Genomic DNA, 57272 nt, shown 5'->3' with positions numbered 1-57272 from the left:
GTCGGCCGGGACGATCACCAGACCGGCAAGGACACCGCCCACCCAGCCCCGATGGATCGCCCATGCCAGGACCGGGGCCGTCACCCAGTACGTCGGGACGGTGAAGTCGTGCTGCTCCAGCATCTGCTCGCTCAGGATGTACGGCGTCGTGAGCAGCGCACCCACGGCCACCGCGAGGTCGGCGGACAGGACCTGCCACCGGCGCCTGCTCGGCGCGTCATAGGCCCAGCTGATGAGCAGAGTCCACGCGGCCATCACGCTCAGGACGAACCACACGGCCATCGGGTGCGCCAGCTCCGGCCAGCGCAGCAGGTTGACCGCCAGCGCCTGCGCGAGAAAGACGAACCTCAGGACCGCGAGGCCCTTCCACAACGACGCCGCCGGGTCAGGCCCCTCCGCGGGGTGAGCCACCCTCAGCTCGCCTTGCGTACGTCGGTCCCCGCACCCCGCTCGGCCCCGTCGTCGGTCGGTCCGGTGTCTGCGGACCGCCGCCTGCTCAGGGCCAGCTCGTCCTTGGCGCGCTGGGCGTAGACGTCGACGTACTCCTGGCCGGACAGCTCCATGAGCTCGTACATGATCTCGTCGGTCACCGAACGCAGGACGAAGCGGTCGTCTTCCATGCCTTCGTACCGGCTGAAGTCGAGTGGTTTGCCGATCCGTACGCCGGGTCGCATGATCTTGGGCAGCGCCTTGCCGGGCGGTTGCATCGTGTCGGTGCCGATCATGGCGACGGGGAGGACAGGCGCGCCGGAGGCGAGGGCGAGGCGGGCGACACCGGTCTTGCCCTTGTAGAGCCGCCCGTCGGGCGATCGGGTGCCCTCGGGGTAGATCCCGAAGATCTCGCCGCGCTGGAGGATCCGCAGGCCGGCGTCGAGGGCGAGTTGGCTGGCCCGGCCGCCGGTGCGGTCCATCGGCACCTGGCCGATGCCGCGGAAGAACAGTGCCGTCAGCCGGCCCTTGATGCCCACGCCGGTGAAGTACTCGATCTTCGCCGGGAACGTGATCCGCCGGGTCACCACCAGCGGGAGGAACACCGAGTCGACGAAGGACAGGTGGTTGCTCGCGAAGATGGCTGGACCTTCGCGAGGAACGTTCTCCAGACCTTCGACCCACGGCCGGTAGATGGTCTTCAGCAACGGTCCGAGGGCGAAGACCTTGAGGAACCAGTAGAACAAGTTCTCTCCTTCGTCTCCTGTTCGGCACCTTAGGCCGCTGCAGATCTCAGGGCAACGCCCGGTGGGTCACGGCGCGAATGTGGCTCAACGGATATTCTCGCAAGTCCCCAGCGTCGCGCGACTTCCCGAGGAGCACGCACCGTGCGAGTGCAGTCCCACGCCGAGCCGTTGTACGCCGGAACCGGCCGGACCGGCGCCCTGCTCTGCCATGGTTTCACCGGCTCTCCGCACTCGATGCGGCCCTGGGGCACCTATCTCGCCGAGCACGGCATGCGCGTCGCCGCGCCCCGTCTGCCGGGGCACGGCACGACGTGGCAGGACCTCAACCGCACCGGATGGCAGGACTGGTACGCCTGCGTCGAGCGGGAGTTCGTCCGACTCGCCGACGAATGCGACACGCTGATCGTCGGCGGCCAGTCCATGGGTGCGTGCCTCGCGCTCCGCCTGGCGCAGGTCCACGGTGACCGGATCGCGGGCGTCGTGCTCGTCAATCCGGCCCTGGGCAGCCGCGACATCCGGCTCCGGTCGCTTCCGCTGTTGCACCGGTTCGTCGCGTCGCTGCCCGCGATCGGACATGACATCCACAAGCCGGGCGCCCATGAGGGCGCCTACGACCGCACACCGCTGTCGGCACTGCACTCGCTCACCCAGCTGTGGCGTCTGGTCGCCGCCGAACTGCCGGCGGTGACCCAGCCGCTGCTGGTCTTCCGGTCTCTGCAGGACCATGTGCTCGACGGCTCCAGCATGCGCTTGTTACGAGCACGTGTCGGCTCGCGGGAGATCGAGGAACACAGCCTGGCCGACAGCTACCATGTCGCCACGCTCGACTATGACGCGCCGACGATCTACGCCGAGACGTGGGCATTCGTCGAGCGGCTGTGCCGGTCCCTTGGCAGGCCTGTCCCGGGTTGGGCCTGAGCGAGGGTCAGTGCCGTCCTGGTCGCCGGGTCTTGCAAGTTCGCGGGAGGCTCCGATGCGTGACAACGGTCTGCAGGCCGCCTCGTACGTCGCGATCGCCGACCTCGACCCGAGCGTCGCCGACCGCATGCTCGACGTTCTCGGCACCGCTCAGGTCGCCGCCTACACCGAGCCGTGCCCACCGGTGCTCGGCCCCTGTCTGGAGATCCGGCTGCCCGCGGTCCCGTGCGACCGGCTCTTTGTCGACAAGGAGGCCGAGGACCAGGCGCGGGCCCTGCTGGCCGACCAGCTGCCTCGACAGGTGAGCGGAGGAGGCGAGGACACCGAACCTGCTCAGGGCCAGGCGACGCTCGACGAGGACGAGGCCTGGGCAGCCATCATCGCGGGCTATGACGCGACGGCACCCGACGCCGTCCCGCGATGGCCGGTCCAGGAGGATGACAACGCCGCCGAGCATCGGACCACGGAGAGTGCTCCCCCGCCTGGAGGGGAAACGACGACGGAAACGTCCGTCGAAACCCCGGCTGGCAGTGCGGAGCGTGGACACGCTTCGTCCGCAGCCGACGAGGAGCGCTTTGTGCCGCCGCCACCGCCGCCGCTCCCCCGGGTCGAGATGGTGACGAAACTTGCGTGGGTGGCGTTCCTCGGTGGACCTGTGCTGCTGTTGTTGGCGACAGTGGCCGGCAGTTACGCACCGAGCTGGTTCGTCGTCGTGGGCGTGGTCTGCTTCATCACCGGCTTCCTGACTCTCGTCGTACGGATGAAGGGCGGTCCGCCGGACGACGAGGACGGCGCCATCGTGTGATGCTGCCGGGGAGCACCGGTTGGCGCGGGCAGCCCGCAGACCACCTCGTGCACAGCCGTCGCGGCGACCGAAGCCGGCCGGTCCGTACGCCACCACAACGCCACCTCCCGTTGGCAGTGCGCGTCGGCGATGGGGACCAGGCGTGCTCCGTCGAGGTTCGATGTCGTCATCGCGAGGGAGTTGGTCACGCCGATCCCGAGTCCGCGTCGGACGAGGGCGATCAGGGTCTGGGGCTGGTTGCTCCGGAAGACGACATGCGGTGAGAGCCCGGCCTGTTCGAAGACGAGATTGGTCTCGAACTGCGAGCTCGCCTGTTCCTCGCCCTCGCCGATCGTGATCAACGGCATGCCGGCGAGTGCGTCGAGTTCCACACCGTCCTGGCCGGCGAGCGGATGGCGGCTCCCGACGACCGCGACGAGCGGCTCCTGCCACAGCGTCTTGTGCGCGAGCTTCTCCGTCGACACCGGAGGGAGCACCGGACGGATGGCCAGGTCCGCCTCTCCGGTCAGAACCAGCTCGCTCAACGCCATGGTCGGACCCTCGCGCAGGACCAGCTTCACGTGGGGATGCAGCCGGCGCAGCTCCACGAGCAGCTCGGGCAGCAGATAGGCCGCCGCACTGGGATAGATCGCCAGGCGTACCTCTCCGCGGGCGGTCCCGTCGGAGGCCGCGCCGTCGCAGAGTTCCTGGACGTGCGCGAGAACCGCCTTGGCGTGCGGCAGGATTGCCCGCCCCTCCGGCGTGAGGACGGCAGGGTGGACCGACCGGTCGAACAGTCGTACGCCGAGGGCGCGTTCGAGTTCGGCGACGTGGATGCTGATCCGCGGCTGGGAACGGTAGAGCGCGGCGGCCGCGGCGGAGAAGCCGCCGTACTGCGCGACCGCGACAAAACTCGTGATCCAGTCCAACCTGAACCGGTAGACCTGACTCAGGTCCATTGGCGGTGCCTCCTCACGGCTCAGGCACCGCTCGCGGGCGTGGGCGCCTACCGGATGAACTGCTCCACGAAGTCTGCACCCAGTCCGACCTTGGCGTAATGGGCCCGGCAGAGTTCGATCTTGGTCCAGACGTCCTCGTAGCCGATCTGGCGCCCGTCGGCGTCGAGGTAGATCATCGCTCCGGTGATGTTGAAAAATGTCACCATTTCCGAACAGTCCTCGGGCACCGTGAGCGTGTGGATCTCGCCGGGCGGCTCGTAGACGAAGTGACCCGCCTCAGCCACCCAGGGGTGCTCGTAGTAGTGCCACTTTCCCTTGATCACGTAGCCGTAGACGGCGGCGGGATGGCGGTGTCGCGACACGACGCCCGACCGGGTGACGCGCAGCAGGTTGCACCACTGCCCGACGACGGTGTTGAACATCAGCGGGCGGAACCACACGTCCTTCTCCTGCTCGACCCAGATCCGGTCGTCGTCGGGCATCGCGGCGATCGCGATCTCCTGCAGGACGCCTTCGGACTCGGTGACCTTGCCGAACACGATGTCGGCGGAGTCGGCGGAGTTGGCTGGCTGGCGCTGGCGTTCTGTCATGGGTGACCTCCAGAGTCTTCTACGCGGCGAGGTATCCACCGTCGACGGGTACGACGGCGCCGGTGACGAACGCCGCACCCGGCGAGGCGAGGAACGCCACGACCTGGGCGACCTCGGCGGGCGTTCCCCAACGACGCAAGGGGGTACGGTCGAGGATGCGCCGCTCGGCCTCGGGATCGGAGCGGATCTCGGCGGTGAGGTCGGTCCGGATCCAGCCGGGAGCGACCGCGTTGACCCGGATACCGTCCTCGGCGTACGCGACGGCAAGTGACTTGGTGAGCTGCACGACTCCCCCTTTGCTCGCGGTGTACGCAGGTACCAGCGGCCCGCCGAAGTAGCTCAACATCGAGGCGACGTTGATGATGCTGCCCTGCGACCCGGCGAGCAGGGACCGGGCCGCGACGCATGCGCGCATCGTCCCCGTCAGGTTGATGTCGATGACCTGGGAGAAGACTTCGGGCTGGAACTCCAGGCGACGCCGGATGATGCCCGCGCAGTTGACGAGCACGTCAAGGCGCGCTTGACGGGCTATCAGGTCCTCGAGTTGGCCGTCCTTCGCCAGGTCGATCTCCTCCACCATGATGGCCGTCGATTCCGGTGGCGGAGCCTTGGTGGGAAGGCCGGCGGCGATGACGTGAGCTCCAAGTCCGCCGAAGTGTTCGGCGACCGCCGCCCCGATGCCGCCTGTGCCGCCGACGACGAGGACATGCTGCTCAGCCATCGGGCAGCTCGTTCGTCCGCGCGAGGGAGGCGAACCACGCCGCGCTCGACTTCGGGATCCGCTCCTGGGTCTCGTTGTCGAGGTAGACGAGGCCAAACCGCTTGCTGAATCCCCATGACCACTCGAAGTTGTCGGTGAGGGTCCACACGAAGTAGCCGCGCAGGTCGACACCCTCGGCGATCGCCTGTGCGCCGGCCCGTAGGTGCGCGTCGATGTAGGCGATCCGGTCCGGGTCGTCCACCCTGCCGTCCGCGTCGATCGTGTCGCGGGCCGCCATGCCGTTCTCGGTGACGTAGATCGGCAACCCCGGATAGTCGTGGTGCAGTCTGACCAGGAGGCGACGCAGTCCGTCGGGCTCGACCTCCCACCCCATGTCCGTCACCGGGAAGCCCTGCGGGACCGCTTCCACGTCGTCGCAGCCGATCCACGCCCGGCCGTCGGCGGCCTGGGAGGCACCACCGCGGACGTAGTTCGGGTTGTAGTAGTTGACCCCGAGGAAGTCCACGGGCGCCGCGATGGCCTGCTCGTCGCCGGACTGGATGTGGTCGGTGTCGGTGATCCTCGCGACGTCGTCGAGGACATCGGCGGGATAGCTTCCGCGCAGCACCGGGTCGAGGAAGAACCGGTTGTTGATCCCGTCGACCCGCCGGGCCGCGTCGGTGTCCACCGGGCTGTCGCTGACCGGAGTGACCGGCCAGAGATTCAGGGTGATCCCGATCTGCTGGTCGGCCGCTCCCGCCGCGCGCATGCCGGAGACCGCGAGGCCGTGCCCGAGCAGCAGGTGGTGCGCGGCGTGCAGGGCCTTGCGTTCGTCCTGGACTCCTGGGGCGTGCTGGCCGTTGCCGTAGCCGAGGAACGCCGAACACCAGGGTTCGTTCAGGGTCGTCCAACTCGCTACGCGGTCCTTCAGTCGTTCGTACGCCGCGACCGCGTAGTCGGCGAAGCGGTACGCCGTGTCGCGCGACGGCCAGCCGCCCTCGTCCTCCAACGCCTGCGGGAGATCCCAGTGGTAGAGGGTCACCCAGGGCTGGATCCCCCTCTCCTGCAGCGCGTCGACGAGGCGGGCGTAGAAGTCGATCCCCGCCTGGTTGAGTGGCCCCACGCCCGTCGGCTGGATCCGGGGCCACGCCAGGGAGAAGCGGTAGTGCGTCACGCCCAGGTCCGCCATCAGCGCGATGTCCTCGGCGTAGCGGTGATAGTGGTCGCAGGCGACGTCACCGTTGCGGCCGTCCGCGATGCGTCCAGGCGTGTGCGTGAAGGTGTCCCAGATCGACGGCGCCCGGCCGTCCTCGGCCACCGCGCCCTCGATCTGGTAACTCGCGGTGGCGACACCCCACGCGAACCCGTCCGGCAGTTTCGGCACCGTCATCCCCTCCCTCGACCAGCCGTACCCGTGTCTGGTCCGTTCGACAGCAGGTCGTGGAGTTCCCGCCACAGCTCGTCCGGGATCGGCCAGTTGGCCCAGGCGACCGTCTGGTCGACACGTTCGGGTTGGGAGACGCCCACCACCGTGGACGCGATCCGCGGCTCCCGCAGGGAGAACTGCAACGCCGCGGCGCCGAGCGGTACGTCATGGGCCGTGCAGCGGTCCTGCATCGTCCGGATCCGGTTCAGGATGGCGTCATCCGCCTCGCGGTAGGCGTACTTCGCGACGGCTTCCGGACCCTTGGCCAGGATGCCGCCGCCGAACGGCGCGGCGTTCACCACGGCGACGCCGGCGGCCGCGGCCTGGTCGAGCAATGGTCCGGCGGACTGGTCGACCAGCGTGTAGCGGTTGTGGGTGAGGACAACCTCGAACAGGCCGGTCCCGACGAAGCGGCTCAGCAGGTCGATCGGCCCGCCCGCGACGCCCAGGTGTGCGGCGACACCCACCTTCCGCAGCTCGACCAGTGCCTCGACCGGGCCACCCGGCGCCATCGCAGCGTCGTAGCCGATCACCTCCGGATCGTGGAGGTAGAGCAGCTGGAAGCTGTCGATACCGAGGCGTTCGCGGCTCTGCTCCGCACAGCGGTGCACCTGTGCGCCGGAGTAGTCCCTGGTCTCGGGGTCCGGGTCGACCTTTGTCGCGAGGACGTACCCATCCGGGAGGCCGCCGTTCGCCCGGAGGGCGGCACCCACCCGGCGCTCGCTCTCGCCGTCGGAGTAGCCCGCGGACGTGTCGAGGAAGTTGACCGGGCTGTCCAGGGCGCGACGGACGGTCGCGACTCCCTGGTCGGCGGTCACGTCGTAGCCGAAGATCCGCTCCATCCCGCCCAGCACACCGCAACCGAGGCAGACCGGCGTGACCTCCAGGCCCGTGCCGCCGAGCGGGCGGAGCGGCAGCCGACCAGAGTTGTTCTCGCTCATGCGACCCTTTCGATCAGTACGTCACCGGGTCCGACCAGGGACCCAGCCTCCACCCCCGCGGCCGCGGCCACGCCGACCCGCCGGATTCCGAGCCGGTTGTCCGCCCCTGTCCGTTCGACAAGTGCGTCGCCCTCGCGACGGTGGGTGGCCACACCGTAGGTGAAGACCTCCAGTGTCCCGGCTCCGGCCCGCAGGTTGGTGATGAGGAAACCACGTTCGTCCTCGGGCCTGACCAGCTGTCCGACGACCCCGAAGCCGAGCTGGTCGCGGTAGACGTCGAGCGCCCCATCGAGATCGGGCACGGTCACCGCCACGTGGTCGAAGCGTGGCGTGCCGTCCCAGTCCTGGTAGGCCGCGGCCTCCTCCGCGACGAGCCCTTCCGACCAGACGTTGTTGTGTTGCACATGGCCCTGGACGAACTCCAGGTAGGCGCCGTCGGGATCGAAGAAGAACGCGATCCGCACACCACCGAACGCATCGAACGGCTTGACCGCCAACTCCACTCCCGCAGCGGCGAGAGTGGCGACCGCGGCGTCGATGTCGCGCACCTTCAGACCGAAGTGCCGGATGCCGCGTTGCAGGTCGTCACGCTCCCAGCTGGTCGGCCGCGCGTCCGCTCCAAGCTCCACGAGCTTCACCCGGCCGGCGTGGGGAGCATCACCGGAACCCAGCCACCGGACACGCCGGCCGTGATCGTCCTCGCTCAGTGTGCCGGTGGCAAGGCCCAGCAACCCGGCGTAGAACTCCTCAGACCGGCCGAGTTCGGTGACCCCGATCTCGACGTAGGACATTCCTGGCATTCGATTCCTCCCAGCTTTCGATGGCGCGCGCGTCTCACCGGATTCGGCGGTGCGACGGCATGCCGCCTCAGGTCTTCAGCGCGCCCATCGTGAGCCCCTCCACGAACCGGCGTTGCATGCGTACGTACACGATGACGATCGGCAGGACGGAGATCACCAACGCGGCCGTCAGCACCGACCAGTTGGTGGAGTACTGCCCCTGCATCGCGAACAGCACCGGCTGCAACGGCAGCAACTCCGGTGTCTGCAGCAACGTGTTGGCGAGGATGAACTCGTTCCAGGTGAACATGAACTGGAAGATCACCAGGGTCGCGACGCCAGGTCCGATCAACGGCGCCATCACACTCCAGAAGATGCGGAACTCACCTGCACCGTCGACCCGCGCGCTGTCGCGGAGCTCACGCGGCAACGTCTCGAAGAAGGCCCGCATCAGGAACATCGCGAACGGGAGGTTGATGCGTGCCGTATGCAGCGGACCTGCGGGACATCAGAACCTCCTCGGCGTCAGGAGGGACTATTGATCGTCGAGCGCGAGACCGTCAAGCGAACGCGGACAATATTCGGCACGCAGATATCGTCTATATCGCAGGGGTTTTCGAGCCGCGCCCGACTCAGCCAGGTAGGTCGACGACCGCGACGACCGGCAGGTGGTCGGTCGCGCGGACGAGCTGATACCGCAGATCGGCCTTCGTGGGCACGCCGTAGTCGGCGACGTCCGCACCCGGACCCACGAAGATCGCGTCGATGCGCGTGCGTGGTCCCGCCGCCGGAAAGGTCGGGGCGTGCGGGTCGAGCTCTCCCACCGAAGGGCCACCATCTCCGGGTTCGACCGACGTCGCCGGATCGTGCATGCCGGCCGCCGCGAACTCCCGCCAACTCGGTCCACCCACCGGCTCGTTCAGGTCGCCGCCCAGCACGATCGGAAGGTCGCGGCGGACCCGCAGCACCCCGAGGACCTCGCGGACGTCGCGCCGCCGGCCGAGGCTGGACAGTCCGAGGTGGATGCCGACCGCGGCGAACCGGACCTTCTCGAGGCCGAGGGTTGCCGCCACGACGCCGCGGATGGGTTCGCGGGCGCGCTGCGGGATCCGCAGCTCCTCGACCGCGTGGACGTCGATCCGCGAGCTGACCAGCAGGAGGTTACCGCCGGCCGTACGACCGCCCGCCGCGTAGAGCAGGCCGCACTCCCTGGCGAGTGCCGCACACCTCGGCCGCCACCGTAGCCGGCTCGGCGCCTCCTGGATGAGGGCGACGTCCGGCCGGACCTGGCGGACGATCGTGTGCAGCGCTGCCCGGTCGTCGCGCAGGCCTCGCACGTTGTAACTGAGGACCTTGATCTGCGGCACGGACGAAACGTTAACCGTTAGAGCAGGCCCGCGTCGTGGACCAGGATGGCCGCCTGCACCCGGTTGGTGAGGTCGAGCTTCGCCAGGCATCGGCTGACGTGGGTCTTCACAGTCGCCTCACTCATCGCGAGCTCCCGGCCGATCTCCGCGTTGGACAACCCTCGGGCGACGGCACGCGCCACCTCCTGCTCCCGTTCGGTCAGGACGGCGAGCCGCTTCCGCGCGGTCTCGGCCTGTGAAGGGCCCTTGTCGGCAAAGGAACTGATGAGTCGCCGGGTGACCGTGGGCGCGAGCATGGCGTTGCCGGCGACGACGGTACGGACGGCTGCGGCGAGGTCGCGCGGGGGCGTGTCCTTGAGCAGGAACCCGACCGCGCCGGCCTTCAGCGCGGCGTGGACGTACTCGTCGAGGTCGAACGTGGTGAGCATGATGATCCTGGCCGGATCCGGCGAGCTCGCGATCTCCGCCGCCGCGCTGAGGCCGTCCATGCCGGGCATGCGTACGTCCATGAGTACGACGTCCGGCCGGTGCCGTGCGGTCGCCGCCACCGCCTCGGTACCGTCGCGCGCCTCCGCGACCACCACGATGTCGCCGGTGGCCTCGAGGATCATCCGCAGCCCGGACCGCACGAGTACCTCGTCGTCGACGACCAGGACGCGGATCATGGCCTCTCCCCCACGCTGTCATCCTTTGGCGCATGCTCCCCCTGCGGGAGCGCGGGAAGTTCCGCGGTCACAGCGAACCCGCCGTCGAGCTGCGGTCCGGCGACCAGATGGCCGCCGAGTAGCTGCACGCGCTCACGCAGGCCGGTCAGCCCGTAGCCGCCGCCCGGCAGCGCCTTGTCCGCGCCGGGAGGTGGCGCGTCGTTGCGTACGACCAGTCGCAGGCCGCCGGCCGCATAGGTGAGGACGACCTCGGTCGCGGCGCCGCCGGCGTGTTTGTGGACATTGGTCAGGGCTTCCTGCACGACGCGGTAGGCCGTGCCCTGCACCATGATCGGCACCGGACCTGGTGCGCCCTCGTCGCGCCGACTCACCGGGACACCGGCGGACCGCGACTCGTCGAGCAGCGTGTCGAGATCGTCGAGCGTCGGTTGCGGTGTGAGCGCGTACGCGTCGAACGCGCCCGCGTCGGGACTGCTCTGACCGGGCATGGGCGCGTGCGAGCCCTGCGTGCCGGACACCCACTCGACCGACGACGGGTTCGATCGGAGGACTCCGAGAACATCTCGCAGGTTGGCGAGGGCGTCGCGGCCCGTCGTACGGATCAGAGCAGCCGCCTCCGCCGTGCGCTGGTCCGGTGCGTTGACCTCCAGCGCGCCCGCGTGCAGGACCATCAGCGAGACGCGGTGCGCCACGACGTCGTGCATGTCCCGCGCGATGCGCGAGCGTTCCTCGGCCCTCGCCTGGTCCGAACGCGCCGCCTGCTCGCGCTCGAGTCGTTCGGCCCGGTCCTGCAGGCCGGCGAGCACCTCCCGCCTGGCCCGGACCCACAGACCGGCGACCAGACCCAGGCCCATGAACAGCAGGATCGCCGCCTGGTTCGTCAACCCCTCGGCGCGTTCGGCGCCACCGAGGTCGAGCCCGAGGTCGAGCGGGAGGACGAACGACACGATGAGGATCGTGCTGCCGATCGCGGCGTAGGCGATGAGTTCTTTGCGCCGGCGCAGGCTGGTTCCGGCGTAGTACGACGCGACGAACGGAGCCGGCCAGAGCGCCAGCAGGAGCATGCTGGCCGCCCCGGTGACGAACAGCGGCCAGCGCCGGCGGCGGCCCATCCAGGAAGCCACACCGGACGAAACCGCCACAACCAGGATCAACGGTTCGGTCCAGTCCCGAACCGACCCAGCCGACATGAAGGCGACCAGTGCACCCACCAGCCAGGGTGCCGACCGGTCGAAGGTGCGACTCGCCCACCTGATGGCGCGTTCGCCGACGACTGGCGCGATCCGACCGTGGTCCACCCGCTGAGCGTAGGCGAGGGCGGGCGGTGTGGCGTACATCCTTCGTCGGAGCGGCCCCCTCGAAAGGAGGGGCGCTTCCGGGCACTCTTGCCCGACGCCAATCGGGCCACTCCGGGCGAGGGTGACGTCCATGAGCGCACCCATCCTGGACGTCGTCCACGACGCCATGAACTCGCCGTGGATCTACCTGGCCGTCTTCGTGCTCGCGACTCTCGACGGGTTCCTCCCGGCGTTTCCGAGTGAGAGCGTCGTCATCGCGGCGGGCGCGTTCGCCGCTGCGGGTGCGCCGAACCTCTGGTTCCTCATCGTGATCGCGGCGCTTGGCGCGTTTGCCGGCGACCACATGTCGTACCTGCTCGGGCGGGTGGCGGGCGGCCCGTTGCTCGCCCGTACACGGCCGGGCAGCCGGCGACGGCGGGCTTTCGGTTGGGCATCGGCGGCGCTCCACCGGCGCGGCGGGCTGGTCCTCGTCGTCGCTCGGTACGTACCAGGCGGTCGGACGGCCACGACCCTCACGATGGGCACGGTGGGATTCCCGCTGCGTACGTTCTCCCGTTTCGACGCGGTGGCCGCCGTGTCGTGGGCCACGTACTCGGCGTGCGTCGGCTACCTGGGCGGCCTGGCGTTCGAGAGGGAGCCGATCAAGGGAGTGCTGCTCGGACTCGGGCTGGCGATCAGCGTCACGGTCGTCGTGGAAGCGGCGCGCCACCTCGTGTCCCACCGAGCTCGGCGGGTGACACTCGCGCGGCAGCGGAAGACCCTTGTCGCCGTTCGACATGGCGGCGTGCCGGAGGGCGGCGTGCCGACGGCGGACGGTGCAGCCCAGTGATCCGACCAGGGCGGCTCGGGACTGTTTCGTGACTCGTTGAAGCCAGTGGTCGATGACGACGGCTGCTCCCGCGGCGACCCCGCGCGGGAGGGCGACCCTGTGGCTCACCGTGCGTTAGCGTTCCTGGCGTGATTGTCGGGAGGGACGCGGAGCTGTCGCGGATCGATCGGCTGGTGGCTGACGCGAAGGACGGCCGGAGCCGTTCGTTGGTGGTGCGCGGCGAAGCCGGGATCGGCAAGACGGCGCTGCTCGATCACGCGGCCCGGGTGGCCAGCGGCATGCGGGTGCTGGGGGTGGTGGGGATCGAGTCGGAGACCGAGGTCGCCTTCGCCGCCCTGCAGGTGCTGTTCGCCGGCGATGCGGACAGGATCGACGCGATTCCGCAGACCCAGGCCGACTGCCTCCGCGTGGCATTCGGCACCAGCGGCGAGCCCGTTGACCGAGGGTTACCCGGGGCGGCGACGCTGTCGTTGTTGTCGGAGCTCGCCGGTGATGGGCCGTTGCTGTGCCTGCTGGACGACGTGCAGTGGTTCGATCAGCCGTCTCTGGACGCGTTGCTGTTCGCGGTCCGACGGCTCCAGGCGGACCCGATCGCGACGATCTTCGCCATCCGCGACGGCGAGCGCCCGTTCCACGCGCCCGGCATCGAGAGCCTGCCCCTCGACCGGCTCGAGCAGGCCGACGCCGCGCGCCTGGCGTCGACGGTCCGGCCCGTGCGGAGCGAGATGGTGAAGCGGATCCTGGACGAGTCCGGCGGCAACCCTCTGGCGATCATCGAACTGACCACGAATGTCGACGCTGCGGGCTGGCCGGCTCCGGTTGCTCCGCTTCCGGCAACGGGCCGGTTGCAGACGCACTTCGGCCGGCAGGTGCGTGACCTCGGCCCACGCACGCGGTCGGCGTTGCTGCTGGCCGCGGCCGATCACGGATCAGACCTGGCGACGCTGATGACGGCTGCTGGCCAGGTCGGCATCGAGGCGGCGGACTTCGAACCCGCTGAACGTCGTCGCCTGGTGCAGGTGGCGGCGGGTGGGGTCGCGTTCAGGCATCCGCTGATCAGGGCGGCGGCGTATCAGGAAGGGTCCTTCGCCGCGCGTCTTGCTGCGCACGGGGCGTTGGCGGCCGTGCTGTCGGACCCGCGGGACGCGGATCGACGGGCGTGGCATCGCGCGTTGGCCGCGAGCGGGGCGGATGAGAGTGTGGCGGCGGAGCTGGAGCGGGTGGCGGACCGTGCCGCGGGCCGGGGTGGGCCGTCGACGGCGGTGCGGGCGTTGGAGCGGGCCGCGCAGCTGTCGAGCGCCCCTGCTGAGCGGGGTCGGCGCTTGGTGGCCGCCGCTCGCGCTGCGTACGACGCGGGCCAGGGCGACCGTGCCGTCGAGTTGGCCGAGGACGGGGTCGCTCTCACGGACGAGCCGCGCGAGGTGGCGAAGGCGGGGTGGATCCGCGCCCAAGTCGCCTACGAGCGCACGTCCCCCGCCGACGCCGCGCGCCTTGCCGTCGATGCCGCGACGCCAGTCCTGACGACAGAACCCGACCAGGCGGTCGCGGTGCTGACGGAGGCGATGTGGTGCGCACGCGACGCGGCCGATGCCGAGCTGGTGGGCCTTTGTGCAGAACGGCTCGCCCAGGTCCGTGGCGGTTCCGCGGTGCTCGTCGACGGCCTGGTCGGCATGAGCCGGCTGCTGCGTGGCGACGTGGCGGGCGCCGTGGACCCGATGCGTGCCATGGTCGAGTCGGCCGGCCAGCGCGAGGACACGCCCACGCTGGAGCGGTTGACGGCCGGTTTCATGGCTCTGCTCATCGGAGCCGACGGCCGCGCGGCTGCGATGCTCGGCCGACTCGTGGAGGAGCTGCGGCGTCAGGGGGCGATGGGATGGCTGCCGTACACGCTGGAGTTGCTGGGGACGACCCAGCTGGCCACCGGGCGACTGCGCGAAGCGGACGCGAGCCTTGTCGAGGCGGTGACGCTCGCCGACGAGTTCGGGCAGCAGCTACAGGTCGTCGTGCTCACGTCGATGTCGGCATGGCTCGCGGCGGTTCGGGGCGACCCCGCCACGGCTCAGCGCCACGCCGCGCGGGTGCTGAGCGACAACCGTCACCATGGGATCGCCGCCGCGCAGGCGGAGTGGGCGCTCGCCGTGGTCGATCTCACTGCAGGGAACGCACATTCCGCTCTCGACAGGCTGGACGGCGTCTGCGGCGGGCTGCCCGGCCGAGACGTCATGGTGCGCGCGGTCCCCGACCACGTCGAGGCGGCCGTTCGGGCTGGTGACAGCGGGCGGGCGCGGACGTACCTGCCCCAGCTCACCGAGTGGGCGACGCACACCGACCGCCCGGTCGCGAGAGGGCTGATGCTCCGATGCCAGGCGCTCCTCGCCGATGGCGCCGACACGGACGGTGCGTTCCGGGAGTCGCTGGACGTCGATGGGTGCGGACCGTATGACCGGGCGCGTACGCGATTTGCATATGGCGGATGGCTGCGGCGGCGCAGGCGTCCGAAAGCTGCGAGGGAGCAACTCGTCCGTGCACACCACGAGTTCGAAGAGATCGGCGCGCACGGGTGGGATCGGCTCGTGCGGGCCGAACTCGTCGCCCTGGGCGATGACGTGCCGGACCACTCGCCCGCGACCGACGCAGGCCAGCTGACGCCGCAGGAGCTGCAGGTCGCCCGTCGGGCCGCGCGCGGCATGAGCAACCGCGAGATCGCGGCGGAGTTGTTCCTGAGCCCACGCACCGTCGGCTACCACCTGTACAAGGCGTACCCCAAGTTGGGTGTCAGACGACGCGGCGAACTCGCCCACCTCGACCTGTGACCGCCCACGCCGTCGACGCAGCTCAGCACCAGTCATGTGACAGATGCCAGCCCTCCCGTGGCGCTCGTAGCGTCCCTGACAACGACGACTTGACTGGGACGAAAGGAAAGATCATGAGCAAGACGATCATGGGTTGCGCGGCGGTGTCGGCCGACGGCTACATCGCTTACGGCGATGGCCAGATCGGGTCCTTGTTCGACTGGATGTCGGGTGGCGATGTCGAATGGAAATGGTCCGAATCCGACGAGCACGCGATGCGCAGCACACAAGCGTCCAAGGACTTCATGCAGTCCGTCTACACCAACATCGGCGCGGTCATCCTAGGGCGGAACACGTTCGATCAGACGAACGGCTGGAATGGCGTACCGGCAGCGGGTGAACACGTCTTCGTCGTTACACATGAGCCGCCGACGGATTGGGAGTACGCGGACACCGCACCGTTCACGTTCGTCACCGACGGAGTCGAATCCGCGATCAAGCAGGCACGCGAGTTCTGCGGCGACCGGATCGTCGACGTCGCCGCTGGTCAGATCGGCGGGCAGGCACTGCGGCTCGGCCTGATCGACCAGATCGTGATGAACGTCGTGCCCGTCGTCTTCGGTGGCGGAAGGCCGTTCTTCGGCGCCATGGAACCCGGCGACAACGTCACGCTCGGCAACCCGTCCCGCGTGGCCCAGGGCAACCGTGTCACCCACCTGCTCTACGACGTCGAACACTGAATCATGGACCCAACGAACCCGCAGGACGCCACACCATCAGGGAGATGACCGTGCGCACCTTGCTCGTCGGACTCCGCGTCACCGACCTGGATCGCTCTCGCGCGTTCTACCAGGCACTCGGTTACAACGTCGTCGGAACCGTTCCCGACACCCCGTTCGGCAGCCTGACCATGCTCCAGCTGCCGGACGACCCGTTCGTCACCGTCGAGCTCGCGCACGATCCCGCCCGGCCGGTCACCGAGACCGGCGGCCTCAACCACCTCGCCATCCACACGGCCGACCTGCACGCCACCATCGCCACCCTGGCCGCCCACGGCATCCAGACCGATCCAGCGCGGCCCACCGCCGGTCCCGATGATCCGCTGGTCACCATGGTGCGCGACCCCGACGGCTACCTGATCGAGCTCGTCCAATGGCCGGAAGGACACGCCGACGGACTCACCGCCGACGACTTCAAGAGCGAGTGACCACCGCTCCGGCCAGCAAACTTCTAGTCCCGAGCGATACTCGCCTCCTGCTTCGCGGCGGAACGCTTCGTACGCCGACCGTTACGTGCAAGCGCCGGCTGACCGTGGCGAACCCGCGCCCACATCCAGAGCATCGGTCCGACGACCACCACGACGCCAAGCGTTATCCCCAACGGAACGTCGGGGACACCGAGCATCTTCATACCGGAGGCGAACAACACCAGAGCGAGCGCCCGGCGGATGATCCCTGACGGTGCGCGGGACGACGCGTGTGCGCCGACGACCACTCCCGGGATGGCGCCCAGGAGCAAGGATCCCGCCACCTCGAGCCGGAAGTCGCCGAACAACAGGTGGCCGACCGCTGCCGCGGCGACGAGGGGCACAGCCTGAACAAGGTCGGTGCCGACCAACTGACCCAGCTTCATGGCTGGATAGAGGAGCAGCAGGGCGATGATCATGAGCGATCCGGATCCGACCGACGTCATCCCGACGACCAGGCCGCCGATGATGCCGACGAGCAGCGTCGGCACCGGCCGGATCACGATGTCGGCCGCGCCGGACGCCGTGCCAGAAGCGGCGCCCGAAACCGTGCCAGAAGCCTCGCCGGACCGCGCCCGCTCCTTCCGGGAGCGCGAGACCAGGGTGAGATAGGCCTTCGAGATCAGCCCGGCGGCGGCCAGCAACAACGCCACCCCCAGCGCCTTCTTGACGACGCCTTCGATGTCGGCCGACGAACCCAGCGCCCGCAGGATGAGGACACCGGAGAACGCCGCAGGGATGGACCCGGCGCACAGCCACGCCACGAGTTTCAACGAGACAGTCCCGCGCCGCAGGTGGACGAAGCCACCGAACGGTTTCATGAGCGCCGAGGCGACCAGGTCGCTGGACACGGCAGCCAGGGGCTGTACCCCGAAGAAGATGACGAGCACGGGAGTCATCAGCGCCCCGCCACCCATACCTGTCAGGCCGACGACGAACCCGATCACGAGTCCGGCGGCGGTCAGACCGAAATCCATGGTCCAGGAACTCCTCGCGGTCGACGTCGGAACCAGCCTGCCCCCGCCAGGTGGACGTTCCCCGCGACACCACCCGGGGCCTACTGCCCCTCAGACCCGGAAGACACCCTCTCATATCGGCCCGGTCGGCATTCAACCTTCGCCTCCACCGACGAACGCCTGGCCGGCCACCGTCCGACCGAACCCTCACGCCCCGTCGGGCCCACCATGGTCGGCTCCATCGAGCGCGGGTACCACGGTCTCCCACAGGAACTCCATGCTCCGGCGTACGTCCGCTTCCGGACCCTCCTCCCGCTCCCCGAGGGGGGCGGACAGCGCGGTGTCCTGCTCCAGCACGTACCACCCGGTGAAGCCGGCCCGCTCCAGTCCGACCACCACGCCCGCGATGTCAAGATCACCTTGCCCGAGGGGCGCGAACAGGCCGCTGCGTACGCCATCGAGGAAACTCACCGCACCCTCGGCGACTGCCTTGGCGGTGCCCAGTCGGACGTCCTTCAGGTGAACGTGCGTGATCCGCCCCGCCGCGCTCGCGACCAACTCCATCGGGTCCATCCCTCCGATGGCCAGGTGGCCGGTGTCGAGACAGATGCCCACGTCGCTGTCACGGAGCAGCCGGATGACCGCATCGCGGGACTCGATCGCCGTACCCACGTGGGGATGCAGGCAGGTACGCAGGCCCAGAGCGGACGCCTCCGCCCGCACCCGGTCAAGGTTGTGCAGCAGGCGTGCCCACTCGGCGTCGTCAAGGCTCACCTTGCGGTCATAACCGGTCGGGCCGGCGTCAGCGGCGAGGACGGCCACGTCGGCACCGGCCTCGGCGAGCGTACGCATCGCCGCGACGGTCGGGGCGAGGTCCACCTCGGCGGCGAAGTGGAGGGCCACCGGAACGAAGCCGCCGACCAACCCGAGCCCGTGGGTCGCGAGCGTCCTGCGCACCGACGCCGGATCGGGCCCGAGGTAGCCGGTGGGGCCCAACTCGGTCGCCGCCAGACCCAGGGCGGCCATCTGCGCCAGCACCTCCGACGGCGGAAGCTCCACACCCCAGCCGGGTGCCTCACAGACACCCCACGAGATCGGCGCACCGGCGACTCGACCCGTCAGCGGACCATGGTCCATTACCTGTCAACTCCTTGTTGCGTGTGCCGGCGAAGCGGACCGGATCCCTTGCTGGGCTCCTCCTCGCCTACGTCGACGGGAAGTGCAGCGTGGCGTCCACGACCTGTTCGATGTGGGGCCACCGGGCGGTGACGGCCTTTGCCCTGGTGTAGAAGCCCACACCCTCGGACCCGTGGACATGACGGTCTCCGAACAGCGAGTCCTTCCAGCCGCCGAAGCTGTAGAACGCCATGGGGACAGGGATCGGCACGTTGATGCCAATCATTCCGACGGTCACGCTGCGCTGGAAGGTGCGCGCCGCCTCACCGCTGCCGGTGAAGACAGCGGTGCCGTTGCCGTAGGGACTGGCGTTGACGAGCCCGATCGCGTCGTCGAGCGTGTCGGCGCGCAGGACGACGAGCAGGGGCCCGAACACCTCGTCCTGGTAGACCTTCATCGCCGGATCCACCCGATCGAGCAGGCACGGCCCGACGAAGAACCCGTCCTCGTGGCCGGCGACACGCAGGCCGCGGCCGTCGAGGACGACCGTAGCGCCTTCCTCTGTGCCGTTCTCGACGTACGCGGCGACCCGCTCCTGCGCCTGCCTGGTCACCACCGGACCCATCTCGGCGGCGTCATCGACGCCTGGCCCGACCTGGATCGCGGCCGCGCGTTCGCGGAGCTTCTCGACCAGCACGTCACCGGCTTCGCCCACGGCCACGACGGCCGAGATCGCCATGCAGCGTTGGCCCGCCGAGCCGTACGCCGCGGCGGTGATGTGGTCGGCGGCGAAGTCGAGGTCGGCGTCCGGCAGCACGACCGCGTGGTTCTTCGCGCCACCGAGGGCTTGGACACGTTTGCCCGCGCGAGAGGCCCGCTCATGGACGTACCTCGCGATCGTGGTCGAGCCGACGAACGACACGGCCGCGATCCCCGGATGGTCCAGGACCGCGTCGACGGCCTCCTTGTCGCCGTGGACGACGTTGAAGACCCCGTCGGGCAGGCCGGCACGTTGCCACAGCTCGGCCACCAACGTGGACGCGGACGGGTCACGCTCGGAGGGCTTGAGGACGAAGGTGTTGCCGCACGCGATCGCGATCGGGTGCATCCACATCGGCACCATGACCGGGAAGTTGAACGGCGTGATCCCGGCCACTACGCCGAGTGGCTGGCGGAAGGAGTACGCATCCACACCGGTCGAGACCTGGTCGGAGAACTCGCCCTTGAGCAGGTGCGGAATCCCACAGGCGAACTCCACCACCTCGAGGCCGCGCTGGACCTCGCCCTTCGCGTCGGAGACGACCTTGCCATGTTCGGCGGTGACGATGCGGGCCAGGTCGTCGACGTGGGCGTTGACGAGTTCGCGGAACGCGAAGAGGATCTTCGCCCGTCGCGTGAGCGGGACGTCCTGCCATGCCGCGAACGCCTTGGTCGCCGTGGCGACCGCGAGGTCGACGTCGGCGGCAGAGCCCAGCACGACGTCGGCCTGCCGCGCGCCGGTGGCGGGGTTCCACACCGGTCCACGCCGCGAGGACCCACCCGGCGTCGACGCGCCACCGATCCAGTGCTCAACGGTTCTCGGCTCGACAACCCTTGCCTCGTTGGTGGTCGACATCTCATACCCCTTGCTTCACAGGTACTCCGCCTACAAGTAGTGCCGCTGGCTCGGCTTGTTGGTGTCGTAGTCCTCACGCGCCTTGCGGGTGGACTCGAGCGCCGACACCTCGGCCACCGGCACGTCCCACCACGCGTCCGAGGACGGCGCGCCGGCGAGCGGGTCGGTCTCGACGTGGACGAGGGTCGTACGACTGGCCTCACGCGCCTTCGTCAACGCCGTCCGCAGCTCTTCGATCGTGCCGGCGCGAAGCACATCCGCACCCAGGCTCGCCGCGTTGGCGGCGAGGTCGACCGGCAGCACGTCGCCGTCGAGCGCGCCCGACTCCGGATTGCGGTAGCGGTAGCTCGTGCCGAACCGTTGCGCGCCGACGCTCTCCGACAACGAACCGATCGACGCGAAGCCCTGGTTCTGCACGAGGACGATGATGAGCTTGACGCCTTCTGAGACGGCCGTGACGATCTCCTGGGCGAGCATGAGGTAGGAGCCGTCGCCGACGAGGACGATGACGTCGCGGGTCGGGTCGGCCATCTTGACCCCGAGCCCGGCGGCGATCTCGTAACCCATGCAGGAGAATCCGTACTCCACGTGGTACTGCTTCGGGTCCCGCGTCCGGAACAGCTTGTGCAGCTCGCCGGGCATGCTGCCCGCCGCGTTGATGACGACGCCCCGCTCCCCCGCCGCCTCGTTGACCGCACCGATCACCTCGGTCTGCGCGGGCAACGGGGCGTGTTCGGCGCCGTAAGCAGTGTCAACCACTCCTTGCCAGGCGTCCGAGAGCTCCCGCGTACGTTGGCGATACGTCGCGTCGACCTGCCATCCGGCCAGAAGTTCCGACAGCGCCTCGAGGGCGGTACGGGCGTCGGCGACCAGGCCAGTCGCCGCGTGTTTGGCCGCGTCGAACGCCGCCACGTTGACATTGACGAATCGCACGTCCTCGTTGGCGAAGAGGCTCCTCGACGCGGTGGTGAAGTCGCTGTAGCGGGTGCCGATCCCGATCACCACGTCCGCCTCGGCCGCGACGGCGTTGGCGGCCGTCGTGCCCGTCGCGCCGATCGCACCGACACTGCACGGGTGGTCCCAGGACAGGGAGCCCTTGCCCGCCTGGGTTTCCCCCACGGGGACGCCCGTCGCCTCGGCGAAGGCCGCCAGCGCCTGCGTGGCGCCCGAGTAGATCACCCCGCCCCCGGCGACGATCAGCGGTCGCCGCGCCGAGCGGATCAGCGCCACCGCCCGGTCGAGCGCCGCCGGCTCCGGTACCGGTCGTGCCACATGCCAGATCCGTTTGGCGAGGAACTCCTCCGGCCAGTCGTACGCCTCCGCCTGCACGTCCTGCGGCAACGCCAGCGTCACCGCACCCGTTTCAGCTGGGTCGGTGAGCACCCGCATCGCCGCCAGCGCCGCCGGGACCAGCTGCTCGGCACGGTTGATCCGGTCCCAGTATTTCGAGACCGGGCGCACGCAGTCGTTGACGGACACGTCGTAGGATCGCGGGTCTTCCAGCTCCTGCAGCACCGGGTTGGCCACCCGGGTCGCGAAGATGTCGCCCGGCAACAGCAGGACGGGGATCCGGTTGATGGTCGCCAGTGCCGCGCCGGTGACCAGGTTCGTCGCGCCCGGACCGATCGACGTCGTACACGCGAACGTCTGCAGCCGGTCCTTCATCCGCGCGTAGCCGACGGACGTGTGGACCATCGCCTGCTCGTTGCGGGACTGGAAGTATGGAAGCTCGGCCGGATCCCGCTGAGCTGACTCGACCAGTGCCTGGCCGAAGCCCGCGACGTTGCCGTGGCCGAAGATGCCGAAGCAGCCGGCGATGAGGCGTTGCTCGACACCGTCGCGTTCGGTCCACTGCTGGGCGAGGAACCTCGCCAGCGCCTGCCCGACCGTGAGCCTGACTGTGCCCATGGACGCTCACCCTCTCGCTGTGGTCATCGGCGATCTGTGGTCATCGGCGATCTGTGGTCATCGGCGATCTGTGGTCAAGGCAACCTGGGATCGACCGGCTGGTCGTTCCAGGTCGTCCGGATCCAGGCGTACTCCGGGTCGTCACAGATCAGCCAGTCGCGTTCCTCGCCCGGCCCGGCCATGACGTTGAGGTAGTACATGTCGTAGCCGGGCATCGCCATCGACGGTCCGTGCCAGCCGTGCGGGATTGTCACGACGTCACCGCTGCGTACCTCGGCGAGCACGTCGATCGGCCGGTCATGCGTACCGTAGACCCGCTGGAATCCCTTGCCCGGTTGGCCGTCCGGGCCGTTCGCGACCTCGAAGTAGTAGATCTCCTCCAGCGGACACTCCTGCCCCGGCCGGTCCTCGTCGTGCTTGTGCGGAGGGTAGGACGACCAGTTGCCGCCAGGCGTCAGGACCTCGACCGCGATGAGCTGGTCGGCCTCGAAGACACCTGCGGAGCAGAAGTTGTGCACCTCGCGGCTGCACTGCCCGGCGCCGCGCAGCTCCACTGGAACGTCCTTCGCCGCCCCGTGGCGCGCTGTCAACCGTGTCTTGCATCGCGCCGACGGCAACGCCACCGTGGCACCCCGCGGCGCCTCGATGGTCACGTCGGCGTCCCGCGGCACGTAGGCGAAGTCACTCACGCCCGCGAAGACATCCGGACGCCCGTCCAGCTCGAACGTCTCGGCGTCGCACCGCACCACCACACCCTCGCCGGCCAGCGGGAGGACGACCATCTCCTCGTCGCCGGTCGAAAGCGACTGCGTCCCCCCGGGAGGCAGCTCCAGCACCCGCAGACCGCTGTAGGTCCAGCCAGCACGTTGCGGCGTCAACGCCAACGTCCATGGAGCTTCCGCGAGTGATCCGGCGGGCAGGTGGTGGTTCACGCGTCCTCCTTGCCGGGCAACAGGCTCACCGCGGTGTCGACCGCGGCCGCGACGTCACCGTCGGGCGGATAGAGCAACGACCGGCCCACGACGAGCCCGCGGACGGTCGGAAGTGCCAGGGCCTTCTCCCAGCGGGCGTACGACTCGTCCGGATCTCCCTGGACCTCGCCACCGAGCAGCACGATCGGCAGGGTGGTCGCGGCGGCGACGCGTTCCATGCCGCCCGGCTCGGCCACGACGGGCAGCTTGAGCCAGGTGTAGGCGCTCGTCGTCCCCAGGCCCGCGGCGATCACCGCCGACTGGACGACCGCGTCCGCCGTCAGGTCATTGACCAGCCGGCCGTCGTCCCGTCGCGCCATGAATGGTTCGACGAGTGCCATCAGGCCGCGCCCGGCAAGGGCACTGACGGCCTGTGCGCACCGGTGCAGCGCCGCCGCCGACGCGCCGTCGGCCGAGTCGATCCGGAGCAGCATCTTGCCGGCATCGAGGCGTGCTCTGGCGATCCCCTCCGGGTCGTACGCCGTGAACCGGTCGTCGATCTCGAACGCCGTCCCCGGCAGGCCTGCCCGGTTCATCGAACCGATGACGACCTTGTTCTCCAGCGCACCGAGCAGCAGCAGGTCCTCCACGACGTCAGGGGCTGCCAGCACGCCGTCGACCCCGGGCCGGGTGAGTGCGACCAGCAACCGGGCAAGGAGGTCCGGCCGGTCGGCCATCGCCATCGACCGGTCGCCCGCCCGCAACGCCCCGCGCGCCGGATGGTCGGCCGCGATGACCATGAGCCGGCCCGAACGCCCGACCAGCGGCCGGCGGGCACGTGCCGTGTAGGCGGCGGCCACCGCGCCAGGCTCACACATCCGGAGGGAGACCAGCTCGCTCACCTCGACCCGCGACGTGTCAGCCATCGGCGCCCGCCGGCCCCTGCATCACGCCCGGAGCGTCCGCAAGGAGCTGCCAGACCGCGGCCTCGTCCGGCATCGCGTCGGCGCACGCCAACCGCGCCGCGACATAGGCACCTGCGGCGTTGGCGAACCGGATCACCTTCTCGAGCTCCCAGCCGGCGAGCAGACCGTGGCACAGTGCTCCGCCGAACGCGTCACCGGCGCCCAGACCGTTGACAACCTCGACGGGGACCGGCGGGACGACCACCTCGTCCGTCCGCGTCCGCGCGAGCACGCCTTTCGGCCCCTGCTTGACGATCGCGAGCTCCACGCCCCTGTCAAGGAGGGCTTGCGCCGCCTTGTCCGGGTCTCGCGTACCGACCGCGATCTCGCACTCGTCGAGGTTGCCGACGGCCACCGTGGCGTGCTCGACCGCACCGCCGATCACCGCACGTGCCTCGTCGGTGTGCCAGAACATCGGGCGGTAGTCGAGGTCGAGCACGGTGTGGGCCCGGTGCTTTCGGTCACGCAGTGCCGCGAGCGTCGTCGACCGGCTGGGCTCCTCCGACAGACCGGTGCCCGTCACCCAGAAGATCCGGGCGGCCGCGATGGCCTCCCGGTCGAGCTCGCCCGGGTGGATCTCCAGGTCGGGCGCCTTGGGATAGCGGTAGAAATACAACGGAAAGTGGTCAGGTGGGAAGATCTCGCAGAACACCACCGGCGTCGGCAGCCCCTCGACCGCCGAGACGTACGCATCGTCCACGCCGAACCCACGCAGCGCCCGGTGGATGTAGTCGCCGAAGGGATCCGCGCCCGTACGGGTGATCACCGCGCTGCGGCGACCGTGCCGGGCCGCCGCCACCGCGACATTAGTGGCGCTGCCGCCGAGGAACTTCCCGAACGTCGTGACGTCCTGGAGTGCAACGCCGATGTCGTTGGGATAGAGGTCCACGCTGACCCGACCCATCGTGATCAGGTCATAGCTCTCGCCCGCGGTCATGGGACCTCCTTCGTCGCCCGCATGACCAGGGTGCCGTGTTGACTCATGACCTCACCTCGTCCGGTCACTGGGGCGGCACCTCCTGGGCGATCTCCTCGACGCGTACCGACCTACCTTCCCTCCTGGAACGCTCGCACGCGTGCGCGACACACAAGGCCGCGAGCGCGTCCTCACCACGACACGGCGACTCGATCCGGCCGGCGGCGACGTCGACGAACGCCCGCAGCTCGGCGACATAGGCCTCGGAGAAGCGCTCGGCGAAGTTCGCGTACGCCGGACCGCCGGGCCACGTCACACCGGGCTCGGCCGACCACGCCGGCAACCGCTCGTCCAGGCCGGCGATGACGGTCCGCTGCGAGCCGTGCAGCTCCAGGCGTACGTCGTAGCCCGAGCCGTTGTAACGCGACGCCGCCAGCGCGACCAGGGTGCCGTCGTCGAGCGTCAGGAGCGCGTTGGCAGTGTCGACATCGCCCGCCTCGGCGAAGAAGTCCGCACCCCGGTTGGCACCGGTCGCCATCACCTCGACGACCTCGTGTCCGGTTACCCAGCGCACTGCGTCGATGTCGTGGACACTGCAGTCGGCGAAGATCCCTCCGGAGGCAGGGATGTACGACGAGTGCGGCGGCGCGGGGTCGAGCGTGCACGCCCAGACCGCATGCAGCCGACCGAGCTCGCCGGCGGCCAGAGCCTCCCGCGCGGCCGCGTAGCCCGCGTCGAACCGCCGCTGGAACCCCATCTGGAGCGGGATTCCCGCGGCCGCCACCGTGGCCAACGTCTCATGGGTGCCCGCGAGGTCCGACGCCAGTGGCTTCTCGCAGAACGCCGGCACCCCGGCCGCGGCGGCCAGGTGGACGAGCTCGGCATGCGCCTGCGTCGCGGCGGCGATCACCACGCCGTCGGGCCGGCTCGCGAAGAGCTCCGCAACGCTGCCGGCAGCAGCGATGCCCAGCTTCTCGGCGGTCTCGTGCGCGCGGGCCACGTCGGCGTCGGCCAGGAACACCGACTCCACGATCTCGAGGTCGTGAAGGGTCTGGGCATGCAGGGATCCGATCCGGCCCACCCCGATCAACCCGATTCGCATCCAGCCTCCCGCCTCGGGTGCCTGCCGTCGTCGTGTGCGAGGAATTCTCCTCGCCCGACGGACATCCCGGCCGAGTTTTCTCCAGCAATACTGACCTGTCAACAGTTTGTAAGGACATTCTGACGTTAGGCTGTCCGCAGCTGCATGCGGCACACTGGTGCTGGTCCGGACTTCGATCCGGCTGACCATGCCGTACGCCGGACGAGGGAGGAGCCGGGCGTGACCCCACTCGCCGTGACGGTCGACCGGCGCAGCCCGGTGCCGCTCTACTTCCAGGTCGCCCAGCAGATCGAGCAGTCGATCGTCGCCGGCACGCTCGCCCCCGGTGCCCGGCTACCCAACGAGATCGTTCTCGCCGATCAGCTCTCGCTCTCCCGCCCGACCATGCGCCAGGCCATCCGCCACCTCGTCGACAAGGGGCTGCTGGTCCGCAAACGCGGCGTGGGCACGCAGGTGGTGCAGTCGCAGGTACGCCGATCGATCGAGCTGTCCAGCCTCCACGACGACCTCGCCCGGGCCGGTCAGGAACCCTCCACGACCGTGCGGGACCTTCGCGTCGTCGCGGCACCTGAGAAGGTCGCGAGCGCCCTCGGTCTGGCGGCCGGATCTTCCGTGCTGCGGATCCGGCGGCTGCGCTGCGCCCGGGGCGAACCACTCGCACTGATGACCAACTACCTGCCCGAGGACCTGGTGAAGATCACGGCGGCCACCCTGGAAGAGCGCGGGCTGTACGAAGTCCTGCGTACGGCCGGCGTCCAGCTCCGCGTCGCCCGGCAGACAATCGGCGCCCGTCCCGCCACCGCCACCCAGGCGAAGGACCTCCGCGAGCCCAAGGGTGCGGCCCTGCTCACCATGACCAGGACGGCGTACGACGACGTGGGCCGCGCGGTGGAGTTCGGCTCGCATCTCTACCGCGCCTCGCGCTATTCGTTCGAGCTCACCCTCATCGAGCGCTGACCCAAGCGCGCGCGGTGAACGGGAAACCCGCTACAGGTCGGAGAGGCGGTCGACGCGGGCGCGGAGGCGTTCGTGGGCCGGTCGGCGGGTGCGGCGGCGGCGGAACAACCGGATGTTCTCCCGGGCCAGGTCAGCCGCACCGACCATCCCGGCGTCGTTGCCCAGAGCGGCCCGCAGGATCTGCGCCTCCGGACGGAAACCACGCCCGGTCAGCGTCCGACGGAACGTGTCCCGCGCCGGACCGAGGAACAACTCGCCTGCCTGCGACACTCCCCCGCCGACGACGAACGTGCCCGGGTCGAAGGCAGCCGCGATGTTGGCCAGACCGACTCCCAGCCAGCGGCCGACCTCCTCGAACAGCTCCACCGCCACCGGGTCGCCGTCCTTGGCCGCCTCGGTGATCGACGGCCCGGTGATCCGGCCTGGATCACCACCCACCCGGTCCAGCAGGTTCTGCGCCACCGGCGACCCGGACGCCGCCAGCTCACGCGCCTCGCGCACGAGGGAGTTGCCACTGGCGTACTGCTCCCAGCAGCCGCGGTTGCCGCACTCGCACCGATGACCACCGGGGACGACGGTCATGTGGCCGAACTCCCCCGCGACGCCGTACTTCCCGCGCAGCATCACGCCATCGGTGATCACGGCGCCGCCGATCCCGGTGCCGAGCGTCACACAGACCAGGTGGCTCTCGCCCTGGCCGGCCCCGAAGCGCCATTCCGCCCACGCGGCGGCGTTGGCGTCGTTCTCGATGACCACCGGCAGCCGGATCCGTCGGCGGACGGCATCTCGCAGCGGCTCGTGCCGCCAGGCGAGGTGGGGTGAGAACAGCACGGACGAGCCGGTGACGTCGATCCAGCCAGCTGCACCGATGCCGACGGCGGTCACCTCGTGCCTGTCGCGGAGCTCGGCCACGACGGTCGCGATGGTGTCCTCGGTCGCTCTCGGGCTGGTCGAGGGCGTGTCTCGACGAAGACGTTCGAGGACGTTCCCCTCAGGATCGACCACCCCCGCGGCGACCTTCGTACCCCCGATGTCGACCCCGATCGTGAGCGCGTGGATGAACGCCATCAGCGCCGCCGCGCCAGGTCGGCGGCACCGATGATGCCCGCTTCGTTGCCGAGCGTCGCCAGCCGGATCTCGAGGACGGGACGATGGCCCCGCGCGGTGAGCTGGCGTCCGAACGACTGGCGCGCGGGTTCCAGCAGCAGGTCACCGGCCTCGGAGACGCCACCGCCCACCACGACGGCCGCCGGGTCGAGCACCGCGGCCAGGGAAGCGATCCCTTCGCCGAGCCAGCGGCCGAGGTCCTCGAGAAGCTCACGGGCCGCCACATCGCCCTCGGCCGCGGCAGTGCTCACCATCGGTCCCTCGATCCGGTCCGCCTGACCGTCGGCAAGCTCGAGGAGGCGGGCGGCCTGCGGTGGGCTCGAACGGGCGAACTCGCGTGCCTCCCGCACCAGAGCACTGCCGCTTGCGTACTGCTCCCAGCAGCCTTTGTTGCCGCAACCGCAGAGGTACCCGCCGGGGACGACCCGAAGGTGGCCGACCTCGCCACCGACGCCGAAGGCGCCCCGGTAGAGCTCACCGGACAGGACCAACCCGCCGCCGAGCCCGGTGCCGATCGTCAACAGGATCATGTCGTCGACGTCGCGGCCCGCGCCGAACTGGAACTCCGCCCAGGCCGCCGCGTTGGCATCGTTCTCCACCACGACCGGAAGCGACGTGCGCTTCTCGACCGCCTCCTTGAGCGGCTCGTCGCGCAGCGCGAGGTTGGGGGCGAACAGGACCGTCGAGCGGCTCGCGTCGACGAAGCCGGCCGCGCCGACCCCGATCGCCTCGGCGTCGTGGTCCGCCCGGAGCTCGGCAACAACGTCCACGATCGCGGCGACGATCTCCTGCGGGCTCGTTGCCGGGGTCTCCTTCCGGGCCTCGGCGACAATGGCGCCAGCCTCGTCGACCAGGCCGGCAGCGATCTTGGTGCCACCCACGTCGACACCGATGGTCAGCCGCGACTCACCCACGACGCCCTGCCCTTCTCACGCGTCAATGTCCCGAACCGACCGTCTCGGCGGCATCCGGGATTCGGGCTTCCACCTGCTGACCAACCGGTCGGCCGGCCATTCCATTGCCCCGGCCGAGGCTACCCAATCCGGTGCAACGCACCGTGCGGCGCCCAGCGAACACGCGACGCCGTCAGCCCTGCTCGACCTTCTTCTTCAACTCTTTCAACGCGGTGTCGATGATGACCTTCTCCGCCTTGCGCTTGATCAGACCGATCATCGGGAACGTGACGTCGACCGCGAGCTGGTAGGTGACCTCGGTGTTGCCGCGCCCCTTGTCCCGCAGGGTGTAGGAACCGTCGAGCGATTTCACGACCTTCGCCTCGACGAGCGACCAGCGCACCTCGCGGTCGCCGTCCCACGCGTAGGAGAGGGTGTAGTCGTCCTTGATCGCTCCGGCGTTGAGCACGAAGTGAACCTGGTCGGCGCGGCCATCGGGATGGACCGCACGGACCTCGACCTCCTTCACCGCCGCGGCCCAACTCGGGTAGGCCTCGAAGTCAGCGATGACCGACATGATCTTTGCTGGCTCCGCGACGATCGTGACGCTCGAACTCGTCTGATCTGGCACTGCGCCCTGCCCCTCTACTACCTACCGGTGTGCTGTTGGACGGCGCTTTCCTGCTGGGTTCACCAACTTACCGGAGATCGCGCGGTCAGCGGTCCCACACCGGCTCAGGGACCTCGCACACCTGTCCTTCGGCGGAGAAGGTCACAAACCGGTCGAACGAACGGACGAACCAACGGTCATGCGTCACCGCCACCACCGTGCCGTCGAACTCGTCCAGCGCGGCCTCCAGCGCCTCCGCCGACGCGACGTCGAGGTTGTCGGTGGGTTCGTCGAGAACCAGCATCGTGGCCGGATCCCGCCGCGTACCGGCATCGCCGGTCTCGAGCAGCAGGATCTGAAATCTCGCCTGCTGGCCACCGGAGAGAGTTTCGAAACGTTGGTCCCGTGCGCCGGTGAGTTCGTACCGGTGCAGCATCGGCGCCGCCTGGTCGACCTGGAGCGCGCAGTCCTCCCAGAGGATGTCGAGCAACCTTCGCCCGGCGAGGTCGGGTCGCTCGTGCGTCTGTGAGAAGTGCCCGGGCACCACGCGGGCGCCGAGCTTCCACTCTCCTTCGTACGCCACCGTGTCGAGCGTCGGCCAGCCGGCGAGCAGCCGGAGAAAGTGCGACTTGCCGGTCCCGTTCGCGCCGAGCACGGCCAGCCGCTCGCCGTAGAACACCTCCAGGTCGAACGGCTCGGTCAATCCGCGCAGGGCGAGCCCACGACAGGTCACGGCCCGTACGCCGGTACGCCCACCGGCCAGCCGCATCCGGATCTGCTGCTTCCGCGGCGGCTCCGGTGGTGGCCCGGCCGCCTCGAACCGCTCAAGGCGGTTCACCGCCACCCGCGTCTTGTTCGACTTCGCGAGGCGGAGCATGTCGACCAGCGCCTGGAGCTTCGCGCGCTCCTCGTCCCACCGGCGACGGAGTTCCTCGAACCGCGCGTGCCGGTCGAGGCGGGCCTCGTGGTAGGAAGCGAAGCCGCCGCCATGCACCCACGCCGTGTTGCCGTTCGTACCGCCTTCCAACGTCACGATCCGGCCGGCGGTCGCCGCCAGCAGCTCACGGTCGTGGGAGACGTAGAGGATGGTCTTCGGTGACTCGACGATCCGCTGCTCCAGCCAGCGCTTGCCGGGGACGTCGAGGTAGTTGTCGGGCTCGTCGAGGACCAGCACCTGTTCCGGCCCACGCAGCAGGGCCTGCAGGACGAGCTTCTTCTGTTCGCCTCCGGACAGGGTGGTGACGTCGCGATTTCGCAACCGTTCGTACGGCAGTCCGATGGCCTCGGTGCAGCAGGTGTCCCAGACGACCTCGGCGTCGTAGCCGCCAGCGTCGGACCACTCCGCGAGGGCCGTGGCGTAGGCGAGCTGGGTGCGCTCGTCGTCGCGGTCCATCATCGCCAGCTCGGCAGCGTCGAGGGCCGCCGCGGCGGCGCGCACCCGGTCTTGAGCGACCGAGAGCAGCAGGTCGCTGACGGTCGCGGCACCCTTGCCGGTGCCGATGAACTGCGGCATCACACCCAGGCCGCCGCTGCGCGTCACCGTGCCCGACGCCGGTTCGAGCTCTCCGGCGATGATGCGGAGCAGCGTCGTCTTGCCGCAGCCGTTGGCGCCGATCAGCGCGACCTTGGCACCGTCGCCGACGCGGAGGTCGACGTCGGTCAGAAGCGCCCTGCCGTCCGGGAGCTGGTAGCGGATGTCGGCGAGCTCGATGTGCCCCACGCGAGCCCAGTCTGGTGAGACGGCGTGCTCTCGTGCCAGCCAATTACCCGCTGGCGCGCGGAGCGCTCAGCCGTGATGCGCCGCGTAATGGGCCGCGAGCAGGTCCTCGCCCCAGTCTCGGCGCAGGTCCCGCCAGACCGAATGGATGTGGTTGGCGTCGTTCTGGGTGTTGTCGTACTCCACCAGGAACGTCGGGCCGACGACCGCGTAGTAGTGGCCCTCACCGCGCTGCTCCGACCCCGCCCAGCTGAACGTCACCTGCTCGAGCCCGGTGTCGACCGCCTCCAGCCAGGCGGTCTCCCCCAGCTCGGGAGGCACCCGGTCGAAGTAGTGGCGGACGAGCTTGGTGAGGTGCTCCTGTTGGTCGGCATCCATGTCGGAGTACGCAAGTCCGCGGGTGATCACGCTCGGGTCCGCCACCGGATCACGCCGAGTGAGGATGTCGTCCGGCGCCAACTGGTCGACGATCGCGACCGTACGGCGCTCCGCGTCCATAGCACCCAGGACCGCACGGCCGAGGTCCTCCGCGTCGGCGAGGGTACGAAGACCGGCGTGCGGCCCGCTCGGGACCACGGCGGGGTTGGCGCCGAAGAACTGCGGAGTGGCGGCTACGGCGTCACCCACCACCGTGAGGTGCGCGGCCAGATGGTGGCCGTTGACCCGCCACGCCCAGGGTCGCGTGCCGGTCGGATCGCCGAGGACGCGGACCCAGTACGCCACGGGGTTGCGCTGCAGCCACATCGCGTTGTCGACCTCGCGTTCGATGTCACGCAGGATCGACTCGAGGGCCATGATCGCCTGCGCTTCACCGAGCCCGCGCGCGCTGAAACCGGTCTCCAGCAGCGCCAGGGCGAGTTCGCGCTGGCGCTCGGTCATGTCGGCGAGCGCGAGTCCAGGGCGCGGTCCGGGCAGATAGGTCCACGCGCGGTGGTCATCGGTGTCGAACGCCGCCGTCGCCTGCGACCGCTGCTCGGGGTCGAGCGAGGTGAGGAACGCCGATGCCGCCGAGGCCATCCGGTTCGCCGCGCCTCGTTGCTGTGATCCGGGCATGCGCCGCCTCCTGCTGATTCGTGCCGTACTCACGACCTGGCCAGCGTATCCGCGCGCGTTCGCGTGCCTCGCCAGTCGCCGCTGGCGGCTGTCCTCCATCGGCCCTCGGACTCGCCGGCGGAGCGCCAGATACCTGCGCCGGCCGATGCCTTCGGGGTCAGGCCACGGTTCATGATCAAGAGGCAGGAAACCGGGGAAAGCGGTCCCGCAGTTGCCAGTTTGCCGCCTCTTGATCATGAAGGACGGTCCGCCGGGTCCAGCTCCCGCGGTGTGGACGGGTTGCCACGACTGGCCGACTCCTGGCCGGGTAGGTGTGGACGCATGGCTCGTACGCCGAAGCGGACCGCCGCGGAGTTCGTGCCCGCCGACGCCGACCTCGAGGAGCTGAAACGGGCGGCCAGGTCCTGCCAAGGTTGCGACCTCTACAGGGAAGCGACCCAGACCGTCTTCGGCGACGGTGATCCGGACGCCCGCGTGGTGCTGGTGGGTGAGATTCCCGGCGACCAGGAAGACCGGCAGGGACAGCCGTTCGTCGGCCCGGCGGGCCGGGTGCTCGACCGGGCGCTGGAGGATGCCGGCATCGACCGGGACCGTACGTATGTCACGAACGCCGTCAAGCACTTCAAGTTCACCCGAGCGGAGCGCGGTAAGCGCCGGCTGCACAAGACGCCGACACGGACCGAGATCGTCGCGTGCCGGCCGTGGCTCGTCGCGGAGCTCCAGGTGGTCGATCCCGAACTGCTGATCTGTCTGGGAGCGACTGCGTCCAAGGCGGTACTGGGAACGGACTTCAAGGTCACCGTCGACCGCGGCAAGCTCCCGCCCTGGCCGGACCTCTCCGAGCCTGCCGGTCCGTCGGCCGCCCGCGCCGGACGCGCCGGCCGCGGGAGAGGCCCGGAGCCGCGGGTGCTCGCGACGATCCATCCGTCCGCGGCGCTGCGGGCCGAGGACCGCGAGGAGGTCTACGCCGGGCTCGTCGCCGATCTCCGCGTCGCAGCGAGCGCCCTCGGATCGTAGGTCCCGGCACGGGCGCGCGAGGCTCCCGCAATCGCACTTGACGCGCGATCCGGCCGCGGGCAGGCTGACCGAACCAGAACCAGGCCGTCCACATGGACGCACGTACACGCATGCAGGGAGAGGGGGTGCGCCGCGTTGAACCTGCCGAGGATGATCGTGCCCACGCCGCCGCCCCGAGCCTCTCGCTGAGCCTGCTCAGCACCCTCTGACCACACCCGCGCCAAGCTGAGGCGGGCGGCGGCTACTCCAGCTTCGCGGAGGTCCGCTTGTCCCCCCATGTCCGTGCCGCGTTCCTCGACGCGCTCGACGTTCGTCCCGATCCCTTCCAACTCCAGGCCATGGCCGCGCTCGACGACGGGCGTTCGGTGCTCGTCATGGCACCCACCGGCGCGGGTAAGACGTTCGTCGCCGACTATGCGGTGGCCCGCACTCTGGCCGCCGGCACCAGGGCCGTCTACACCACGCCGCTGAAGGCCCTCAGCAACCAGAAGCACCGCGATCTCGCCGCCCGCCTCGGCCCGGACCGGGTTGGCCTCATCACCGGTGACCGGGTCGTCAACCCGGACGCCCCTGCGCTGGTCGTCACGACCGAGGTGTTGCGGGCGATGCTCTACGACCACGCCACTGCGTTGTCGACGTTGGGCGCGGTGATCCTCGACGAGTTCCACTACCTGCAGGACATCGAGCGTGGCGCGGCCTGGGAAGAGATCGTGATCCACACGCCCTCCCACGTCCCGCTGGTGTGCCTGTCGGCGACGATTCCCGACGTCGAGGCGGTGCACGCGTGGCTGGCGCAGGTGCACGGCCCGACCGAACTGGTCGTCGCGGCGCATCGGCCGGTCACGCTCAACCACCTCTACGCTGTGGGCAACCTCCGCCGCGCGGCACCGCTCCTGCTGCCGATGTACGTCGACGGGCGGGTGAACACGACGGCGGAGCTCCTCGACGGCGCCCGCAGGGACACCCGCGGCGAAGGGCTCCGCGTCCGGGACCGGGACCGGCCGGTGCCGCCGGAGCGCGGAGACCTGATCGCGCATCTGCAGGCGAACGACCTGGTGCCGGCCATCTGGTTCGTTCTCTCCCGCGGCGGTTGTGACGAGGCGGTCTCGGGATGCGTCGACGAGGGCGTGCGGCTCACCAGCGAGTCCGAGCGGGTACGGATCCGTTCCCTGGTCGGCGAGGCCCTGGTGCCGCTGTCGGCTGGCGAGCTCCGGGCGATCGGCGCCGGAGGGTGGCAACAGGCGCTCGAGGCGGGCGTCGCCGCCCACCATGGCGGGCTGGCGCCGGTCCAGCGGGAGGTCGTGGAGGCCGCTTTCGCGCAGGGGCTGGTGAAGGTCGCGTTCGCGACCGAGACGCTCGCGTTGGGGGTCAACCTGCCGGCGAGGACCGTCGTGATCGACCGGGTCGTCCGGGCAAGTGGCGAGTTGCTCGCCGCGGGCGAGTTCTCGCAGCTCGCCGGGCGGGCGGGGCGGCGGGGTATCGACGAGACGGGTCACGTCGTGGTGCCGTGGTCGCCGCACGTGCCGTTCCATCGCGTCGCGGCCCTGGCCGGCGGGCATCTCGCGTCGATCCGCTCGGCGTTCCGGGTGACGCCCGCCATGGCCGCCAATCTCGTGCGTACCGGCTCGCCTGCCGAGGCGGTGGCCGCAGTCGAGTCCTCGCTGCGACACCACCGCGCGCTCGACCACGCGGAGGTGCTGCGGTCCGACCTCACGGAGCGCCGCGCCGAACTCGCCGAACTCGACGAACTCGCCGCGCTCGAGCCCTCCGACGAGTCCGAGGTCGACGCCGGTGAGGACTCCGTGACGTCCACGGCAGCGGATCGGCGTGAGGTTCTCGACGCGGACCTGGCCGCCGTCGAGCCGGGCGACGTCGTGGTCGACGGCGGCCGTCCGGCGCACGGCCCGGCAGTCGTCCTCGCGGTGGGGACGAAGCGAGGAACGACCTGCGTGGAGGCCATCAGGGCGAACGGTCGGCGGGTTCAGCTCACCCCGTCCACCCTGCGCGGACGACCAACCGTCGTCGCGCGGGTCGAGCTGCCCGCATGGGAACCGACCCGGCGCGGCCACGCCAAGCGCGCCGCCGATACCCTCGCGCGACTCGACCTACCCTCCGAGGAGTGGGAGCCCGCTCCAGCAGCGACCGGGAAGAGGGCCGCGGCCGCGGACGCGGTGGGGCGGCGCGGTCGCCCGACCCGCCGAACGTCGGGAGCGCGGCGCCGTCGGCTGGTCGAGTCGGTCGGCCAGCTCGAGACCCTCCTGACGGAGAACGCCACAGGTGTACGCAGCGAACTGGACCGCATGGTGCGCCTCCTCGAACGCCGTGGCCACCTTGCCAACTGGACATTGACAGCATCGGGCCAGGCCGTACGTCGGCTGTTCCACCCGTCCGGCTTGCTCCTCGCCGAGTGCCTCGCCGCCGGGATCATGGCCGGGCTCGATCCGCCGTCGCTCGCGTCGGCGACCTCATGGTTCACGGTGCGAAGCCGCCTCGGCGCCCCGCCCTCGACCGGGCTCGCCACGCCCGAACTCGCCCACCGGTGGGCGGCCGTCCGTGACGTGACCCGATCGGTCCAGGCCGACGAGGTGGCCTGCGGGCTGCCGCCGACGCCGCATCCCGAACCCGCTCTCGGCGTACCACTCCACCGGTGGGCCGGGGGCGCCGCGCTCGACGTCGCACTCGCCGGCAGCGGTGTCCCGGTCGGCGATGTCGTCCGCGAGGTACGCCAGGTGGCCGAACTGCTCGATCAGGTGCAGACCGTGCCCGGAGAACACCAGATCGCCGCACAGGAGGCGGCTTCCGCACTCCGCCGGGGCGCGATCATCGCGGCCGACGGCTACTCTGATGGCCGCGTTGTGAGGGGCCCGGCGGCATAGAGACCGACGAACCTCCCACAAGCTGGGGTGGGAGGCACACATGGCCGATGTGACGGCGATCGTCGAAGAGCTGCGTCAGGAGATTCCCGACCTGCTCGTCGAGCACCAGATCCCGGGTCTGGCGATCGGGATCTGCGACGCGTCGAAGCGGTTGTGGTCGGCGGGGTTCGGGACGACGAGGGCCGGCGGTGACCAGCCCGTCAGTACGTCCACGATGTTCAGCGTCCAGTCCACGTCCAAGATGTACACCGCAACGGCGGTCATGGTCGCCGTCCAGGACGGGTTGGTCGACCTCGACGAGCCGATCACGACCTACCTGCCGGAGTTCACCGTCCGGAGTCGCTTCGAGACCGCACCCGAACGCCGGATGACCCTGCGGCACCTGCTCAGTCACACCGCCGGCTTCACCCACGAAGCGCCGGTCGGGTCGAACTTCCTTGCCGGCAAGGCGTCCTTCCCCGCCCACTGCCGCAGCATCAGCGACACCTGGCTCCGTTTTCCGGTTGGTCACCACTACGAATACTCCAACCTGGGCATCGATCTGGCCGGCTACATTCTCCAGCGACGAAGCGGGCTTGCGTTCCACGAGTTCGTACGCCGGAACCTGCTCGTGCCACTCGGACTGCTGCGTACGACCTTCGACCACCGGGTGATCGCCCGCGAGACCGACCGGGCGATCGGCCACTCGGCACGAGTCCGGCGCCTCCCGCTGCGGGTCCCGATGGTCCCGGCCGCAGGGCTGTACGCAAGCGTCGACGACGCCCTGCGCTACGTCCGGTTCCACCTTCGCACCGGCGAGCAGCTCCTCGACCCGGATCTGCTGGGCGAGATGTACCGGATCCCGTTCCCGGCGCCGGGCCAGCGAAGCGGGTACGGGCTCGGCGTCGACTTCGGCACCTGGGATCCCGGGGTCCTCGCCTACAACCACGGAGGTAGCGGATTCGGCTTCCAGTGCATCCTGGCGTGGGTACCGAGCGCCGGCCTCGGGATTGTCGTCCTCACCAACTCACTCGACCAGCGGCTGCCGCTGACGCTCGGCGAACGGGTGATTCGCTCCCTCGTCGACGTTCCGGCGGCGGCCCCGGAGCCGGTGCCACCGGCCGTGGCAGTGACGCCTGACGACCTGGCCCGTTTCGCCGGTGAATACGTCGGGCGAGAAACCATGACGCTCGTCCACGACGGTACGCAGGTGTGGCAGGACGTGGGTGGTGAGAAGAAGCCCCTGCGCGTGGTGGGAAGGGACAGGTGCGTCCAGGAGGACAGCCCCCGTCAGCGTTTCCGGCTCCTCGACGACGGCGAATACGGTTACCTGCAATGCATCGACGACGGCACCACGTACTACCGGAACGACCCGGTGAGCCGTCGACCTCCTGCCGGGCCGGGCCCGGATCCGCAATGGCACGGCGAGTACGCCCTCACGATGAACGGAGTCTCGGTCGCCACCGTCGTACTCCGCGGTGCGGATGGCGCCTCGTTCCTGACGATCGGCGACCTGAGCCGCCGCCTCGACTACCACGCGCCGGGCATCTACCACCTGTGCGACGGCGAGGTGCTTGACCTCACCCGCACTCCCCCGACCCTCGCCAACATCCCACTCCGCCGCACGCACCCGCGCCAGTCGTGATGGTCAGTACTCACCCACCGGCGTCAGTCGTGACGAGCGAACTCAACCGCCGGCGACGGAGGGGACGATGTGGACCTCCGAGCCGTCACGCAGTGGCGTCGCCAGTCCGTCACGTCGCCGAGACTCCTCGCCGTCGACGTAGACGTTGACATAGCGCCGGAGCCCGCCCTGCTCGTCGCGCACCCGGCGTTCGAGCCGAGGATGTCGGTCGGCGAGTGCGGCGAGCAGGTCGCCCAGCGTCGCCGGCTGGTCGACGTCGAGGTTTATCCGGCTCGCGCCGTCGCAGTCGCCGCGCAGCATGCTCGGGACCAGGACCGTCACCCGCTTCTGCGTACTCACTCCCACCTCATTCACGACGCAACCCTGCCCCAGCATGGCAACCAGGCCCTACGCCACCAGGGCCGCGCGGACGCAGAGGACGTCTGGCAGGTGGGAGGCGACCAGCTGCCAGTGTTCGCCCTCGTCGGCGCTGGCATAGACCTCGCCGTTGCGGGACCCGACGTAGACGCCGGCCGGATCCGCGTCGTCGCAGGCCATCGCGTCCCGTAGGACGCTCGCGTAGAAGGCCTCCGCCGGCAGGCCGGCCGAGAGCGGGGTCCAGGACGCACCAGCGTCCTCGCTGCGGAAGACCCGGAAGCGCTCCTCGGTCGGGAACCGTCGCCCGTCCGCGGTCAGGGGGAAGTTGTAGATCACGCCGGACCGCTGCGGGTGGGCCACCATCGGGAAGCCGAAGTCGCTCGGCAGTCCCTCGGCGATCGAGGACCAGGTGGCTCCACCGTCGTCGGAACGGTAGACGCCGTGATGGTTCTGCGCGAACAGCTGCTCAGGCTGGCGCGCGTTCCGCGCGACCTTGTGCACACACTGGCCGTAGTCGGGGTATTCGTTGTCGGGCAGGAAGTAAGCCCGGATTCCGGTGTTGCTCGCGGTCCAGCTCTTGCCACCGTCGTCGGTGCGGTAGACCCCGCCGGCCGACATCGCGATCAGCAGCTGGTCATGGTCGGTGGGGTGCGGCAGGACCGTGTGGATGGCCTTGCCACCGCCACCAGGCTCCCAGGTGGGCCGGTGCGGGTGGTCCCACAGCCCGCGCACCAGTTCGAAGGTGCGCCCACCGTCAGAGGAGCGGAACAGCGCCGACGGCTCCACGCCGGCATAGATGATGTCCGGTTGGTCGGCCGGGCCGGGCGCGAGCTGCCAGACGCGTTCGAGCGCTTCCCCGGTGTCGGTGGGGAACGCGATCGGTGCCTCCTCCGGCTCGTCCCACGTCGCGCCCAGATCGTCACTCCTGGCGACCGTCGGGCCGAAGTGCGGGTTTGTGACGCCCGCCAGGACCCGCGGCCGCTCACGCCGGGTGTCGAGGCCGACCGCGTAGACCGCCGTCATCGAGAAGTGCGGACCGGTCATGTCCCAGCGACGCCGGCCCTCGCTGCGGGCGAGAAACAGGCCCTTGCCGGTGCCGATCGCGAGAAGAACCGTCATGGGTTCACGCTCCCATCCCGCACATCGGTGTGCGGACACGTCCGACGGCCGCGGATCGCGATCGAGCCCACGCCCGACCAGGGACGGCCGGCGCCTCCCGGCGCATCGCTCAGTATGGACGCTCGTACCGACAACGCGCCGGTGACCGGTGGATTCTGTCCCTCAGATCACCCGTACTGGCGCCGCCCCGGCACCCATCGGAGTCGGTCGGCTACGGCGCCGCAGCACCGCCCCTGGCCAGCGCGTCGTCGACGAACCGCTCGATCCGGACCAGGGCCTGCTCCCTCGTGATCTCGGCGCCGGCCTGGTTGACCGTCTCTCCGGCGTACGGCAGCCAGGACATCGTCCCGGCCCCGGCCAGCGCGTCCCACAGGGGCAGGTGTTCGAGCGGCCGACCGCGGGCCTCGGCGTAGTCCGCCGCGAAGAGGTCCGGCAGGTCGCCGCCGATCAGCGCCAGCTCGACGCGGCAGTTGGCGACGTCGGACTCCGCCGGTTCGATCCGGGCCCCGCTCCAATCGACGACACCCACGACGGCATCGCCGTCGAACAGCACGTTGCCGGGATGGAAGTCGCCGTGGCAGAGCACCTCTGGCTGGGCCGGTCCGAGGAGTCGCAGGCGGTCGACCACCCGAGCGACACCGTCGCTCCGCTCGCCACGCCAGCTCTCCGGCAGGCCGGCCAGGTCGAACGAACGCCACGACGGCGGGCGGCGTACGGCGGGCGGCAGCGGCGGCGACAGATCGGTCCGGTGGATGGCGACGAGCGCCCGGGCGAGTGCGGCGACCCACGCTTTCGGATCCACCGGGTCGTAGCACATCGCGCCCCGGAGTGCCGTCATCACCAGCGCGGGCGTACCGAACCAGCGGCCGGCGAGGTCCACCCCCACCGGCGCGGGTGTCGCCACGCCGCACCGCTGGGCGAAACCCAACCGTTCCCACTCGAGCGCGGCCGTGTCGTCGTCGGCAAGGTAGCGCTTCAGGACGAGGTCGCGGCACAGTCCCTGCCTGTCGCTCACCCGCAGCAGGTGGGTCGCGGTGGCGATCCCGCCGTCGAGCCGGGCGACGTCCACCAGGTCGAACGGCCCGGTGTCGTCGTCCGCCTGCTCCGCGAGCAGGTGCGCGATTCCGGACCGCGACGGTTCGGTGGCGCGGTGCGCCACGAGGCGTGCCACCCGGTCGGCCAGTCTGGTACCCGGGTCCCGGTCGGCCTCCATCTCGTCCTTGACCGCGAAAAGGGCCGCTTTCAGCGCCAGGGCATGCGCACGGCGCAGCCGATCCAGCCGCCGCGCGGACAACCTCGACGGCGGATCACCGCGCAGGAAGACGTGCACCAGGGTCCCGTCGCGCCAGGGCTCCAGCCACAGTTCGGCCGTACCGACGACCGCACCCGCGGCATACCACCGCATTCCTTCGGCGTCGCGGTCGTGGTAGCTCGTCAGCGCGATGTCGGGCCAGCACGAACGCCAGAACGCCGGATCCTTCAGCCGGGCCGCGATCGCTCCCGGCGACGCCACGACGTACGAGTCGTCGGCGATGTCGACGAGCGGCACGCGCACCTCCGTCGCTCTCGGCGCCCGTCCGATCAGACGGGCTCAGCCCGCCGCAGGGTAGCCCAGCAGCGTGCGCAGCTTCGCCACCGACACGTCCCACGTCCAGTTCTCGCGTGCCCATACGCGGCCGCGTTCGCCCATCGCCCGCGCCTTCCGGGGGTCGCCGAGCAGTCCCGCCACCTTGGCGGCGACCGCGACCGGGTTGTACGGATCGACGACGTACCCCGTCTCTCCGTGCACCACAGCGTCGGGCGCTCCGCCCGAATCCCCCACGATCACCGGCAGGCCGCTCGCCTGCGCCTCGAGGAAGACGATGCCGAGCGCCTCGGGCTCCAGCCCACCGAGCCGGGTGCGACACGGCATCGCGAAGACGTTCCCCGCGTCGAAGTACGGCGGGATGTCCGTCCACGGCACCGCGCCCGTGAAGACGACGTGCGTGCGTACTCCGGTTTCGTCGGCGAGGCGTTCGAGCGCGGCACGATGCGGACCGTCCCCGACCACCAGGAGCGCGGCGCCGGGCACGTCCCGCAGCACGTGCGGCCATGCGCGGATCAGGGTGTCCTGGCCCTTGCGTTCGGTGAGCCGGGCGACACACACCACCACCGGCTGGTCGGCGGAGAGGCCGAGTCGTTTGCGGACGACCTCGCCACCGGTGCCAGGAGCGAACGTCTCGGTGTCGACACCGGGAGTCAGCCGCACCATCCGCCGCGCGTCCTCCGGCGCCAGGGCGCTCGCGATGGCACCACGCGTGTAGTCCCCGAGATAGGTGAGCGCGTCGGTCGTACGCCCGATCCGCCGCAGTGCCTGCCGGGCTCCAGGCACGCGGGCCCACCAGGTCTCGTGGCCATGGGTGAGCCCGACGATGCGGTGCGCACCGGCCGCACGCAGACCGCCTGCGAGCAGACCCAGCGGTGCCGCCGCTCCGAAGAGCACCCGGTCACAACCCTCGGCGCGCAACACCTCGCGGGTACGCCTCGCTACGGCGGTCGTCGGGAGCAACCTGCGCCCCGGGTCGCGGACCACCGGGAACGGCAGACCCGCGTCGTAGGCGCGGTCTCCCGGCATCGCGGCGGTGTAGACGACCACCTCGGTGGGCGGCATCCGGTGGCACAGCGCGAGGACGAACGCCTCGATGCCGCCCTGCCGGGTCGGGAAGTCGTTGGTCACGACGAGAGTGCGCGCCACGTCCACCGACCCTATCCGGACAGATCACCCGCCAGGCAATCCCTCACCGGCGACCAGGGCGGGAACCGGCGGCGCACCCTGCCTGGCCGCCCACCAGCGCACGAGCGCGATCCGTTCCGGCGGCGTCGGATGGGTGGCGAAGAGGCCGGTGACGAGAGGACTCGGCTGCAGCTCACTGCGGTTGGTGACCGCGAGCCAACGCTGGGTCTCGGCGTATCCGGCCGGGTCCCGGGTGAGGTCGAGGGCATGGAGGTCCGCTGCCGTCTCGATCCGCCGTGACACGAGGTTCTGTACCGGCGCGGCGACCAGCGTCCCCGCCGCCACGAACGCCAGCACCAGCGCCACCACGCGCGGGTCCGTCACCGACGACACCCCCGCACGCCGCCCGATCCGGCGACTGTCCAGAGCCAACGCGAGAGTGATGACCGCGGATCCGACAGCGAGTGCCCCGACGAGCGTCCCACGCAGGACGTCGTGCCGCTTGGCGTGGCCGAGTTCGTGGGCGACGATCCGGCGGACGTGTGCCGGCGGCGCCCCCACGAGCAGCGTGTCGTAGATGACGAGATGCCAGGTACTCCCGAACCCGGAGACGTACGCATTGAGCCGCGTCGTACGCCTTGACGCATCGGCGACGAACACCTCGCTCACCCGCACGCCGTCGCGCTCGGCGAGCTGGAGCAGCGAGGTGCGCAGCGGCCCGTCCGCCATCGGCGTGAAGCGGTTGTAGAGCGGTTCGACGACCGTCGGATAGACGTACGAACCCAGCACAACCGCCGCTGTCGCCACCGCCGCGGCGGGTGCCCACCACCAGCGGGGAAACCAGCGGGCCAGCCCCACGAGAGCGACGAGCAGAACCGCCGTGACCGTACTCGTCACCACGAACCCGACGAGCAGGTCAGCACCCCACGCCCACCAGCTCTGCGTCGACACGCCCGACCGACGCCGTGCCACCTCCAGCCAGACCTCGAACGGCACCACCGCCAGTCGGATCACCAGGGTCACGACCAGGGCACCCAGGACGACCCGCGCGCACCACCCGCGCACCCGCGGGAAGGCGCGCGCACTCAGGCGTGCACCGAGTGAGGTGAAGCCCAGCACCATCGCCGTGACCATGCCGGCCGCGGTGATGAGGTAGCCCGGCAACCGCACGGACCGCGAGAGCCAGCTGCCGATCGCCACCTCGCCCGAGGTGAAGTCCTCCGCCACCACCTCGTGCGGCGAGGACGAGGCCGCGACTACGTCTCCGGACGGCTGCCACGGCGTCGCCAGGGCGATGGCCACCGCGAGACATCCCCACAGCACCACCGCCACAATCAGGGCAGGCCGTCGTGCGATCCCCCCACTGCGCATGCTTCCCCCGTGTCACCGGATCCTCAGACCCGTCCCCCGAAGTCGCCGTTCTCCCTAACCCGCCGTTCCCCCTGCCTCCACGTCGTCCCCGCGACGGTCTGGCCCGCTCGCCGTTCAGCCGCCGACACTCGTGACCTGGACGTGCTCTCGCCAGCCAGCCACGAACCGCTCCTCCGTGGTGTTCAGGACGCTCCGATAGACGCGTTCCTCGTCCGCCTTCGTCGTGATGCCGTCCATCGCCTGGTAGAAGTCCACCAGCTTCTCCTCGCCCCACTGCTGGGCGATGTAGCTGCACGCCGTCCACGCGGCCTCGTACGCCTGGTCGAGCTCGTCCGCCCGCGGGTCGAAGTCGGACGTGCTCGGCAGATCGTCGGGTGCGTCGGACTCGCGCACCTCGGACAGGAACTCCTGCGCGATGACCGCCGTGGACAGTCCGGCCTCGTTGAAGCCCACGTAGTCGGCGAAGCCTTCGGACAACCAGACCGGCATGTGGCTGACCGTCGCCTGCGCCGCGACATGGGTGGTCTCGTGCGTGAGGACGACAAGCCTGCCGAGGGAGCCGATCTTGTCGAACGTGGCGGGGTTGATGACGATGTGCGACGCCTCCGTCGGCGAGGTGCGACCGACGGACGTGGTGACGGCGGCGACCGCGCCCTGGCTCTCCGCGTCGACGCCCACGACGCGTTCCATCTGGACCTGGGTGGAGGGTGCGATCACGACGACGTACTGTGCCCAGTCCTCGCCCCACACCCTGGTCACTCGCGGTACGGCCTCGTCAGCGGTGCGTGCGTAGCGCTCGAGGCGGGTCCTGGACTCGACGCCGATGAGCAGGCTGTGCTCGCCACGGACGACCGTCACCTTGTCGGTCAACCACAGCGGCGTGGGACCCGACGACGACTCGCCCTCGCGGTCACCCGCGACGTAGGTCCGCCCCTGCCGTTCGACGAACACCATGCGAAGCGTCGACGTCCACGGCTCGCGGTCGGCACCGGTGAGGGTGAACGTCGTGTCGACCTCCGAGACCCACGCCCTCGTCCCGAGCGCCCGCCGGCGTTCGGGGGTGAGTGCACCGGGATCCTCCGCGGGACTGCCGAACCGGAAGTTCTTCGCACCCATGCGGACGAGATTGTCGAAGGTACGTGCCGCGACCTTCGCGTAGTCGGGCGAGCGGGGGTCGATCGTGGCGAGATAGGCGGACCTGTCCCTGCTGCGCAAGGCGGCGGACTGCCGGCGGAGCAGGTCCCTGGCGACGTCGTACCTCGCGGCCGCGAGGTTGCCGGCCCGACTGGAAACGGTGGGTACACCGGAGTCGGTGGCCTCCGCGCGGGGTGTCGCCTCGATCGAACGAACGGTCGCTGCCGACGGGATCGCGACGCCGGTGAGGAGAAACCTGCCCGTGACAAAAACAGCCAGCACGAGCAGACCGCCGCAAACCAAAGCGACGAAGTACTGGACGAAGGCCCGTCCAGGGGTCGAGGCCACCCTGCGTGCGTGCCGCGAAGGATCATCAGCCACCCTCGCATCGTACGGAATTGGGCCCCACCCCTTCCGTGGGAATGGGCAGGCACAAGGCCGTGTCGACGGAGTTCGACGTGGTGCGGACCGTCACTAACCTGGCCGGACCGCGCCGGCGTACGGCATTTCGTCCATGTCGCTGTACTTCACGCCATCACTGGGGTTCGACGCGTGCAGAATCATGCCGTCGCCGGCATAGATCGCCACATGGTGCATGTCGCTGTAGTAGATGACGAGATCGCCCGGCTGCAACTCCGAACGGGAAATCTTGGCCGAGACGGCGTATTGCTCCCGGGACGAGTGGGGGAGGGAGACACCGGCCTGTTCCCACGCGACCATCGTCAGCCCGGAGCAGTCCCAGGTGTCGGGGCCGTCGCCACCGAAGACGTAGGTTTCCCCGACCTGCTGACGGGCGTAGGCGAGGGCGGTGGCGCCGCGGGTGCCACCGGGTGGCGGAGGGGGAATCCGGTCGCCACCTCGGGAGGACCGGTCGGCGAGTCGTTCGCGCTCCTCCGCGGCCGCGAGGCGTTCGCGCTCCTCGGCGGTGAGCCGGTCGAGGAGGGACTGTGCCTTGGCTGCCTTGCTGGAGGCGATCTTGCGGCGGGAGTTGGCTGCTTCCTTGGCTTCGCGGAAGCGGGTGAGCTCGGCCTGCCGGGCCGCCTGCCGCTCGGCGAGTCGCTTCTGCTCGGATTGGAGCTGGCGGAGCCGATCGCCCTGCTGGCCGGCGAAGGCCTTCGCGGTGCTCATCTGGGCGAGGAACTCGTCGGGGTCGTCAGCCACGAGAAGTTGCACGGTGGTGTCGAGACCACCCGTGCGGTATTCGGCGGCGGCGAACTGGCCGATGTCGCCGCGAAGTCCGTTGAGTCGCTTCTGCTGGCGGGAGACATCGGCGTTGAGCGCGCGGACCCGACGGTCGATGACCTTCATCTGGTCGCCGAGCGCGTTGGCCTCCTCGGTGACCTTCTCCGCTTCTTCGTACAGCTGTGCGACCTGCTCACGGACCTCGCTGATGCTGGGCGCAGGCTCGGCGTAGCTGGAGCCGGGAACCGTCGCGATGACGGCCGCGGTGGCGGTGCCGAGAGCGAGCAGCGCACGCCCTGAGGGACGCTTGCGGCGATTCGACACGAGAAGCGATGCCCCTTCCTTCCTCAGACGCCTACCGGGTGAGCTGACGGGTTCGGGCCGGGAAGTCGCCCTACGAAGGTCTCAGCTGCTTGGTGTGCGGCCGAGCACTCCGATTCACCCCGGGTACATGGTGGGTCCCCGGTTCCCTGTCAGATACATGCCCAACAGGGACTAAGCGAAGCATCTGCGCCGACCGGGCTGGTCAGCTCAAAGCGGACAGACACTTGGCGCGCGACTTTAGTGATCGGTCCGTGATCTTTCAAATCGCGGCGGCGTGTCGCTGTCAGGATGAGAAAAGACGCGCGGAAGCACGCTGCGTAAGGGCAATCACATTGAGTAACAAGATCAGCATAATGTTGTCACTCACTCACCGTCAGGCGCGACGACGGTCCCGATCACCGGTGACGGCCATGGTGGCGCTCCGCGGCAGTGGTGGCACCAAGCCGGAATCGGCCAGCACCCGCAACGCCGTCCGGTCAGCTTCGTCGAGGTCGACGTCTGCCAGGCCCACGTCGAGACCGGCCAGGCCGGCAACCGACAGCGCACCGTCAGGCAGGCCGGTACCCGTGCGAGGTCGCTCGGTCTCGGTCGGCGGGCCGCCGAGGAGCACGGTGACCACACAGTCGTGGCAGCCTCGACCTCGCATCGTGCAACGGTCACAGTCGATGTCCATCGGTCCTCCGTCATGCCTGGTGAGCGGCCACGCTGACATGGCACGCACGCGATGACACCGACGCTAGACACGCCCGCCGACAGTCCTGCCGGCTCACCGCCGGCTCACCGCTGGAGCAGACGAACCAACGCGTCGGCGCGCACCGGTCGGGCTCCGCTCCGCCGCACGCCGTCCGCGATCTCGCGGTCACTCGACACCACGACGACGGGACGTCCTTCCGGCTCGGCGGCGGCGAGCTGACGGATGACGTCATCGGCAGTGACCCCGGCCGGGCTGAACCTCACCCGCACACCGCGCGGCACCGCCAGCTGAGGTGGGGTGTCGAGCGTCGCCCCGTCGAAGACGCACGTGACCTCGGCACCCGTCTGGGCGACGATGCCGCCGAGCGCCGTGAGAAGCCTCGTCCGCTGGGTCTGGAGCGGCAGCGCCGGCCAGGCCGTCTTGGTCACGTTGTAGCCGTCGACGATGACGTGCACCTGAGGCAGTGCCAGCAGCGACTCGAGTGGTACGACGTCCTCCGGTCCCGCGAGCTGCCCGCCAGCCGCCGGTGTCGCGGCCGCCACCGCGTCGGCGGGTCGGGAACGCAGTGGTGGGAGGGCGAGCTCACGGCGAAGCCCCTGCGCCGCGTCGACCAGGGTGTCGAGGAGCAGCCGGAGCCGAGCATCGGCCAGGTCGCGATCCTCTCTGCTGGTACGCCGCGCCGACTCGACTGCCGACTCCGCCTCCGCCAGCCGGGACCGGAGCCGCCGGGCCTCCGCATCCATCCGCGCCACGTCCGCGGTCGCCCGTTCACGCGCCTCCGCGGCGAGTTCGGCGCTGCGCGTCGCCTCCGCCTCGGCCTCCTTCACCCGGTCACGGGTGTGCCGGAGCGTACGACGCAGAGTCGTGTTCTCCTCCTTCAGCGCCGCCAGCTCGGCCCGCAGGCGCTCCCGGTCCTGGCGGGCACTCGCCTGTGTCGCGGCGAGCTGGTCGCGCAGTCGGGCGGCAAGACCGGCCTCCCGCTCCCCGGCCTGGGTCGCGCTCTCCTGTTCGAGATGGTCGATGACCTCCTCGACGATCGCCGCCCAGCCGGCCGGGCGCAGCAGGTAGGCCGCGGCGGCCGCCTCCAGCGGATCGACGGCGCCGGGCCGGCGTCCCTCGCGCAACGCAGACGCCAGGTCCGGGACAGCCTCGGTGATGCGGGCGGCGACACGTTCGCGGAACGCCGGATCGGCATCGACTGCGGCCGCGATCGGTGTCGCCGCCAGGCGGACCCGGCGTTCGGGCTTGAAGCGGGCGAACGGTCGTAGCGAGGCAGGTACGGCAGCGGCGGGGAGCACACCGAGCGCGTCGGAGGCGAGAAGGACGACGCGCTGGCGCACCTGTTCCGGCAAGGGCCGGGACAGGTCACCTTCGCCCGACCCTGCCGGCTCGGCTGGTCCCGTACTCACGGCTGCGAGCGTAATTGGCGTTCCACAGAGCACCGACCAGCGCACTGCGGTTTCGGCCTCCTCCACCAGGGCGAGATCGGCCAGGCAGAATGCCCGGGGTGGGATCAGGGGAGCAGAACCCCGTGCGCCTACCGCACGGCTACACGAACTTCACCCGTGTCGAGGGCATGGTCGTGGTGAAGACGTACGCAGGTCCTGACGCCGACCTGCGCCGAGACCGGGAACGCACGGCGCTGACAAGGCTCGCGGGTCTGCTGCCCGTACCACCCCTGATCGACGGCGACGCGACTTCCGTCCGAGTGGGCCACCTCCCGGGCGTCCATGGGCAGGAGCTGCTGGCTCCAGACGTCGACAGCGCCACGGCGACGGCTGTCCTCGCCGCCTGCGGCGACACGCTCCGCCGCCTCCACGAGGTCGTCCCGGGACCTCTGGTCCACGGCGACTACGGTCCCAACAACCTGCTGTTCGACCCGGAGACGTTTGTGGTGACGGCGATCCTGGACTGGGAGTTCTCCCACGCCGGCGACCCGATCGAGGACCTCGCCTGGTGCGAGTGGATCGTGCGTACGCATCAGCCCGACCGGGTACCCCTGCTCGACGCGTTCTTCTCGGCGTACGGCGGCGACGTGCCTGGCTGGGCCACCCGACAGGCGGCCATGATCGCCCGCTGTCGCGAACTGCTCGACTTCTGCCATCGCTGGGATCCCGATGGCGCGGGCGTCACGCTCTGGAAGCACCGTCTCGCGGAAACGTCGACATGGCCCATGTGACGACGCAGCGGTCCGCGCCGCGTGGTTAACTTCGGCTGCGTGACGACCAAGAACCGCGCGAGCGTGCTCTACCAGGTGCGCTATGCCGTACAAAACCCGACAAAGGTGCCGGGGTACGCCCGCCGGCTGGCCCGTGACCTGATCCTGCGGCTGCGTAGCCGCGACCACGTGACCTACTACCGCGGGGTGATGCGGTCCGACGCCACCCGCAGCGCCGAGGCCGCGGTCGGCAGCAAGTCACACGCCCGCTGGCTCGCACTCGGAAAGATGCAGTTCGACTACCTCGTGGAGCACGGGTTCAAGCCCGACCACCGGATGCTCGAGATCGGCTGCGGCAACCTGCGGGCAGGCCGGCTCTTCATCGACTACCTCGACGCGGGCAACTACTACGGCATCGACATCTCCCCCGACATCCTCGTCGCCGCGCAGGAGACGTTGGTGAGCTACGGCCTGCGGGACAAGCTTCCCCATCTGACGCCGGTGCGGGACCTGCGTTTCGCCTTCCTGCCGGATGCGTACTTCGACGTCGTCCACGCCCACAGCGTGTTCTCGCACTCCCCGCTCCACGTCATCGAGGAGTGCTTCGCGCACGTCGGCCGGGTCCTTGCACCGAACGGCTTCTTCGACTTCACCTTCGACCGGACCGAGGGTGAGGAACACCACGTCCTCCGCGAGGACTTCTACTACCGCACCGAGACGCTCGTGACGCTTGCCGAACGCCACGGCCTGAAGGCGCGCTTCATGGCCGACTGGGAGAAACGCCGGCACGGACAGTCGAAGATCCGCATCACCCACGCCTGACGTCGGAGTCCGGCGACGGCGGCCACATCCCGTCGGATGAGGACCGGCGCCGCCAGTGACCGCGCCGGCCGATGTCCCGGCGGGGATGCCGGAGTGCGACGACCGTGCCACGCGTGACGGCCTCTTTGAACGCGGCGGACACCCGCCCGGTGAGAACCGCACCGGTCGGACTGTCGTCCGGCCCCGTGAACTGCGTCACCCCGTCACGCCGGCCGAGGCTGATGTTCTGCCACACGTAGCGGATCCGGATCGGTTTAGGCGCGCTCCCCTCGAGCGTGGCCGCAATCGAACCGGCGACGTACCTCCCCATCGGCAGGCTGGTCTGGCACGACATGCGGCTCTCCGAACCGTCTGGCGTGGGAGCCGCCGCCACGTCGCCGATGCCGTACACGTCCGGATGCGACAGCGACCGCAGGGTGTTGTCGACGAGCATCCGGCCGCGCCCGTCGACTGCGAGCCCTGCGGCGCGGGCAAGGGTGGGCACGCGGAACCCGGCGGCCCAGACGCACGCGGCGGCGCCGCGGAACGCCCCGTCACCGAGCCGCAGCCCGCCGGCGTCGACCTCGGTGACGCGCGCACCCTCGTGGACACCGATCCCCATCCGGACGAACGCCCGGCGGAGGTGACGCCGGGCACGTTTGGAGAGCCAGCCACCCACCCGCTCCCCCGTCACCAGCTCGACCCGGAGTCGCGGGTGCGCCTCGGCGAGTTCGGTGGCCGCCTCGATGCCGGTGAGCCCGCCGCCGACGACTGCGACGACTCCTCCTGACGGGACCGCCCGCACACAGGCGTGCAGGCGCTCGGCCTGGCCCGCCTCGGCGAGGGTGTACGCATGCACGCGGACGCCCGGCACGCTGTCGACGTCCGCCCCACTGCCCCACGCGCAGACGAGCGTGTCATAGGCGAGGGAGCCCGGTGCCGCGTCCACGCGGACCCGCCGACGTTCGACGTCGACCGCGCTCACCCGTGCGACGACCAGATCGACGCCGGTGCCGGAGAGCAGGCCCGGCAGCGGCAGGTCCGGCAGTTGCTGGCCCGTGGCGACCTGGTGCAGGCGTACCCGCTCGACGAACCGGTCGGTCGCGTTGACGAGCGTCACCTTGACGTCGTCCCCCGTACCGGTGCCGCGGACCAGGCGGGCGAGGCCCGTGGCGGCGGCGAGACCCGCGTAGCCGGCGCCCAGGACCACTATGTGATGCGTCATGCGTCTCCTCGAGGTGGGCGCCTCTTGAACCGGCGAGCCGGCCAGTCCGTGACAGCGGGAGGGCGTGAGGATGTTCACATCCTCAGGCCTCACGCCAGCTGCGCGGAGACGAAGGCCAGCTTGGCGGGACTGACGACGATGCGGACGGCGGCGACACGCCCGTCACGGATCTCGGGCACCAGGACCGCGGCCGGGGACCCGTCGAGTCGGATCACGACGCTGGCCGTCGCGTTGACCTCGCGGAACTCCACCCTCGCTGCGGCCGCCTCGGGTCGCCTGCCGACGCCGAGTAGGTAGCGCACGACCCGATCCCTTCCACTGACCGGCCGGCGGGCGGCCGTGACCTGGCCGCCGCCGTCGGCCCACGAGACGACGTCCTCGGCGAGCAGTCGCTCGAGACCGGCGATGTCACCATCGACGGCGGCCGCGAAGAAGCGCTCGACCAGCCGGCTCTGTTCGTCGGCATCCGCCGCGAAGCGCCGCCGGTGGCCGCCGACGTGTCCCCGCGCGCGGTGGTACAACTGGCGCGCGTGCGCCTCGCCGATGTCGAGGACGGCGGCGATCTCCCGGTGGCTGTGCCCGAACGCCGCCCTGAGGACGAAGACCGCCCGCTCGGGCGGCGTCAACCGCTCCAGGAGCAGCAGGACACCGAACGACACCGACTCCCGTTGCTCCACCGTGTCCATCGGACCGAGGGCACCTTCTCCGGTGAGGACCGGTTCGGGTAGCCACGGCCCGACATAGCGCTCGCGCTGGACCCGGGCCGAGGTGAGCCGGTTCAGGCAGAGGTTGGTGACCACGCGGGTCAGCCAGGCCTCGGGTACCGAGACGGTGCCCGGATCGGCTGCGAGCCAACGCAGGAAGGTCTCCTGGACCATGTCCTCCGCGTCCGCCGCGGATCCGAGGAGGCGGTACGCCAGACCGAACACTCGTGAGCGCTGCTGCTCGAACACCGCCACATCCGCCACGGACCGGTCCCGGTCGCCGTGGTCGCCGTGGTCGCCGTGGTCGCCGTGGTCGTCGTCGGGCTGCGCGGCGTCGGCGGCGGTGTCCATCCCGCTGATCGTAGGAGCGCGGCTTGGCGCGCCGAAGCAGGGCCGCGGTGGATATGCCGGTCGAGCTCGGCCGACGGGTGGGCGGGTGCGGACAGAATGCCCATACGCGGCGCGTCGTACGGCCATCCTGTCGGTGTGCGCCCGTAGCGTCGCCGCCATGACCGCCCAGCCGACGAGCGAGCCAACGACCAGCGGCGCCTCGACGACCCGAGCGGTGCCCGGTCAGGGCACCCAGTCGCGGGTACCCGTCGGGGTGCAGGCGAGCTTCGACGAACTGGGCACGCCGCTACGCGACCTGACGTTCTGCGTTGTCGACCTCGAGACGACCGGCGGGGCACCCGACAGCTCCGAGATCACAGAGATCGGTGCGGTCAAGGTCAGGACAGGCGAGGTGCTCGGGGAGTTCCAGACCCTCGTCAACCCCGGCGGGTCGATCCCGCCGTTCATCGCCGTCCTCACCGGGATCACCGACGCGATGGTCGCTGACGCTCCCGCGGTCGACCAGGCGCTGCCGGCGTTCCTCGAGTTCGCGCAGGGCTGTGTCCTCGTGGCCCACAACGCGCCGTTCGACGTCGGGTTCCTGCGCGCTGCCGCGACCCGGCACGGGTTCTGGTGGCCGTCGTTCGACGTCGTGGACACCGCTCGCCTCGCCCGCCGGGTCCTCACCCGCGACGACACGCCCAACTGCAAGCTCAGCACGCTCGCGCGCTACTTCCGTTCGGCGACGACGCCCAACCACCGGGCCCTCGCCGACGCACGCGCGACCGTCGACGTGCTGCACGGACTTTTCGAACGCCTGGGGCCGCTCGGCGTGCAGACCCTCGAGGAGCTGTCGACCTTCAGCTCCCGGGTCTCTCCAGCCCAGCGCCGCAAGCGGTACCTCGCCGACCGGCTCCCCCACGCTCCGGGCGTCTACCTCTTCACCGACGACCATGGCCGGGTGCTCTACGTCGGCACGTCGAAGGACCTGCGTACCCGGGTCCGCAGCTACTTCACCGCTTCCGAGACGCGTTCACGGATCGGCGAGATGATCGGCCTCGCCACCGACGTCACCGCGATCGAGTGCGCGACGTCGCTGGAGGCCGCGGTCCGTGAACTCCGGCTCATCGCCGCGCACAAGCCGCGTTACAACCGCCGGTCGCGGTTCCCCGAGCGGGCCAGCTGGCTCAAGGTCACCCTCGAACCCTTTCCTCGGCTTTCGCTCGTCCGCGACGTCAAGGCCGACTCGGCCACCTACCTCGGCCCGTTCGGGTCCCGCAAGGTCGCCGAGCAGGCGGTCGCGGCCCTGCACGAGGCGTTCCCGATCCGACAGTGCACGCAGAAGCTGTCCAGGTCACCCCGGGGCGGCTCGGCCTGCGTACTCGCCGACATGGGCCGCTGCGTCGCGCCCTGCGTGGGCGAGGTCGACGTCGCCGGCTACGCGGCTCACGTCGAGGCGGTCAAGGCTGCCATCGCCACCGACCCACGCGACGTCATCGAGGCCGTCAACGGCCGGATCCAGCGGCTCGCCGCGCAGACGAGGTACGAGGAGGCGAGCGTGCACCGCGACCGGATGGCGGCATTCGTGCGCGCTGCGGCCCGCACCCAGCGCATGAGCGCGCTTGCCCGGTGCCCCGAGCTCGTCGCCGCTCTCCGCACCGCCGACGGTGGTTGGGAGGCCCACGTCGTACGCCACGGACGGCTCGCCAGCGCCGGCGTCGTCCCGCCGGGCACGCCGGCGCGCGCGGCGATCGACGTCATCGCCTCCGCCGCCGAGACCGTCGAGCCGCCACCGCCCCCCACGCCCGCGGCTACCGTCGAGGAGACCGAACGCATCCTTCGCTGGCTGGAGCAGCCAGGTATCCGGCTGGTCGAGCTCGACGGCGAGTGGAGCTGCCCGCTCGACGGGGCGCAGCGGCACACGGCATGGCTGGACACCGCGTACGCGGGGCACACCGGCGTCCCGTCCGACGACACCAGGCACCTACGCACCACCCACCAACCCGCCCGGTAGGCGGCCCTCCCCCTCGCGCATGGGGACCCGGCATCCCATAGGTTCGGATCAGTGGTCCCTTCATGCGGGCCGGTACGACGCACTTTCGAAGGAGACACCGTGATCACGGCGATCGTGTTCGTCCAGGCAGATGTCGACCGGATCCCGGAGGTGGCCGAAGGGATCGCCGCGCTCGACGGAGTGAGCGAGGTCTACTCCGTGACCGGCGACCTCGACCTCATCGCGTTGGTACGCGTCCGCCAGCACGACGAGATCGCCGATGTGGTGGCCGACCGGCTCAACAAGGTACCCGGCGTCCTGTCCACGCAGACCCACATCGCGTTCCGTGCGTACTCCCAGCACGACCTCGAGGCCGCGTTCAGTCTGGGCCTCCCCGAAGACTGATCACGCGTCGACTTGCCGACCCTGGCTAGCTTTGGAGCCATGACGGCCAGGGGCCCAGGGTGGTACGCCGACCCCGCAGGTACGCCGGGTGGGTTCCGTTGGTGGGACGGCACGCGCTGGACCGACGTTCTGACCTCTGACGCGGGATCCCCGCCACCAGGCGGGATACCCGCACCTGGGTTCGCACCACCGGGCGCAGTGCCACCACCGCCAGGAGCTCCCGGCCCGGGATATCTGCCGTACGACGGAGCCGCGGCCCGACCCCGCGACGGTGCCGACCCGGACACCGAGATCCTCAGCGCCGACCTCGAGTCGACCGACCGAGGCAGGCGCCTCACCGCCGCCCTGGCCGCGCTCGCCCTCGTTGCCGCGGGCGTCACGTATCTTGCGTTCTTCCGCGGCGGTGACGAGGCAGAGCGGGCCACGCCGGCCGCCACGCAGGCCCAGAGTCCCTCCCGTCCAGCCACGCCAGCGCCTGCCCCCGGCGATGTGGCACCGGGCGACGAAACCACGCCGGACTCAGACGCCGTTCCGGATCCGACCGAGGTTCCCGGCGGGCCCCGGTTGGAGTTCACAACACTGCCACGACCATGGACCGCCGACCCGGCCGCGGCGAACATTCTCACCGCCGGACAGGCACAGACGCAGGTGACCGAGCGCGAGTACAACGACAGGGACAACTGGGTCGCCCTGCTCGCGACAGGTGCCGCGAGCCGCGAGTGGTACGACCGCGACGACCTCGAAGGCAGTGCCAAGAGCGCCTCGGACTGGTTCGCCGACGAAGGCTTCACCGGCGCGGAGGTCGCCCAGCGGACCCGTTCCGGCAGGGCGTTCAGGGTCGACGGCCGTCCGGCGTACCTGCTCGAACAGCACTTCACCTATCGGATCGACGGTCTCGAGTCCCGCGGCGAGGCGGTCACCCTCGTCGTGGTCGACCTGGGCCGTGGGTCGGGAGGGATCTTCCTCGCCTCGATCCCCGACACCCACCAGGAGCTACGCACCGATGTGGGCAAGGCAATGGCCACCCTCGAGATCACCGACTGAGCACTCGAGATCACCGGCTGAGCACTCGAGATCATCGACGGGGCCCCGCAGAATCACCGACTTGGCCGGCTGCACGGGCGAGAAGCCCGTCCGGGACTAGGTAGCCGCGGCCTCGACCCAGCGGTCGAGGGCGGCCGCCGCCCTGCCGGAGTCCACCGAGTCCTCCGCTCGTGCGTAGCCCGTCCTGATCCTGTCGACCAGGGCAGCGTCGGAGGGGTCGTGGACGGCGAGGGCAGCGCCGGCGTTGAGAAGCACCGCGTCACGCACCGGACCCCGCTCGCCCGCCAGCAACTGCCGGCACACGTGGGTGTTGTGGGCGACGTCACCACCGCGCAGTGCGCCCGCGGGGGCCGGTGGGAGTCCGAGATCGGCGGGGTCGAAGCGCTCCTCGACGACCGTGCCGTTCTGTACGACCCACACCCGCGAGGTCGTCGTCGTGGTCAGCTCGTCGAGGCCGTCGTCGCCTCTGAACACGAACGCGTCGTCACCCCTGGCCGCGAACACACCGGCCATCAGCCCGGCCATCCTCGCGTCGGCGACACCGACCGCCTGAGCCCGCGGGCGGGCCGGATTGGACATCGGCCCGAGGACGTTGAAGGTCGTGGGGACGGCGAGCTCCCGCCTTGTCAGTGCGGCGTGGCGCATCGTGGGGTGGAAGCGCGGGGCGAAGCAGAACGTGATGCCGGCCTCTTCGGCCAGCGCCGCGACCCGGCTGGGCTCGAGATCGAGCGGCACTCCGAGCGCCTCCACGAGGTCGGCCGCCCCACACAGCGACGACGCGCTGCGGTTGCCGTGCTTCACGATCCGGGCACCGGCGCCCGCCGCGACGATGGCCGCCATCGTGGAGATGTTGACGGTGTGTGCGCCGTCGCCACCGGTGCCGACGACGTCGAGGGTGCGGCCCGGTACGTCGATCTTGGTGGCATGGGAGTACATCGCCTGGACCAGGCCGTCGAGCTCCTCCACCGTCTCGCCCTTGACCCGGATCGCGACGATGAACCCGGCGATCTGGACTGGCGTGACCTCGCCGGAGAGGATCTCGCCCATCGCCCACGAGGCCGCTTCGGCGCCGATGTCCTCGCCGCGCAGGAGCGCGCTCAGCACATGCGACCAGGTGAGGTCGGGCTGATCCGCCATCGCAGCCTCCGTGGAGTCCGTGGGAGCGCCGGGGCTCAGTGCGCCGGCTGGGTGGCGAGCCGCCTGCGGGCCAGCTCGACTGTGGCCCGGCAGAGTGCCAGCGGGTCGAGGGGGTACGGCACCGCCGCGTCGGCCCGCGACCAGGTGGCCAACCATGCGTCCTGCGTACGCCCGGTCAGGAGCAGGATCGGCGGGCAGCGGAAGATCTCGTCCTTCAGCTGCCGGGACAACCCCATCCCGCCCGTCGGAACGGCCTCGCCGTCGAGGATCACGACGTCGACTCCCCCTGCGTCCAGCGTCTTGAGCACCGCCTGGTAGGTGGCGCACTCGACGAACTCGACCGGCGGGAGATCGCGGTCCGGCCGCTTGCCGATGCCGAACCTCACCTTGTCGCGCGTGTTGCGGTCGTCGGAATAGACCAGGACGCGCACCGAGCGCCGGTCAGACCGTGCGCTCGACCCGGCGTGGGACGAGGTGGCTTCAGCGCTCATCGGGATGTCCTCGCAAAGGATGCTCTCGTGGATGTGCGACGAGGTACGTGCTGTCGGCGATCGTACCGCCCACGACGTGGCCGCCCGGCGCCGGATATCCACGCTGGCCGTCGGCCTGGGGTGTCCCGCGACGCCCTGATTCCACCTCGGACCCATATCTCCGCCTGGACCCATGTCACGGACCAGCCGCCTGTCTCGTCATCAGGTCATCAGGGCAGAGGCGATCGGCGCTCCCGCACGAGGCAGGAGGGAACCGCACCATGGACGGTGACCCACCC

53 protein-coding genes and 1 riboswitch (1 of these 54 cut by a window edge) are annotated in these 57272 nt (G+C 70.2%); of the genes, 15 read left to right on the top strand and 38 right to left on the bottom strand.

The features are described 5' to 3' along the window. Together macS and ABNF93_RS11400 are read right to left on the bottom strand one after the other, a co-directional pair. Window positions 1–411 carry the 5' end (the start) of a MacS family sensor histidine kinase gene (macS, locus tag ABNF93_RS11405; protein ID WP_349327914.1) on the bottom strand. It extends 756 nt beyond the left edge of the window, so 411 of the gene's 1167 nt are visible here — the first part of the coding sequence; the start codon lies at window positions 409–411; its stop codon lies off the left edge, out of view. A gap of 2 nt (window positions 412–413) precedes the next feature. Next, window positions 414–1175: a lysophospholipid acyltransferase family protein gene (locus tag ABNF93_RS11400; RefSeq protein WP_349327913.1), complete on the bottom strand. Its 762-nt coding sequence runs from the start codon at window positions 1173–1175 to the stop codon at window positions 414–416. Between the two features lie 141 nt (window positions 1176–1316). Here ABNF93_RS11400 and ABNF93_RS11395 point away from each other — a divergent pair, with 141 nt between their 5' ends. After that, the gene (locus ABNF93_RS11395; RefSeq protein WP_349327912.1) at window positions 1317–2093 is read left to right on the top strand and encodes an alpha/beta hydrolase; all 777 of its coding nucleotides are present in this window, start codon (window positions 1317–1319) and stop codon (window positions 2091–2093) included. Between the two features lie 55 nt (window positions 2094–2148). After that, window positions 2149–2898, top strand: coding sequence for a hypothetical protein (locus ABNF93_RS11390; RefSeq protein WP_349327911.1), 750 nt, complete (start codon window positions 2149–2151; stop codon window positions 2896–2898). Here ABNF93_RS11390 and ABNF93_RS11385 read toward each other — a convergent pair. From ABNF93_RS11385 to ABNF93_RS11340, 10 genes are all read right to left on the bottom strand, one after another. Next, window positions 2781–3836 (bottom strand): LysR family transcriptional regulator, encoded by a 1056-nt coding sequence (locus ABNF93_RS11385; protein ID WP_349327910.1) that lies wholly within the window; start codon window positions 3834–3836, stop codon window positions 2781–2783. The two genes, ABNF93_RS11390 and ABNF93_RS11385, sit on opposite strands and share 118 nt — an antisense overlap. A 47-nt stretch (window positions 3837–3883) precedes the next feature. Beyond that, the gene (locus tag ABNF93_RS11380; protein ID WP_349327909.1) at window positions 3884–4426 is read right to left on the bottom strand and encodes a 2,4'-dihydroxyacetophenone dioxygenase family protein; all 543 of its coding nucleotides are present in this window, start codon (window positions 4424–4426) and stop codon (window positions 3884–3886) included. A gap of 19 nt (window positions 4427–4445) precedes the next feature. Continuing rightward, a complete protein-coding gene (locus tag ABNF93_RS11375; RefSeq protein ID WP_349327908.1) occupies window positions 4446–5147 on the bottom strand; it encodes an SDR family NAD(P)-dependent oxidoreductase in 702 nt (233 codons plus the stop codon). After that, window positions 5140–6516, bottom strand: coding sequence for a GH1 family beta-glucosidase (locus ABNF93_RS11370; RefSeq protein WP_349327907.1), 1377 nt, complete (start codon window positions 6514–6516; stop codon window positions 5140–5142). The genes ABNF93_RS11375 and ABNF93_RS11370 overlap by 8 nt, the downstream gene beginning before the upstream one ends. Then, a complete protein-coding gene (locus ABNF93_RS11365) occupies window positions 6513–7493 on the bottom strand; it encodes an aldo/keto reductase (RefSeq protein ID WP_349327906.1) in 981 nt (326 codons plus the stop codon). Before ABNF93_RS11365 ends, ABNF93_RS11370 begins: the two co-directional genes overlap by 4 nt. Then, window positions 7490–8284: a VOC family protein gene (locus tag ABNF93_RS11360; protein ID WP_349327905.1), complete on the bottom strand. Its 795-nt coding sequence runs from the start codon at window positions 8282–8284 to the stop codon at window positions 7490–7492. Before ABNF93_RS11360 ends, ABNF93_RS11365 begins: the two co-directional genes overlap by 4 nt. A gap of 76 nt (window positions 8285–8360) precedes the next feature. Then, complete coding sequence (locus tag ABNF93_RS11355; RefSeq protein WP_349327904.1) at window positions 8361–8732, bottom strand: carbohydrate ABC transporter permease; 372 nt, start codon at window positions 8730–8732, stop codon at window positions 8361–8363. A 172-nt stretch (window positions 8733–8904) separates the two neighbouring features. Continuing rightward, entirely contained in the window at window positions 8905–9639 is a 735-nt protein-coding gene (locus ABNF93_RS11350) for an endonuclease/exonuclease/phosphatase family protein (RefSeq protein ID WP_349327903.1), read from the bottom strand. Between the two features lie 17 nt (window positions 9640–9656). Next, entirely contained in the window at window positions 9657–10304 is a 648-nt protein-coding gene (locus tag ABNF93_RS11345; protein ID WP_349327902.1) for a response regulator, read from the bottom strand. After that, window positions 10301–11602 carry a sensor histidine kinase gene (locus ABNF93_RS11340; protein WP_349327901.1) on the bottom strand — a complete coding sequence of 434 codons (1302 nt, stop codon included), beginning with the start codon at window positions 11600–11602 and terminating at the stop codon, window positions 10301–10303. Before ABNF93_RS11340 ends, ABNF93_RS11345 begins: the two co-directional genes overlap by 4 nt. 130 nt (window positions 11603–11732) lie before the next feature. On the opposite strand from ABNF93_RS11340, the gene ABNF93_RS11335 reads away from it, so the two are divergent. From ABNF93_RS11335 to ABNF93_RS11320, 4 genes are all read left to right on the top strand, one after another. Further along, on the top strand, window positions 11733–12431 hold the full coding sequence (locus ABNF93_RS11335) for a DedA family protein (protein WP_349327900.1): 699 nt from the start codon (window positions 11733–11735) through the stop codon (window positions 12429–12431). 128 nt (window positions 12432–12559) lie between these two features. After that, entirely contained in the window at window positions 12560–15244 is a 2685-nt protein-coding gene (locus ABNF93_RS11330) for an ATP-binding protein (protein WP_349327899.1), read from the top strand. 113 nt (window positions 15245–15357) lie between these two features. Continuing rightward, entirely contained in the window at window positions 15358–15963 is a 606-nt protein-coding gene (locus ABNF93_RS11325) for a dihydrofolate reductase family protein (RefSeq protein WP_349327898.1), read from the top strand. 44 nt (window positions 15964–16007) lie between these two features. Beyond that, window positions 16008–16430: a VOC family protein gene (locus ABNF93_RS11320; RefSeq protein WP_349327897.1), complete on the top strand. Its 423-nt coding sequence runs from the start codon at window positions 16008–16010 to the stop codon at window positions 16428–16430. A 23-nt stretch (window positions 16431–16453) separates the two neighbouring features. Here ABNF93_RS11320 and ABNF93_RS11315 read toward each other — a convergent pair whose 3' ends face one another. The 8 genes from ABNF93_RS11315 to ABNF93_RS11280 form a co-directional block, all read right to left on the bottom strand. After that, on the bottom strand, window positions 16454–17446 hold the full coding sequence (locus ABNF93_RS11315) for a sulfite exporter TauE/SafE family protein (RefSeq protein WP_349327896.1): 993 nt from the start codon (window positions 17444–17446) through the stop codon (window positions 16454–16456). A 186-nt stretch (window positions 17447–17632) separates the two neighbouring features. Further along, the gene (locus ABNF93_RS11310) at window positions 17633–18562 is read right to left on the bottom strand and encodes a TIM barrel protein (protein WP_349327895.1); all 930 of its coding nucleotides are present in this window, start codon (window positions 18560–18562) and stop codon (window positions 17633–17635) included. 67 nt (window positions 18563–18629) lie between these two features. Beyond that, a complete protein-coding gene (locus tag ABNF93_RS11305) occupies window positions 18630–20156 on the bottom strand; it encodes a CoA-acylating methylmalonate-semialdehyde dehydrogenase (protein WP_349327894.1) in 1527 nt (508 codons plus the stop codon). 30 nt (window positions 20157–20186) lie between these two features. Continuing rightward, a complete protein-coding gene (iolD, locus tag ABNF93_RS11300; protein ID WP_349327893.1) occupies window positions 20187–22064 on the bottom strand; it encodes a 3D-(3,5/4)-trihydroxycyclohexane-1,2-dione acylhydrolase (decyclizing) in 1878 nt (625 codons plus the stop codon). Window positions 22065–22138: 74 nt separating this feature from the next. Next, window positions 22139–22996 carry a 5-deoxy-glucuronate isomerase gene (iolB, locus tag ABNF93_RS11295; RefSeq protein WP_349327892.1) on the bottom strand — a complete coding sequence of 286 codons (858 nt, stop codon included), beginning with the start codon at window positions 22994–22996 and terminating at the stop codon, window positions 22139–22141. Continuing rightward, window positions 22993–23901 carry a Cgl0159 family (beta/alpha)8-fold protein gene (locus tag ABNF93_RS11290; protein WP_349327891.1) on the bottom strand — a complete coding sequence of 303 codons (909 nt, stop codon included), beginning with the start codon at window positions 23899–23901 and terminating at the stop codon, window positions 22993–22995. The genes iolB and ABNF93_RS11290 overlap by 4 nt, the downstream gene beginning before the upstream one ends. After that, complete coding sequence (gene iolC, locus ABNF93_RS11285; protein ID WP_349327890.1) at window positions 23894–24877, bottom strand: 5-dehydro-2-deoxygluconokinase; 984 nt, start codon at window positions 24875–24877, stop codon at window positions 23894–23896. The genes ABNF93_RS11290 and iolC overlap by 8 nt, the downstream gene beginning before the upstream one ends. Window positions 24878–24941: 64 nt before the next feature. Further along, window positions 24942–25958: a Gfo/Idh/MocA family protein gene (locus tag ABNF93_RS11280; RefSeq protein ID WP_349327889.1), complete on the bottom strand. Its 1017-nt coding sequence runs from the start codon at window positions 25956–25958 to the stop codon at window positions 24942–24944. Window positions 25959–26102: 144 nt separating this feature from the next. On the opposite strand from ABNF93_RS11280, the gene ABNF93_RS11275 reads away from it, so the two are divergent. Next, on the top strand, window positions 26103–26915 hold the full coding sequence (locus ABNF93_RS11275; RefSeq protein WP_349327888.1) for a GntR family transcriptional regulator: 813 nt from the start codon (window positions 26103–26105) through the stop codon (window positions 26913–26915). A gap of 30 nt (window positions 26916–26945) precedes the next feature. Here ABNF93_RS11275 and ABNF93_RS11270 read toward each other — a convergent pair whose 3' ends face one another. The 5 genes from ABNF93_RS11270 to ABNF93_RS11250 form a co-directional block, all read right to left on the bottom strand. Continuing rightward, entirely contained in the window at window positions 26946–27983 is a 1038-nt protein-coding gene (locus ABNF93_RS11270; RefSeq protein WP_349327887.1) for an ROK family glucokinase, read from the bottom strand. Further along, window positions 27983–28936: an ROK family glucokinase gene (locus tag ABNF93_RS11265; protein WP_349327886.1), complete on the bottom strand. Its 954-nt coding sequence runs from the start codon at window positions 28934–28936 to the stop codon at window positions 27983–27985. Before ABNF93_RS11265 ends, ABNF93_RS11270 begins: the two co-directional genes overlap by 1 nt. A gap of 172 nt (window positions 28937–29108) precedes the next feature. Further along, the gene (locus ABNF93_RS11260; RefSeq protein ID WP_349327885.1) at window positions 29109–29546 is read right to left on the bottom strand and encodes an SRPBCC family protein; all 438 of its coding nucleotides are present in this window, start codon (window positions 29544–29546) and stop codon (window positions 29109–29111) included. A gap of 85 nt (window positions 29547–29631) precedes the next feature. Beyond that, window positions 29632–31245: an ATP-binding cassette domain-containing protein gene (locus ABNF93_RS11255; protein ID WP_349327884.1), complete on the bottom strand. Its 1614-nt coding sequence runs from the start codon at window positions 31243–31245 to the stop codon at window positions 29632–29634. A gap of 66 nt (window positions 31246–31311) precedes the next feature. Further along, window positions 31312–32295, bottom strand: coding sequence for a DUF3500 domain-containing protein (locus ABNF93_RS11250; protein ID WP_349327883.1), 984 nt, complete (start codon window positions 32293–32295; stop codon window positions 31312–31314). 321 nt (window positions 32296–32616) lie between these two features. On the opposite strand from ABNF93_RS11250, the gene ABNF93_RS11245 reads away from it, so the two are divergent. The 3 genes from ABNF93_RS11245 to ABNF93_RS11235 all read left to right on the top strand — a co-directional run bounded on the left by ABNF93_RS11245 (window position 32617) and on the right by ABNF93_RS11235 (window position 37812). Then, entirely contained in the window at window positions 32617–33312 is a 696-nt protein-coding gene (locus ABNF93_RS11245; protein WP_349327882.1) for a UdgX family uracil-DNA binding protein, read from the top strand. Between the two features lie 266 nt (window positions 33313–33578). After that, the gene (locus ABNF93_RS11240) at window positions 33579–36188 is read left to right on the top strand and encodes a DEAD/DEAH box helicase (protein WP_349327881.1); all 2610 of its coding nucleotides are present in this window, start codon (window positions 33579–33581) and stop codon (window positions 36186–36188) included. 40 nt (window positions 36189–36228) lie between these two features. Continuing rightward, window positions 36229–37812 carry a serine hydrolase domain-containing protein gene (locus tag ABNF93_RS11235; protein ID WP_349327880.1) on the top strand — a complete coding sequence of 528 codons (1584 nt, stop codon included), beginning with the start codon at window positions 36229–36231 and terminating at the stop codon, window positions 37810–37812. A 42-nt stretch (window positions 37813–37854) separates the two neighbouring features. Here ABNF93_RS11235 and ABNF93_RS11230 read toward each other — a convergent pair whose 3' ends face one another. The 9 genes from ABNF93_RS11230 to ABNF93_RS11190 form a co-directional block, all read right to left on the bottom strand. Beyond that, window positions 37855–38166 (bottom strand): ubiquitin-like small modifier protein 1, encoded by a 312-nt coding sequence (locus ABNF93_RS11230; protein WP_349327879.1) that lies wholly within the window; start codon window positions 38164–38166, stop codon window positions 37855–37857. Window positions 38167–38199: 33 nt separating this feature from the next. Then, window positions 38200–39288: a WD40/YVTN/BNR-like repeat-containing protein gene (locus ABNF93_RS11225; protein ID WP_349327878.1), complete on the bottom strand. Its 1089-nt coding sequence runs from the start codon at window positions 39286–39288 to the stop codon at window positions 38200–38202. A gap of 211 nt (window positions 39289–39499) precedes the next feature. Further along, complete coding sequence (locus tag ABNF93_RS11220) at window positions 39500–40837, bottom strand: phosphotransferase family protein (RefSeq protein ID WP_349327877.1); 1338 nt, start codon at window positions 40835–40837, stop codon at window positions 39500–39502. A 42-nt stretch (window positions 40838–40879) separates the two neighbouring features. Further along, the gene (locus ABNF93_RS11215) at window positions 40880–42022 is read right to left on the bottom strand and encodes a glycosyltransferase family 4 protein (RefSeq protein WP_349327876.1); all 1143 of its coding nucleotides are present in this window, start codon (window positions 42020–42022) and stop codon (window positions 40880–40882) included. Window positions 42023–42046: 24 nt separating this feature from the next. Continuing rightward, window positions 42047–43303 carry a M48 family metallopeptidase gene (locus ABNF93_RS11210; protein ID WP_349327875.1) on the bottom strand — a complete coding sequence of 419 codons (1257 nt, stop codon included), beginning with the start codon at window positions 43301–43303 and terminating at the stop codon, window positions 42047–42049. Window positions 43304–43486: 183 nt separating this feature from the next. Next, window positions 43487–44887: a gluzincin family metallopeptidase gene (locus ABNF93_RS11205; RefSeq protein WP_349327874.1), complete on the bottom strand. Its 1401-nt coding sequence runs from the start codon at window positions 44885–44887 to the stop codon at window positions 43487–43489. A 93-nt stretch (window positions 44888–44980) separates the two neighbouring features. Continuing rightward, a complete protein-coding gene (locus ABNF93_RS11200) occupies window positions 44981–46012 on the bottom strand; it encodes a C40 family peptidase (RefSeq protein ID WP_349327873.1) in 1032 nt (343 codons plus the stop codon). Between the two features lie 13 nt (window positions 46013–46025). Next, a riboswitch (cyclic di-AMP (ydaO/yuaA leader) is annotated at window positions 46026–46200 on the bottom strand. A gap of 185 nt (window positions 46201–46385) precedes the next feature. Beyond that, complete coding sequence (locus ABNF93_RS11195) at window positions 46386–46658, bottom strand: hypothetical protein (protein WP_349327872.1); 273 nt, start codon at window positions 46656–46658, stop codon at window positions 46386–46388. A 131-nt stretch (window positions 46659–46789) separates the two neighbouring features. Next, a complete protein-coding gene (locus tag ABNF93_RS11190; RefSeq protein WP_349327871.1) occupies window positions 46790–48115 on the bottom strand; it encodes an NYN domain-containing protein in 1326 nt (441 codons plus the stop codon). 98 nt (window positions 48116–48213) lie between these two features. Between ABNF93_RS11190 and ABNF93_RS11185 the strand changes: the two genes are divergently transcribed. Both ABNF93_RS11185 and ABNF93_RS11180 read left to right on the top strand, forming a co-directional pair. Beyond that, on the top strand, window positions 48214–48885 hold the full coding sequence (locus tag ABNF93_RS11185) for a phosphotransferase family protein (RefSeq protein ID WP_349327870.1): 672 nt from the start codon (window positions 48214–48216) through the stop codon (window positions 48883–48885). 39 nt (window positions 48886–48924) lie between these two features. Next, window positions 48925–49686, top strand: coding sequence for a class I SAM-dependent methyltransferase (locus ABNF93_RS11180; protein ID WP_349327869.1), 762 nt, complete (start codon window positions 48925–48927; stop codon window positions 49684–49686). Here ABNF93_RS11180 and ABNF93_RS11175 read toward each other — a convergent pair. After that, a complete protein-coding gene (locus ABNF93_RS11175; protein ID WP_349327868.1) occupies window positions 49673–50890 on the bottom strand; it encodes an NAD(P)/FAD-dependent oxidoreductase in 1218 nt (405 codons plus the stop codon). The two genes, ABNF93_RS11180 and ABNF93_RS11175, sit on opposite strands and share 14 nt — an antisense overlap. An 89-nt stretch (window positions 50891–50979) precedes the next feature. Next, window positions 50980–51945: an RNA polymerase sigma-70 factor gene (locus tag ABNF93_RS11170; RefSeq protein WP_349327867.1), complete on the bottom strand. Its 966-nt coding sequence runs from the start codon at window positions 51943–51945 to the stop codon at window positions 50980–50982. A gap of 157 nt (window positions 51946–52102) precedes the next feature. Between ABNF93_RS11170 and ABNF93_RS11165 the strand changes: the two genes are divergently transcribed. The 3 genes from ABNF93_RS11165 to ABNF93_RS11155 all read left to right on the top strand — a co-directional run bounded on the left by ABNF93_RS11165 (window position 52103) and on the right by ABNF93_RS11155 (window position 55366). Next, on the top strand, window positions 52103–53938 hold the full coding sequence (locus tag ABNF93_RS11165) for a DEDD exonuclease domain-containing protein (protein ID WP_349327866.1): 1836 nt from the start codon (window positions 52103–52105) through the stop codon (window positions 53936–53938). 99 nt (window positions 53939–54037) lie between these two features. Continuing rightward, window positions 54038–54322, top strand: a complete 285-nt coding sequence (locus ABNF93_RS11160; protein ID WP_349327865.1) for an Lrp/AsnC family transcriptional regulator — start codon at window positions 54038–54040, stop codon at window positions 54320–54322. A 39-nt stretch (window positions 54323–54361) separates the two neighbouring features. Further along, window positions 54362–55366, top strand: a complete 1005-nt coding sequence (locus tag ABNF93_RS11155; protein WP_349327864.1) for a DUF2510 domain-containing protein — start codon at window positions 54362–54364, stop codon at window positions 55364–55366. A gap of 96 nt (window positions 55367–55462) precedes the next feature. Here ABNF93_RS11155 and trpD read toward each other — a convergent pair whose 3' ends face one another. Then, a complete protein-coding gene (gene trpD, locus ABNF93_RS11150; protein WP_349327863.1) occupies window positions 55463–56503 on the bottom strand; it encodes an anthranilate phosphoribosyltransferase in 1041 nt (346 codons plus the stop codon). A gap of 35 nt (window positions 56504–56538) precedes the next feature. After that, window positions 56539–56994: a response regulator gene (locus tag ABNF93_RS11145; RefSeq protein WP_349327862.1), complete on the bottom strand. Its 456-nt coding sequence runs from the start codon at window positions 56992–56994 to the stop codon at window positions 56539–56541. Window positions 56995–57272 lie beyond the last annotated feature (278 nt).

The sequence above is a fragment of the Actinopolymorpha sp. B9G3 genome, from assembly GCF_040120725.1.
GTDB lineage: Bacteria > Actinomycetota > Actinomycetes > Propionibacteriales > Actinopolymorphaceae > Thermasporomyces.
This window is presented reverse-complemented; position numbering and strand designations above follow the sequence as displayed.

Coding starts and splice junctions, on each gene's coding strand:
- ABNF93_RS11390 (WP_349327911.1), top strand. CDS start 2,149: ATGCGTGACAACGGTCTGCAGGCCGCCTCGTACGTCGCGATCGCCGAC.
- ABNF93_RS11385 (WP_349327910.1), bottom strand. CDS start 3,836: ATGGACCTGAGTCAGGTCTACCGGTTCAGGTTGGACTGGATCACGAGT.
- ABNF93_RS11380 (WP_349327909.1), bottom strand. CDS start 4,426: ATGACAGAACGCCAGCGCCAGCCAGCCAACTCCGCCGACTCCGCCGAC.
- ABNF93_RS11375 (WP_349327908.1), bottom strand. CDS start 5,147: ATGGCTGAGCAGCATGTCCTCGTCGTCGGCGGCACAGGCGGCATCGGG.
- ABNF93_RS11370 (WP_349327907.1), bottom strand. CDS start 6,516: ATGACGGTGCCGAAACTGCCGGACGGGTTCGCGTGGGGTGTCGCCACC.
- ABNF93_RS11365 (WP_349327906.1), bottom strand. CDS start 7,493: ATGAGCGAGAACAACTCTGGTCGGCTGCCGCTCCGCCCGCTCGGCGGC.
- ABNF93_RS11360 (WP_349327905.1), bottom strand. CDS start 8,284: ATGTCCTACGTCGAGATCGGGGTCACCGAACTCGGCCGGTCTGAGGAG.
- ABNF93_RS11355 (WP_349327904.1), bottom strand. CDS start 8,732: ATGTTCCTGATGCGGGCCTTCTTCGAGACGTTGCCGCGTGAGCTCCGC.
- ABNF93_RS11345 (WP_349327902.1), bottom strand. CDS start 10,304: ATGATCCGCGTCCTGGTCGTCGACGACGAGGTACTCGTGCGGTCCGGG.
- ABNF93_RS11335 (WP_349327900.1), top strand. CDS start 11,733: ATGAGCGCACCCATCCTGGACGTCGTCCACGACGCCATGAACTCGCCG.
- ABNF93_RS11325 (WP_349327898.1), top strand. CDS start 15,358: ATGAGCAAGACGATCATGGGTTGCGCGGCGGTGTCGGCCGACGGCTAC.
- ABNF93_RS11320 (WP_349327897.1), top strand. CDS start 16,008: ATGACCGTGCGCACCTTGCTCGTCGGACTCCGCGTCACCGACCTGGAT.
- ABNF93_RS11315 (WP_349327896.1), bottom strand. CDS start 17,446: ATGGATTTCGGTCTGACCGCCGCCGGACTCGTGATCGGGTTCGTCGTC.
- ABNF93_RS11310 (WP_349327895.1), bottom strand. CDS start 18,562: ATGGACCATGGTCCGCTGACGGGTCGAGTCGCCGGTGCGCCGATCTCG.
- ABNF93_RS11305 (WP_349327894.1), bottom strand. CDS start 20,156: ATGTCGACCACCAACGAGGCAAGGGTTGTCGAGCCGAGAACCGTTGAG.
- iolD (WP_349327893.1), bottom strand. CDS start 22,064: ATGGGCACAGTCAGGCTCACGGTCGGGCAGGCGCTGGCGAGGTTCCTC.
- ABNF93_RS11290 (WP_349327891.1), bottom strand. CDS start 23,901: ATGGCTGACACGTCGCGGGTCGAGGTGAGCGAGCTGGTCTCCCTCCGG.
- iolC (WP_349327890.1), bottom strand. CDS start 24,877: ATGACCGCGGGCGAGAGCTATGACCTGATCACGATGGGTCGGGTCAGC.
- ABNF93_RS11280 (WP_349327889.1), bottom strand. CDS start 25,958: ATGCGAATCGGGTTGATCGGGGTGGGCCGGATCGGATCCCTGCATGCC.
- ABNF93_RS11275 (WP_349327888.1), top strand. CDS start 26,103: ATGCGGCACACTGGTGCTGGTCCGGACTTCGATCCGGCTGACCATGCC.
- ABNF93_RS11270 (WP_349327887.1), bottom strand. CDS start 27,983: ATGGCGTTCATCCACGCGCTCACGATCGGGGTCGACATCGGGGGTACG.
- ABNF93_RS11250 (WP_349327883.1), bottom strand. CDS start 32,295: ATGCCCGGATCACAGCAACGAGGCGCGGCGAACCGGATGGCCTCGGCG.
- ABNF93_RS11245 (WP_349327882.1), top strand. CDS start 32,617: ATGGCTCGTACGCCGAAGCGGACCGCCGCGGAGTTCGTGCCCGCCGAC.
- ABNF93_RS11235 (WP_349327880.1), top strand. CDS start 36,229: ATGGCCGATGTGACGGCGATCGTCGAAGAGCTGCGTCAGGAGATTCCC.
- ABNF93_RS11225 (WP_349327878.1), bottom strand. CDS start 39,288: ATGACGGTTCTTCTCGCGATCGGCACCGGCAAGGGCCTGTTTCTCGCC.
- ABNF93_RS11195 (WP_349327872.1), bottom strand. CDS start 46,658: ATGCGAGGTCGAGGCTGCCACGACTGTGTGGTCACCGTGCTCCTCGGC.
- ABNF93_RS11175 (WP_349327868.1), bottom strand. CDS start 50,890: ATGACGCATCACATAGTGGTCCTGGGCGCCGGCTACGCGGGTCTCGCC.
- ABNF93_RS11170 (WP_349327867.1), bottom strand. CDS start 51,945: ATGGACACCGCCGCCGACGCCGCGCAGCCCGACGACGACCACGGCGAC.
- ABNF93_RS11165 (WP_349327866.1), top strand. CDS start 52,103: ATGACCGCCCAGCCGACGAGCGAGCCAACGACCAGCGGCGCCTCGACG.
- ABNF93_RS11155 (WP_349327864.1), top strand. CDS start 54,362: ATGACGGCCAGGGGCCCAGGGTGGTACGCCGACCCCGCAGGTACGCCG.
- trpD (WP_349327863.1), bottom strand. CDS start 56,503: ATGGCGGATCAGCCCGACCTCACCTGGTCGCATGTGCTGAGCGCGCTC.
- ABNF93_RS11145 (WP_349327862.1), bottom strand. CDS start 56,994: ATGAGCGCTGAAGCCACCTCGTCCCACGCCGGGTCGAGCGCACGGTCT.